The sequence below is a fragment of the Oleiagrimonas citrea genome (genome assembly GCF_012395255.1).
Lineage (GTDB): Bacteria > Pseudomonadota > Gammaproteobacteria > Xanthomonadales > Rhodanobacteraceae > Oleiagrimonas > Oleiagrimonas citrea.
In genome coordinates this window covers 1-57,671 of sequence record NZ_JAAZQD010000006.1, presented here as the reverse complement: position 1 = coordinate 57,671, position 57,671 = coordinate 1, and the positions used below count along the sequence as shown (strand labels likewise).

Below are 57,671 nucleotides of genomic sequence, written 5' to 3'. Positions count from 1 at the left end.
ACGATGCACCGACGCTGGTGGATTGCGGAGATGCATCCACGGGGACGTCGTCCGCCCTCGCTCCCTGAGGGATTACGCTGCGGGATTCCAGCGAAAGCCGTGCGGCAGGATGGCTGGTCCAAACAGGAAATGAAGCACGCGGCGTTGGCCATGGCTTTCGCCGTCGGCCTTCGATGAGGCGTGCAACAGCAGTGGACGCATGACCCAGGCGTCTCCGGTGTCTGCAGTGCAGTATGTTTCACCGATACGGTCGCGAAGCCGGCGGGCTGTCGCGAGATCAAGCCGGCCATGACGATGCGAACCGGAAACGACCCGCAGCGGTCCGTTTTCCCGGGTGCAGACATCCAGGTGTACGCGTACAGCGACCATCTTTTCGAGCACATCGACCGGCGGTTGTGCGAACAGCAAGCCGTCCTTTTCCGACCAGCCGGACCATGCCGGGTGGTCGATGCGATCGGCCACGGGAATGCTCAGATCCTGATGCAGGGGCACCAGCCAGTTGTGCTTGTCCGACTTGGCGAAGCGCGTGCATTGCACGACAACCGGCGTTTCGGCCAGCAGAGAAGACAGTGCGGGGTGCTCCCGGAGTGAAGCGGCGAGCGTTGCACACCACGGCTGATGCAGGAGCGAGCGGTCACCTGCGCCGCTTTTCGATGGGCTCTGTGCGCACAGAGCCCTGCACGTGGACGCGTCGAGGACCGAAGGAACATGAGCGAAGCCCGTTTTCGCGAAGGATTCGATCACTTTGGGAAAGTGCCCGTGATGAAGATGCCGTCAGGGTAGATCAGGTTGCCGTGCAAACCATCATGCTGGCGAAGGCTGGAATCGAGGATCGTGTCTGCGAAGACGGCGAGCACGGTTCCTGCGTGCTCGCCATGGGTTCCTTTTGCCGGAACAGCGATCCGCCGAAAAGGATCAGCTGGGCGCCTCGGCCGCCAGCAACGCGTCGAGGTCGTCCTGATCGAACTTCAGCCGATCACGGCTGCCGCCGCCTTCGAGTACCGCGGCTGCCAGTTCGGCCTTGCGTACCTTCATGGTTTCGATGCGTTCTTCCACCGTGCCGCTGGTGATGAGCTTGTACACGAACACCGGTTTGTCCTGACCGATGCGATGCGCGCGGTCGGCGGCCTGGGCCTCGGCGGCGGGATTCCACCATGGGTCGTAGTGGATCACGGTGTCGGCGGCGGTGAGGTTGAGACCGACGCCGCCGGCCTTGAGGCTGAGCAGGAACAGCGGCACTTCGCCTTCCTGGAAGCGGCGCACGGGTTCAGCGCGGTCGCGGGTCTCGCCGGTCAGGGTGACGTAGCGGATGCGCTTGCGGTCGAGTTCGCGGCCGATCAGCTTCAGCATCTCGGTGAACTGGCTGAAAAGCAGCACTTTTCGGCCTTCGGCGATCAGCGCCGGCAGCATGTCCAGCAGCAGCTCCATCTTGGCCGACTCGCGCACGCCGCGCGCGGCTTCGAGCTTGACCAGGCGCGGGTCGCAGCAGGCTTGGCGCAGTTTCAGCAGCGCGTCGAGCACGATGATGCCGCTGTGCTCGATGCCGCGCTGGGCGATGACTTCGCGCAGCTCGTCAGCCAGTGACAGGCGCAGGCTCTCGTAGAGCTCGCGTTGCTTGCCGTCGAGCACCACGCGACGGGTGATCTCGGTCTTGGCCGGCAGCTCGGAGGCGACTTCGGCCTTGGTGCGGCGCAGGATGAATGGTGCGATGCGCTGGTTGAGGCGCTGCTGGCAGGCGGCGTCGTTCTGCTTCTCGATCGGGCCGCGGTAGTGGCGGCGGAAGGCGCGTTCGTCGCCGAGCAGACCGGGCACGGCCAGATCGACCTGCGACCACAGTTCGCCCAGGTGATTCTCCAGCGGCGTGCCGGTCAGACACAGCAGGCGTCCGGCGTTGAGTTTGAGCAGCGCGCGGCGGGCCTGCGTGCGCGGGTTCTTCACCTGCTGCGCCTCGTCCAGTACCACCACTTCGAAGCGTTGCTGTTTCAGGGTGTCGAGGTCGCGCGGCAGCAGGGCGTAGCTGGTCAGAATGATGTCGTGCTCGCCGATGCGCGCGAAGTGGTCGCTGCGCTGCGGGCCGTGCAGGGTGAGCACCGTGAGCTTGGGCACGAAGCGTGCGGCTTCGGCCTGCCAGTTCGGGATCAGGCTGGTCGGCAGCACGATCAGCGCGGGATGCTTGAGCCGGTCGGCTTCCTTCAGCGTCTGCAGATGCGCCAGCAACTGCAGGGTCTTGCCCAGTCCCATGTCGTCGGCCAGCACGCCGCCGACATCGGCCTCGTCCAGTGCGTTGAGCCAGCGCAGGCCTTCGCGCTGGTAGTCGCGCAACGTGGCCTTGAGGCCCTTCGGCACGGTGTCGGTGGCGCGCTCGGCGGCTTCGCGCAGGCGGCGGGTGAAGCCGCGTAGTGCGCGGGGCGCTTCCAGCTTGCCGTCGCTGGGCAGAGCCTTGGCCAGTTCCTCCAGGCGTCCGGCCTGCACGCGCGGCAGGCGCAAGCGGGTGCGTGGCTTCTCCAGGTATTCGGCCAGCGGCGCCAGCATGGCGCGCAGTTCGCGCAGACGCACGGGCACGCGCTTGCGATCGTCGACCGGGGCGTACCAGACTGCATCCTCGGCCTCATTGGTGGCCGGCGTCAGGCTGATCTGCTGCTCGCCCAGCGCCTGCGCCACCACCGGCAGCAGGTTGACGCGCTGGCCGTCGACCTCGATGCCGATTTCCAGCTCGAAGCGGTCATCGTCGCGTCCGGCGCTGGCCTCGCCGTACCAGTGCACGGGACCTTCCAGCACCTCGAACGGAAAGCTCTTGTCGTAATCGAGGATGAAGCCGTCGTCCTCGAGTTTGCCGCGCAGCGCCATCCAGCGCGCAGGCGTGTTCACTTCCAGCGCGCCGGTGTGGCCGGTGCCGGGGAACAACCAGGCGTCGTCGGGCAGTGTGTCGGTCAGATCCCAGGGCAGTCCCTCGGTATCGACAGCGGGGGTGAGACCAGCGTTTTCCAGGCGCTCCATCGCGGCCAGTTCGTCGGCGCGCTGGCGCGTGATCTCGATCAGCTTGCCGTCGCGCACGCGGCGCACATGCGGCTCGCCGCCGCGGCTGGGTAGACGCTCGCCGCCGTAGTCGAAGCTGAGACAGGCGTGCGCCAGCGGCGGCGTACCCGCGGCCAGTCGGGCATGCCGGGTCAGCGCGCGCAGGGTCAGCACGGGCTGTGGTGCAAGACTGCCGGATTTGGCCTTGCTGAGGACGTGCGGCGCAGGAATCCGATCGGCCAGCGGCGAGGCGGCCAGAGCGGCGGCCAGGGCCGCGGCGTCCTCGGGGGCGACTGGGGGTGCGTCGATCAGGCGTGCTTCGTCGGACTCGAGTTCGAGCAGGCCGAGCGCAGCGTTCTCGGGGTCCAGATACCAGGGGGCGCCGATGCGCAGCAGCCGCTGTCCATGCGGTAGTTTCGGCAGCAGGTGCTGCAGTCCCTTGTCGTCGAGCTGCCAGACCCATTCCGGTCGGTGCGATTTGCCGCGCGTGAGGCGCAGTCCGGCCACGCCGCCGAGGAAGCAGGGCGCGGTGTCGAGGATCTCGGTCAGCAACGCGTCGCCGACGGCGCCGTGCAGGTGAGCGTAGTTGCGGCCCTTGCGCTGGCTGTGCGGCAGACCGAGCAGGCTGGTTGCCAGGCGCTGCTCGGTAGGCGGCAGCTTGGTCTGTGCGAGACGACGCGGGTCCAGCGGCACGGCGTGATACAGGCGACCCTGCTCGCCGACGCTGAGGAGTACCGGCGCAACTTCCAGGCGCGCGCCGGGATGGTCCTCGCCGTTGACCATCTCCAGGAAGAGGCCGAGCGTGGGGCCGCCGCTGGGGGCCGGTTCCGGCACGCTTGCCGGGCGGCCGTCGAGCAGTCGACGCCAAGCCGTGGGTACGGCGCCTTGCGGTTCCGAATCCTTGTCCTTGCGTGGCCGGGGCGGGGCCCGACGTTCGCCGGTCGGTCGCTGCATCCGTCTCGCTCGCGGATCAAAACATCAAGACTAGCAGCCTGCGCGCCCATGCGTGCAAGCACCGGTGCACAACTCGACGAAAAATTGCGACCGAACTAGTTCGGCGGGAACAGTTCGCTGGCGTATTCGGGTTTCTGTTCGCGCGCCATCAGGGTGCGCAGCGCTTCTCCGGGGGTGACGTCGCCATGCAGCACGGCGCGCACGCCGAAGGCGATCGGCAGGTCCAGCCCGTGCTGTTCGGCCAGGCGACCGACTTCGTCGGCCGTGACCACGCTCTCGACCACCTGGCCGATCTCGCGTATCGCCTCGTCGAGCGGCACGCCGCGACCCAGCGCAAGGCCCAGGCGGCGATTGCGCGACAGGTCGCCGGTGCAGGTCAGCACCAAGTCGCCGAGACCGGACAGTCCCATCAGCGTTTCCGGGCGTGCGCCGAGCGCGATGCCCAGTTGCAGCATCTCGTACATGCCGCGGGTGATGAGGCCGGCGCGGGCGTTGAGGCCCAGTTTCATGCCGTCGGCAACGCCGGTGGCGACGGCCAGCACGTTCTTCATCGCACCACCGAGTTCGGCGCCGAGCATGTCGCTGCCGGTGTAGGCGCGGAAGTCGGGTGCGTGCAGCAGGTCGGCCAGCCGCTGAGCGTAATCGGCGTCGGAGGCATGCACGGTGACCGCGGTCGGCAGACCGGTGACCACCTCGCGTGCGAACGAGGGCCCGGTGATGACGGCCATCGGACGTCCGGGCAGGCGCTCGCCCACCAGTTCGTGCAGGAAGCGCCCGGTGCCGGGCTCGAAACCCTTGGTAGCCCAGCTGACCGCGCACGATGCCGGCAGCAGCGGCGCGATCCGGTCCAGCAGCGCCGCGAAGGCGTGGCTGGGCACCGCGATCAGCACAATGTCCGCCTGCTTCACGGCGGCGGCCAGATCCGGCTCGAAGCACAGCGCCGCCGGCAGCTCCAGATCCGGCAGGTAGCGCACATTGCGGTGCGCCGCCTGCATTTCGGTCAGTGCCTCCGGATCACGCCCCCACAAGGTGGTGGGCGTGCCGTTGCGCGCCAGCAACGCGGCCAGCGCCGTGCCCCAGGAGCCGGCGCCGAGCACGCTGACGCGCGGTTTCGCCTGCGTCATGGGCGTCGACTCAGGAGTTCAGCGTCGGCGCCGCTTCGCCTGCGGCCTGGCGGCGCTGCTGTTCGGCGAACAGGGCGTCGAAGTTGATCGGCTGCAGCAGGAACGGCGGGAAGCCACCATCCTGGATCATCGAGGCGATGGTCTGGCGCGCGAACGGGAACAGCACGTTGGGGCAGTAGCTGCCGATGATGTTCTCTTCGTCCTCGGCCGAGAAGCCGGCCATGCCGAAGATGCCGGCCTGGTGCACTTCGGCCAGGTAGGCGGTCTGGTCGCCCAGCATGCAGGTCAGGGTCAGGGTCAGCACGACCTCGCGGCTGGTTTCGTCCAGCTTGGTCGCCTTGTGGCCCAGGTTCAGCTGCACCTGCGGCTGTTCCTCGGTCTCGCCGATCTGCTGAAAGATGGCGGGCGCGTTGGGCGCTTCGAAGGAGGCGTCCTTCAGATAGACCTTCTGCAGGATCAGTTCGACCTGGTCCTGGCCGTTCGCTTGGATTTCTTCTGCCATGATGTTCTCTGCTTGCGATGATCGAATGCGAAAGAGCGGCATTGTCCCATAGATTGCCTTGCCGTGTACGACCGGGCGAAGCCTCTGCGGTGATGGGCGTGCTTGCGGCGAGGTTGCTTCGTTTGCCATAATGGCGAGCTTGCCTTTCTGTGTCCGACTCTTCGGGCGCTCCTCGCGCGACGCGGCTGCGTGCAGGCAGAGGCAGGTTTCCAGCACGCCGCAAACGGCCCGAACGGCCGTCGCTGGGCCGAAATCGCCCTGGCTAATGGGTGGTCCACACCGTATTCGGAGGTCATCATGGCCCGTGTATGCCAAGTCACCGGCAAGCGTGTGCAGACCGGCAACAATGTCTCGCATGCCAACAACAAGACGCGCCGTCGCTGGTTGCCCAACCTGCATGAGCGTCGTTTCTGGGTGCCCAGCGAAAATCGCTGGGTGAAGCTGCGTGTGTCCAGCAAAGCGCTGCGCACCATCGACAAGAACGGCATCGAGGCCGTGATCGCCGACCTGCGTGCCCGCGGCGAAAAGGTTTAAGGAGACAAGATCATGCCCTCCAAGCGCGACAAGATCCGCCTGATTTCGTCGGCCGGCACCGGCCACTTCTACACCACCAACAAGAACAAGAAGAACATGCCCGAGAAGATGGAGATCAAGAAGTTCGATCCCGTCGTCCGCAAGCACGTCATCTACAAGGAAGGCAAGATCAAGTGATGCCGGGCCGCGCGGTTCCGCGCGGCTTTCCATCCACCCGCTATGGCGGGGATCGATGCTTCCCGACAAGGCCCGCCCTCACCGGCGGGCCTTGTTTTTTTGTGCATCGAGAAGGCGGCCGCGGCAGTATCCGCCATCCGCCGTTTTTTCGTATCGTCTACGGTGCACTCTCGAGAACGGTGGCCACTATGCGAGTTCGGAGCGCATACGCAGCAGGGGCTCCTGCCGTGACCTCTTCGACTCGGTAGGGTGGATCCGCAGGTATGAAAAAGGCCCGCCGGAGCGGGCCTTTTCACATTGCGTGATCGCGCTTGCCTCGATCAGGCGTGATGGCTGGCGATCGAGTAGCCCTTCAGGCGCTGGGCGAAGTCCTGCAGGGCGCGGATGCCGCTCTGCTCGGCTTCGCGGATCCACTGCTGCAGACCCTTCAACGCCGCGTCGGCGCCGCGCTGCTCCATCAATGCCATCAGGCGGGCGCGGTAATCGCAGACCACGCGCAGGCGCGGGCGATGCTCGACCACGGCTTCCAGTTGCGCGCGCTTGTCACGGTCCAGCCAGCGACCGCCGTCGGCCAGCGCGCGGCGCAGGCGCTTGGGTACGGCCTTGATGCTCTCGCCGGCGTGCGCGGCTTCTTCGCGCAGCGTGGGCACGATGACCTGGCGGTAGTAGTCGGTCATGGCCTGGAAGCGGTGCGTGAGCACGGCCTTCAGGGTGTCGGCGTCGGGCAGGTTCACGTTCGGACGCACGTCCAGCGACGGCGCCACGCGAAGCACCTTGGCCAGACCCACGGCGCGCAGGCCGCAGATGACCGTCCAGCCAATGTCGAATTCCCACTTGCGCAGCGCGAACTTGGCCGAGCTGGGGAAGGCGTGGTGATTGTTGTGCAGCTCTTCGCCGCCGATCCAGAAGCCCCACGGGATCAGGTTGGTGGCGGTGTCCGAACTCTCGAAGTTGCGGTAGCCCCACCAGTGGCCGATGCCGTTGACGAAGCCGGCGGCCCAGAACGGAATCCAGATCATCTGGATGGCCCAGATGGCCAGACCCACCGCGCCGAACAGCGCGATGTTGATGATCGCCATCAGGGTCGGCCCCCAGTACGGGTGCGCGCTGTACAGATGACGTTCGATCCAGTCGTCCGGCGTGCCGCGACCGTACTTCTCCATGTCGGCGCGGTTCTCACTCGCCTCGCGATACAGACTCACGCCGTCCCAGAACACTTTCTTGATGCCATAGATCTGCGGGCTGTGCGGATCGTCCTTGGTTTCCACCAGGGCGTGATGCTTGCGATGGATCGCGACCCACTCCTTGGTCACCATGCCGGTGGTCAGCCACGACCAGAAGCGCAGGAAATGCGCGATCACGGGGTGGAAGTCCACGCCGCGGTGCGTCTGGCTGCGATGCAGGTACAGGGTGACGGCGAAGATGGTCAGCTGGGTGACGATCAGTCCGTAGACCAGCCAGGTAACCCAACCGGCGCCGGTCAGGCCGCGGGCGGCGAAGTCGAGAAAAGCGTTGAACATCAGTACGTCTCGGAGTATCGGGAGGTCAGTGTACGCGCTGCGCTTCCATACCCGCCAGCATGGCGAGGGAAGCTGGAATGCGTCAGGCGTCAATCGCATTGAACCACATCGGATGTTGCAAAAGTATTGTTGCTACGCACTTTTTTCCGATGCCTGTTGTCCTGAATATGGGTTCCCGGCCAGAATCATCAAGTGAACGACCCTTCCCCGCTGCTTCAACTGGAATGCGTCAGCCGCCGTCTCGGCGGTCGTGATGTCGTGCGCGAGCTCAATCTGACGTTGGCGCGCGGCCAGGTGCTGGGACTGCTTGGCGTGAATGGCGCCGGCAAGTCCACCACGCTGGCGATGATGGCCGGTGCGCAACGACCGGACCGAGGTCGGGTTCGACTTCAAGGCACTGATCTTGCAGAGGAATATCAGTGTGCTCGCGGTGGTGTTGGCTGGCTGCCGGAGCGCGCGCCGCTGTGGCCGGAGCTGACCGTGGTCGAGCATCTGGACGCCACGGCAAGGCTGCGTGGCCTGCGCGGCGCGGCGGTGCGCAAGCGTCGTGACAGCCTGCTCGAACGCCTGCAGCTGACGCGCGAGGCGCGACGACTTGTCGCGGTCCTTTCGCAGGGGCAGCGGCAGCGTGTCGGGTTGGCTTGCGCATTGCTGCATGAGCCGCCGCTGCTGGTGCTGGACGAACCGGGCAACGGGCTCGACCCGCTGCAGGCCGCGCAGCTGCGCGAACTGATCCGCGAACGAGCCGATGCCGGTAGCGGCGTGGTGTTGTCCACGCATCTTTTGCCGGAAGTCACGGCGGTCTGCGATCGCGTTGCGATTCTGCACGAGGGCGTGTTGCGTCACGATGCGCCTCTGCACTCGGGGCAGGAACGCCTCCTGTTGACGCTGGCGCAGCCGGTCGACGCGGCGCGCCTGGCCGCCCTGGCGCCGGTGGTGAAGGTCGAGACGCAGGATGCCTGCCGTCATCGGATCACGCTGCGCGACGGAACCGATGCGCCCACGTTGGCGCGCGCCGTGGTCGAGGCGGGCATGCCGCTGGCCGGCCTGCAGCCCGTCGCGGGCGAGTTGGAGCATGCGTTCATGCATATCGCCACCCGGACGCCGGCCGAAGAGGCGGACGCCGCATGAGTGTGGGAGCCGTGATGCGCTGTGAATGGCGACGCCTGTGGACCCGTCCGCTGGGCTGGGTGCTGGCCGCGCTGACCCTGGCCGGCATGGGTTGGGAATTCCTGCTGATGCTGAACCAGTATCTGGCGCTGCAGGTTCGTCTGGCGGCCGCCGGCAATGCCAGCGGCTTCACCGATCTGGTCACCCTGCCCTGGCTGGCCCTGTTCGTGATTGCCGCGTTCGTGCTGGCGCCGCTGTTGACCATGAGTGCACTGGCGGGCGAGCGTCGAGGCGGCACGTTGTCGTTGTTGTTCGCCTCCGGACTGTCGCCGTCCGCGGTGGTGCTGGGCAAGTATTTTGCGGTGCTGATCTGGCAGTTGCTGATCCTGCTGTTGCTGCTGGCGATGCCGGTGGCGCTGGCGTTCACCACGCACCCGGACTGGGGCAAGCTGGCGGCGGCAGCGCTGGGACTGATGCTGGCGCTGGCTTCGCTGAACGCCATCGGCATGGCGTGTTCGGCCTTTGTCGGCCATCCGGCGTTGGCCGCGGCGGGCGCATTCGTGGTCACGGCGCTGCTGGTCGGTGTCAACAAGCTTTCGCTGGCCGACGGCGTGCTCGGCGGGATCGCCAACTGGTTGGCGCTGTCCACGCATCTGCAGCCGATGGGCCGGGGGCTGGTAAGTACGGCGGATCTGCTGTGGTTCGCGTTGCTGATTGGCGTGGCGCTGCTGCTGGCGATCCGTCGCGTGGGTGACGAAAGGACGCGGGGCTGATGACGAAACGACGCCTGCCGATCTGGCTGTACGCGCTGCTGCTGCTGATCGCGGCCGGTTGCATCGGCTATCTGGGCACGCGGCATGCGCGCGTGTTCGACTGGAGTTCGGGTGATCGCGCCAGCCTGACTGCGCCGACGCGCGCGGTGCTGCAGAAGTTGCACGGTCCGGTGCAGATCACCAGTTATGCCGCGCCGGGCGGTAAGTTGCGGCCGACCATCGCCGCTTTTCTGCAGCGCTATCAGGCGGTGAAGCCGGATATCTCGGTGCGTTTCGTCGACCCGGACAAGAACCCTGCCGCCATGCGCGCCGCCGGCATCGAAGTCGCCGGCGAGATGGTGCTGCGATATGACGGTCGAACCCAGCATGTGCGTGCGCTGAGTGAGGATGCGCTGACCAACGCGATGGAGCGGCTGACGCGCGACGGCGACCGCATCGTCGCGTTCGTGACCGGCGACGGCGAGCGCCGTGCGGACAGTTCGGCCGGCGCCGATCTCGGACTCTTCATCAAGCCACTGGCTGCGCGCGGCGTGCGCGCCGTGCCGTTGAACTTCAGTCAGGTCGGACAGGTGCCGCAGGGCACGCGTCTGGTGGTGCTCGCCAGTCCGCAGTCGGCGTTGCCCAAGCCGGCGGTGCAGGCGCTGGTCGACTACGTGCGCGATGGCGGCAACCTGCTGTGGCTCAGCGACCCCGGTCAGGCCCACCCCGAGCTCGATCCGTTGGCGCATGCGTTGGGCGTGCAGAGGCTTCCCGGCCTGCTGGTCGACGGTCAGGGTGCGGCGCTGGGGTTGAACGACCCACGCATCGTCGCGCTGGGCAGCTATCCGCCAACCGCGATCACCAAGGGATTGGTGCAGACCACCGTGTTCGCGCAGGTGCAGGCGCTGGCCAGCATCTCGGACACCGAATGGTCCGCCAGGCCATTGCTGCGCTCCAGTCCGAAGAGCTGGACCGAGTTGCAGCCCATCGACGACCGGCATCCTTCGACCATCCGTTTCGATCCCGCCAAGGGCGAGCTGCGCGGTCCGCTGGACTTCGGCTTCGCGCTGTCGCGGCTGTCGCCCAGCCCGGACAAGAACGAGCAGCGTGCGGTGGTCATCGGCGACGGTGACTTCCTCTCCAACGCGTTTCTCGGCCAGGCCGGCAATCGCGCGCTGGGCGAGCGGGTGTTCGAGTGGCTGCTGGGCGACGATGCCCTGATCGGGGTCGATCGCGCGGCTGCGCCGGATCGCGTGGTGCATCTGTCACGCGGCGGACTGACGATGATGGCCGCCGTGTTCATGATCGGCCTGCCGCTGCTTCTGCTATTGCTGGGCACGGGCATTGCCTGGCGCCGGCGTCGGCGCTGATCGTATGCGCGGTGGCCTGTCCCGGTGGTTGGGCGGTGCGGCGCTGATCGCACTGGTCGGGCTGGCCTGGCTGCAGTGGCGCAGCGACGTCGCCGCCGCGCCGGGCACCTTGCTGAAGATCGATCCGGCACAGGTGCGGCAGATCGAGGTCATCCGTCCGGGGCGTCCGCCCGTGAACTATCGACGACACGATGGCCACTGGTGGCGGCAGACGCCCGCGGCGCAGCAGCAGGTGGCCGATGCCGAGCGCGTGAACGGAATGGCCGCCCTTGCCGCCGCGCCAGTGCAGCGCTGGCTCGACGAATCGCAGCCCGATCTGCACAACCTGGGCCTGAAACCGCCGCAGCTGATTCTGCGTCTGAACGGGCACGAGCTGGACTACGGCGTGATGACGCCGTTCGGTCCGAATCGCTATGTGCGGGTCGGCGACCGCATTGCCGTGGTGCACGCGCAATACGCGCCACGTGCGGCGGCGGCCAAGCGCATCACGGCCGATTCACAGCCGTAAGTTGCTGCCTGCCGGTTGCGGTGGCTCCGGGAACGACTGTTTACCGGATCAGGCGCGGATGACGTCAATCGTCTTCGGCCAGCCAGTCCTGCGGCTTCAGGTAGGAAGCCAGCCGCGCCTCGGGGCTGCCGGACTCGGGCTCGTAGGCGTATTCGAAGCGCACCTGCGGTGGCAGGCTCATCAGGATCGATTCGGTGCGTCCACCCGACTGCAGGCCGAACAGCGTGCCGCGGTCGTAGACCAGGTTGAACTCGACATAGCGCCCGCGTCGGTACAGCTGAAAATCGCGTTCGCGTTCTTCCCAGGGTTCGTGCATACGGCGCTCGACGATGGGCAGGTAGGCGTCCAGGAAGCCCTGGCCGACATCCTTCAGAAAACCGAAGCAGCGGTCGAAGCCGCCCTCGTTGAGGTCGTCGAAGAACAGCCCGCCGACGCCTCGGGTCTCGTTGCGATGCTTCAGATAGAAGTATTCGTCGCACCAGCGTTTGTACTCGGCGTACACGTTCTCGCCGTACGGTGCGCACAGGTCGCGGGCGACGCGGTGCCAGTGCTTGACGTCGTTGTCGAACGGATAGAACGGCGTCAGATCGAAGCCGCCGCCGAACCACCACACCGGTTCCGCACCGGGCTTGCTGGCTTCGAAATAGCGCACGTTGGCGTGCGTGGTCGGCACGTACGGGCTGTGCGGATGCAGCACCAGCGACACGCCGGTGGCGATGAAACTGCCGCCGGCCAGATCGGGCCGGTGCGCGGTGGCGCTGGGTGGCAGGCGATTGCCGGACACGCGCGAGAAGTTCACGCCAGCCTGCTCGAACACGCCGCCGTTCTTCAGCACACGTGTACGGCCGCCGCCACCTTCGGCGCGCTGCCAGGCATCCTCGACGAAGCGCACGCCATCGCCATCGGAATCGTCGACCGCTTCCAGCGCGGTACACACACGATCCTGCAAGTCGCGCAGGAACGCTTCGACCTGTTGAGCTTGATCTTGCATGCGGTCAGTGTCGGTGGCGGCGGCGAGCTTGGCAAGTCCGCGTTGGCACGCAGGCATGCATGACATGCCTTCAGGGTGCCGCGGCGACGGTGATATCCCACGGCTGCGGCTGCGTGTCGGCGCGCATGTACAGCGGATGCCGTGGCGCGTGATTGCGAGTCAGGCCGAGTACGTGCGGTTCGACGAGCAGATTGCGCACGAAGGCGTCGCGCTGGCGCAGTACGCCGTGATGGCCCCACGCAGCGACGGTGAGTCCGGCCTCTTCCTGCAGAGAGCTCAGCCAGGCGTCGTTGTCGCGTCCGATGGGCGAGCGTGCCCGCTTGAGCTTGTCGGGTGAGGGCGTGCGCCAGGCGAACAGGTTGCCGACCGCGAGCCCGGCGTAGCCCCATGCGCGGGCGAAGCCGATGCAGCGGCGGATGGTGGGGTCGTTCGCCGTGGCGCTGGCGGTCGACGGGTTGAGCATCACGAACAGCGCCGTCGGACCGTCGTCCCAGCGACGCCACAGTGCGTAGCGGTAACGACCGCACAAGGAAAACGCGGCGGCCGCATCCATGTCGCCGATGCGGCCGCGTTGCAGGTCGTGGTGGTCCGGGTAACGACTCATCCGTTCGATGCTAATGCAGTCGGATGCCGACCAGAACCATGGTCTCGCCCAGATTCTTGCCGCCGAAGAAATCGCCGTTGGAAATGTGGCGCAGCATGATCTGCCAGCGATGCCCCTGCCAGCCGAGACTGCTGACGAACTGCTCGCTGCTGCTGAGCGCATCGGTGCGTCCGCCGGCGACGCCGAGCTGGAAGCTGAAGAACGCACCGCGCCACCAATCCACCAGGCGAACGCCCGCTGCGCCGACGACGACGTTGTGATCGAGGCGCTCGACGTGCATGGATCGACCGTCGATCCAGCCGAGCGCGTAGGCTGGCTTCCAGTGCACACCATGGAAATCGTGCGTGCTTGTGGTGATGTCGACGAAGCCGACGTTGGTCCAGCGGTGCCCCGACGTCGCGCTGCGACCGACACTGATGGCCACCGTGGTGCCTTGATCGCTGGCGTGTGCGGCCGGGGTCAGGGCGATGAAGCTGCATGCACTGAGCAGCAGCGTGAGCATGAGGTGCATGCGATGAAGCATGGCGACTCCTTCCTGTGGTCGAACACCCCTCGGTTTTCCCGCAGCGCCATTTTAGCTGTTCAGGCAAACATTGTCATGGAAGGGAAATCCCCGTCGTGCTTGCCGCGGTGCTCAGTGCGCCTTGGCCAACTGCTTGCGGCGCTTGCGTTCGGCCCTGCGGGCGCGACGGGCCGCCTTGCGCACCTGGCGATCGTGATACCCCATGTAGATGGCCGGTGTCGACAGCAGCGTGAGCAACTGCGAGATGGCCAGGCCACCGATCAAGGCGATGCCGAGCGGCTGACGAAGCTCCGAGCCGACGCCGAAGCCGACTGCTAGCGGCACGGCACTGAGCATGGCCACCAGCGTGGTCATCAGAATCGGGCGGAAGCGGGTCAGGGCCGCTTCGCGGATGGCGTCGAGCGGAGTCAGTCCGCGATTGCGCTCGGCGTCGAGAGCGAAATCGACCATCAAGATGGCGTTCTTCTTGACGATGCCGATCAGCAACAGCACGGCGATGGCGGCGATCAGCGACAGCGGCGTGCGCGTGGCCAGCATGGCCGCGACCGCGCCGACCGCGGCGGCCGGCAGCGTGGAAAGAATGGTCAGTGGGTGGCGCATGCTCTCGTAGAGAATGCCCAGCACCAGATACATGGCGAGGATGGCGGCGAGGAACAGTGTGCCGATGTTCGACTGCAGCTGCTGCAGCCGCTGGTTGTCGCCGGTGAAGTCGATGTGCACGCTGGCGGGCAATCCCAGCCCTTGCGCCTGAGCCTTGATCAGGGCGATGCCGATACTTTGCGGCGTCTTGTCCTTGAGGCCGTAGCTGATGGTCGAGGCCAGTTGCTGCGACTCGTGCACGACTTGCGGCGGAATCACGGTCGGCTGGATGTGGGCCAGCGCGGACAGCGGCACCAGGCCGCCACCGCTGCCCAGCACGTACAGGTCCAGCAGCGAGGCCGGCGACAGCACTTGCTGCGCGGCGGCGCTGAGGATCACGCGGTAGCTGTTGGTCTCGGAATAGATGGTCGACACGGGCTGCTGGCCGAAGGCGCCGAACAGCACGGCGTCCACGTTCGCCATGCTCACGCCCAGACGCGAGGCGCGGGCGCGATCGACCTGCACGGTCTGCTGCACGCTGACATCGTCGTAGTCGCTGCCGATGTCGCGAAGCTGCGGCAGCTTGCGCATGGCGTTCTCGAGTCGCAGCGTCCAGGTCTGCAGGACGATGGGATCATCGCCGCGCAGCTGGAAACTGTATTGCCCCTGGCCGCCGCCGCCGCTGCCGCCGCCGAGAAACTGCACGTTGTTGACGTAGCACTGCACGCCCGGAACCGTGTCCAGGCGCTTGCGCAGACGTTCGATGATGGCCTTTGACTTCAGCGGTCGGTCGCCGGGGCCGTGGCCGAATGGTTTGAGGTCGACGAACAGCTTGCCCTGGTTGCTGGTGGCGCCTGTAGGTCCGCCACCGAGCAGAGTGGCGACGTTGGTCACGGCGGCATCGTGCCGCACGATCACGGCGACCTGTTGCAGGCGCTGGGTCATTTCGTCAGGCGATACGTCGGCGTCGGCGACCACGTTGACGCGTAGCAGGCCGGTGTCCTGGGCCGGCATGAAGGTGCCGCCGACCAGTTTCACCGTGGCGAAGATCAGGCCGAAGGTCAGCGCCAGCAGCAACACCGGCTGCCAGCGCATCAGCCGGCGATGATGCAGCGCCCAGTCGAGGCTGCGTCGATAGAGGCCGAGCACGGCGTCGTCGAAGCGTTCCAGCAGGCGCTGCCAGCGGGTACGTTCGTGCGCATGCGGAATGCTGGCGTGACGAAGGTAGCGTGCGCATAGCGCCGGGGTCAGAGTCAGTGACACCACGGCCGAGATGATCACGGCAGCGGCCAGCGTCACCGAGAATTCGCGCATCAGCATGCCCAGCATGCTGTTCTCGAACAGCAGCGGAGCGAACACCGCCAGCAGCGAGACAGTGATCGAGATCACCGTGAAACCGATCTCGCGCACGCCGCGCAGCGTGGCCTGCATCGGCGTCTCGCCGGCCTCCATGTGCCGCACGATGTTCTCGATCACGACGATGGCGTCGTCGACCACGAAGCCGATGCACACCACCAGCGCCATCATCGACAGGTTGTTCAGCGTGTAGCCCAGTGCAGCCATGGTGACGAAGGCGCCGGCCAGCGACAGCGGCACGCTCAGCGCCGCGATCAGGGTCGGGCCGGTGCGGCGCAGGAACACCAGCATCACCATGATGACCAGGGCGATGCTGATGAGCAGCGTGATCTCGATCTCGTGGATCGATGAACGCGTGGTGTTGGTCAGGTTGAAGATCGGCTGGATGTGCACGTCGGCCGGCAGCCACGCGCTGAGCTGAGGCAGGCGCGCCTTGATGGCGTCGACAGTGGCCAGCGCGTTGGCGCCCGGGCGCTTGCTGATCTGCAGCATCACCGAGCGCTGGCCGTTGAGCCAGGCCGCCTGATGCATGTCCTCGGCACCGTCGTAGACGTGTGCCACGTCGCTCAGGCGTACCGGCGTGCCGTTGCGCACGGCGATGACCAGATGCGCGAAGTCCGACGCCGTATGCAACTGGTCGTTGGCCTGCACGATCAACTGGCGCTGGCCCTCGGTGATCGTGCCCAGCGGTGCATTCACGTTGGCGGCGGTCAGCGCGTTGCGCACGTCGTCGGTGGACAGATTCTTCGCGCTCAGCGCATCCAGATTCATGTCCACGCGGATCGCGGGCGGCGCGCTGCCGAACACCTGCACCCGGCCGACGCCGGGCACCTGCGCAATGCGCGGCTGCAGGAGGCTGTTGGCCATGTCGTAGAGCTTGGCCGGCGTCTGCGCACGCGCAGTCAGCGCGACCAGCAGGATCGGGATCTGGTCGGTGTTGAACTTCAGCACCTGCGGTGCCGTGGGCAGGTTCGAGGGCAAGTCCGGCGCGGCCGCATTGATCGCCGCCTGCACTTCGCGCGCGGCGTCGTCGATGTTGCGGTTGAAGTCGAACTGGACCAGCACGAAGGTCGAGCCTGCGTTGCTGGTCGAGCGCATGTCGCTGATACCCGCGATACGGCCGATGTGGCGCTCCAGCGGCGCGGCCACGGTGGTCGCCATGGTGTTGGCGCTGGCGCCCGGTTGCGAGGCCACCACGAAGACCGCCGGGATGTCCAGTTGCGGCAGCGCGGCCACGCCGAGCCGCAGGTAGGCGACAACGCCGCCCAGCACCAGGCCGATGGCCAGCAGTGTGATGCCGATCGGGCGGCGGATCATGGGCGCGAAAAAGTTCATCGTAGCGAGTTTGCCTATCTTCCCTGCGTCCCCGCGTGTGCTGGAAGTCGCGCGTGACCTACGGCACGTGCGGGGTCAAACCCGCTCAGAATACCTGCGTTGACGGCTCATGCCGAGGCTCGCATGCTTAGCCTTTTCGCGCGTCGGATTTCTTCCCCATGCACAAACTCGTCCTGATCCGCCACGGCCAGTCGCAGTGGAACCTGGAAAACCGTTTCACCGGTTGGGCCGACGTCGACCTGACCGAACAGGGCATTGCCGAAGCCCGCGAGGCCGGCCGCTTGCTGACCGAGGCCGGGTTCCGCTTCGACCTGGCGCATACCTCGGTGCTTAAGCGCGCGGTGCGCACGCTGTGGCACGTGCAGGACGCCATGGACCAGATGTGGCTGCCGGTGCACACCGACTGGCGTCTCAACGAACGCCACTACGGTGCGCTGACGGGACTCAACAAGGCAGAGACCGCGGCCAAGTACGGGGACGAGCAGGTGCACATCTGGCGGCGCAGCTACGACACGCCGCCGCCGGCGATGGAGCCGCAGGACAACACCTTTGCTACCGACCCGCGTTATGCCGATCTCGACCCGTCGCAGATTCCGTTGACCGAATGCCTGAAGGACACTGTGGCGCGCGTGTTGCCGTACTGGCACGAAACCCTGGCGCCGACGGTGAAGGCCGGGCACAGCGTGGTGGTCGCCGCCCATGGCAATTCCATGCGCGCGCTGGTCAAGTACCTGGACGGCATCTCCGACGACGACATCGCTGGTGTGAACATTCCCAACGGCGTGCCGCTGGTGTATGAATTCGACGCCGACATGAAGCCAGTCAAGCATTATTACCTGGGCGATGCCGAAGCGCTGAAGGCGAAGATGCAGGCCGTGGCCAATCAGGGCAAGGCCAAGGGCTGAGACCCGTGTCGACGGGCGTCGGCGCTACAGCGCGTCGGCGTCCAGCTCACCAGTGCGGATGCGCACTACCTGCTCCAGCGTCTGCACGAAGATCTTGCCGTCGCCGACCTTGCCGGTGCGTGCCGATTGCTGAATCACTTCCACGGCGCGATCGAGCAGTTCGTCCGCCATTGCCGCTTCGATCTTGATCTTCGGCAGGAAGTCGACCACGTATTCCGCGCCGCGATACAGCTCGGTATGGCCCTTCTGCCGGCCGAAGCCCTTGACCTCGGTGACGGTCAGTCCCTGTACGCCGATCTCGGCCAGCGCCTCGCGCACGTCGTCGAGCTTGAACGGCTTGATGATGGCGGTGATCAACTTCATGCAGGTTCCCGGCGGGCGTCGTGGCGTCTGGGCGCACACTATACCGACTGTGCGGCGGCCTGCGTGCAGCGGGGGTACGGCACAAAGGGGCTGCACACCTTTTTCACGCCGCGTAGGCAAAACCCTACACCTTGTGATGCATTCCGCCGATGGCGTGGCTATCCTGCACGTCTCACACTAACCGCAAGAGTTCGAGGTGCCGCATGATTGATGTCCAGTCCATTGACGCCATCGCGCAGCGGCTCGCGAATGCGGTTCCGCCCGGTCTCGCGCAGGCGCGCGAGGACCTTGCGGAGAACTTCCGCGACGTGCTGGCGCAGGGATTGCGCCGCCTCGATCTGGTGACACGCGAAGAGTTCGACGTGCAGCGCCAGGTCCTCGCCCGCACCCGCGAGCGCGTGGAACAGTGCGAACAACGCATCGCCGAGCTCGAAGCGCGATTGGCCGAAAACGGCCGCTGACCGCACCACACAACCGCCTCCCGGGAGACCGCCTCCGATCCGTCACCTCACCCCGAGTCAACGATCGGGGGCGGCTTTTTTTCGCCCTGAGCGATGTGTCTGGTGCAAGGAGCTGAGCAGCATGCACATCGCATTTCCGGGCGCGCCCGGCTTCCGTTCGACGGAGGCGCGGCGCGCATGAGTCTCTCGGTGGTTCTCAGCCGTGCCCAGGAAGGCGTCAGCGCGCCCCAGGTCATGGTTGAGGTGAATCTTTCCGGCGGTCTGCCCAACACCTTCATCGTCGGTCTGCCCGAGGCGGCCGTGCGCGAGGCACGCGATCGTGTGCGCGTGGCCATCCAGAACACCGCATTCGAATACCCCAGCCGGCGCATCACGGTGAATCTGGCGCCGGCCGAACTGCCCAAGGATGGCGGCCGCTTCGATCTGGCCATCGCGCTGGGCATTCTCGCCGCGGCCAATCAGGTCCCGCGCAAGCGTCTGCACGATTGCGAATTCCTCGGCGAGCTGGCCCTGTCAGGTGAGTTGCGGGCCGTGGCCGGCGTGCTCCCGGCGTTGTTGCATGCCGGCAAGCGCCGACGTCGCGTGGTAGTGCCGCGCGCCAACGCGGCCGAGGCGGCGCTGATTGCCGATGCCGATGTGCTGGTGGCCGATTCGCTGGCCGAGGTCTGCGCATGGCTGCGCGGTGGTGAGGAACTGCAGCGTCCGCAGGCGGCGGTCACCACCTCGGTGCTTCCGGACATGCCGGACCTGGTCGATGTGCGCGGCCAGCTGCAGGCGCGTCGTGCCCTGGAAGTCGCGGCGGCCGGTGGTCATCATCTGCTGCTGGTCGGCCCGCCGGGTACCGGCAAGACCATGCTCGCCGAGCGTTTGCCGGGGATTCTGCCGCCGTTGGGCGAATCCGAAGCCCTGGAGACCTGTGCCGTGCGCTCGGTGGCCGGCGAGGTCATTGATCCGGCGTTGTGGCGGCGGCGTCCCTTTCGTGCGCCCCACCACACGGCCTCTGCGGTAGCGTTGGTGGGCGGCGGTTCGCGACCGCGTCCCGGCGAGATTTCGCTGGCCCATCACGGCGTGCTGTTTCTCGACGAACTGCCCGAATACGAGCGTCGCGTGCTCGAAGTGCTGCGTGAACCGCTGGAATCGGGACAGATCGTGATTTCGCGTGCCGCGCGGCAGAACACGTTTCCGGCTCAGTTCCAGCTGGTCGCCGCGATGAATCCGTGTCCGTGCGGCTACCACGGCGACCCGGGTGGACGCTGCCGATGCACGCCGGACAAAGTCGCACGATATCGTGGGCGATTGTCCGGCCCCTTGCTCGATCGCATCGATCTGCAGGTCGAGGTGCCGCGCGTGCCGTTGCAGGAGCTGACTACGGCACGACGCGATTACGACGAGGACAGCGCCACGGTGCGTGAGCGGGTCATCACGGCGCGGCGCCAGGCGTTGCTGCGCGCGGGGCGTCCGAATGCGGAGATCAGCGTGCGCGAACTCGAGCGCGACTGTGCGCTGGGCGCCAAGGAACGCGTCTGGCTGCAGGACACGCTCGAACGGCTACGATTGTCCGCCCGCGCCTACCATCGCGTGCTGCGCGTGGCGCGCACCTTGGCCGATCTCGATGGTTCGGCCGGTTGCGTCAATCGTGAGCATCTGGCCGAGGCCCTGCAGCTTCGCCGTATCGATGTCTGAGTGGCTGGCTGCGACACTGTGTTCACGTCCGCGAACGGTTCTGCGCTTGACCGACTTTCATGCCGGGCGGATAATTGAACTGTCGGGTATGCAAAATATCTGACCCGCCGCCCCGGTATCGGATTCCCCTCCCCCTCCCCCGCATCCGATACCGGGGATCGGCCTCTCTTCCTCTTGCTCTCGGTCATCTTCCAGCATCGTTGCGATCATCGGTTGCCGCGGTGGGTGCGTGCGGCCGAATGCCTGGACATGTTGCCGGCGATTGCCGGTACCATCGGCGGCACGACCACTGCGGACGCTGCCACTCGTGATCGTCAATCTCGCGCTCATGCTCACCCTTTTGCTGGTGATCGGCTTCGCTGCGCAATGGCTCGCGTGGCGGGTCAAGTTGCCGGCGATTCTCTTCCTGTTGCTGGCGGGCATCCTGCTCGGTCCGGTCAGCGGTCTGGTGGAGCCGGACAAGTTGCTGGGCAAGTGGTTGTTCCCTGCCGTGTCGCTGGCGGTGGCGCTGATCCTGTTCGAGGGCAGCATGACGCTGCGTTTCCACGAACTGCGTGGCATCGGTCGGGCGGTGCGCGGCCTGGTCAGCTACGGTGCCGTGACCGCGCTGCTGATGCTGGCGGCGGCCGCGCACTGGATCGCCGGGCTGGACTGGCCGATCGCGTTCCTGTTCGGCGCACTGGGCTGTGTGACCGGGCCGACGGTGATCGTGCCGATGCTGCGTACCCTGCGACCGGACGCGAAGATCGCCAACACGCTGCGCTGGGAAGGCATCGTCATCGACCCGCTGGGCGCGTTGTTCGCGGTGCTGGTGTTCGAGGCCATCGTCTCGCGCGAGCAGGGACATTCGCTGGGGGTGTTCGCCGCGACCATCGGCAGCGGCGTGGTCATCGGCGTCGTCGGCGCAATCGTGCTGGCCTTCCTGCTGCGTCGCCACCTGATTCCGGAGTACCTGCAGAATTTCGGCACCATGGCCGCGGTGCTGGGCGCGTTCTCGGCTTCCAACGCCATCACGCACGAATCCGGCCTGCTGGCGGTGACCATCATGGGCATCGTCATCGGTAACCGTCGTGACGTGCACATCGATCACATCATGGACTTCAAGGAAGATCTGTCCACGCTGCTGGTATCAATGCTGTTCGTGATTCTCGCGGCGCGGCTGAAGTGGCCGCTCCCGGACGGGATGCTGTTGGGCGGCGCGCTGGTGTTCCTGGCCGCACAATTCGTGGTGCGGCCGGTATCGACGTGGCTGGCGACGCTCGGCAGCACGCTGAACTGGCGTCAGCGCGCGTTGATCGCCTGGGTCGCGCCGCGTGGCATCGTGGCCGCGGCAGTCTCGGCGCTGTTCGCCCTGCGGCTGGAGGAACTCAAGGTGCCGGGCGCCGAGGGACTGGTGCCGCTGGTCTTCAGTCTGATCATCGGCACGGTGATCCTGCAGAGCGCCACCTCGCGCCAATTCGCGCGCTGGCTGCGTGTGGCCGAACCCGAGCCCGACGGCGTGCTGGTCTTCGGCGCCGATCCGGTGGCGCGCGCGGTGGCTGCCGCGCTGGCGGCGGCCGATTTCCGGGTCCTGGTCGTTGACGACGACTGGGACGGCATCCGCGCCGCGCGCATGCAGGGCCTGGAAACCTTCTTCGGCAGCCCGACGTCGCAGCATGCCGATCATCACATGGACCTCACCGGCATCGGTCGCCTGCTGGCGATGTCGACACGGCGCGAGCTCAATTCGCTGGCCGTGGTCCACTACCGACAGGAGTTCGGTCGCGAACGTGTTTATCGCTTGCGCAATCTGGCGCCCGAAGAACGCCATGACCGCCGCAATTTCGCCGGCAACCTGCTGGCGCCGGCGCTATTCGGCGAGGACATGACCCATGCGCGCTTCGCCGAGATGATGAGCGAGGGCTGGCGCATCAAGTCGACCAAACTCACCGAGACCTTCGACTGGCCGCACTTCGTGGAACAGTACGGTTCCGGTTCGGTGTTGCTGTTCGGCATCGGCGAGCGTGGCGTATTGCGGGTGGTCTCGAGCAAGCGCGAACTCGATCCGAAGCCGGGCTGGACCGTGATCGTCCTGGTCCCGCCGCGGCAGGACGAGGAAGAGGCAGGGACGTGATACGTTGACCGATCCGCCTGGAGACTTGCGGACTTACCAGAAAGGAACCACACCATGCGCATTCGCCGCCGCCGCATCTGTTTCATACAGATTGCCGATGAACCCATGCCGGACCTGAAGGCCCTGTTCAGCGGTGACTTGCAGTTCGTTTCCGAACCGGTGGCCGAGTTGTTGTGCCCGTTGAGCGGGGAGCGTCTGCGCGTCAGCGCCAAGGAATTGTCGATACTGGCGCAGTTGCCCGCGGACAAGTGGGTGGAGGCGGAAGATTTCGTGGTCAGGGCCGGAGTGGATCCGCAGACCCTGCAGAATCTTCTGCATCGTCACCTCGTGCTTTCCGATGCCGAGGACGATGCGGCCGCTCGAGAGATTCTTGAGTCCGAGAGTCGACTGGAAAAGATCGGTTGGCTGGATTTGACGGCGGTCTACCATGCCATGACGCGATGGAGCGGCATGCTCAGCGACGTATCCACGCGTGAACACACGCCGGAGGCGCATCGCGAGCGGCTCGATGAACTTTCGCGGGAACACGGACCGGCACCCACGCATTTCCCCCGACGGGACGATGCCATCGACGTCCATGTCATGGAGGTGCCGGCGTTCGATTCGCATCTGGCGCGAATCCTCAAGGCGCGGCACACGACGCGGGCGTTCAAGGAGGATGCGTTCCTGCCGCAGGAAGAGCTTTCCTACATGCTCTACGGCTGTTTCGGTGCGCAGGGCATCCGAGAGCTCGCGCCCGGTGCGATGGCGATCAAGCGAACCAGTGCTTCGGGCGGCGGCCTGACCCCGATGGACCCGTATCCGATCGTGATGCGGGTGGAAGGACTGAAGAGCGGCATCTACCACTACGACATGAGTCGGCATGCACTGGAATTGCTCAAGGAGATGCCGGAAGCGGCGTTGCGCAAGCTGGTGATGGACGTGACGGTCGGTCAGGACTATTTCACCCATGCGCAGGCGGTTGTCATACACGTGGCGCGATTCAGCCGGCATCATTGGAAGTATCGGGACCACGCCAAGGCCTACAAGGCATTGCTGATGGACTCCGCGCACCTCAGTCAGACGTTCTACTTGCTGGCGACTGAAAGGAAGCTGGGGGCGTTCTACACTGCGGCGATCAATGACAAGGATCTGGGTGAAGTGCTTGGTCTCGACCCGCTCGAGGCCGCACCGGTTGGCATCAGTGGCCTGGGCATCAAGGACGTCGAGGACAATGACGCGCTGCACTTCAATCCTGGACCATACACCCCAAAATAAGTCTTGAAAAACATCTACTTATGTTTTATACCTTGACTAAAGAAAACAAAAAGTCTATTATTGCATATAAGACCATGGAAACGAAGTTTTGTCCAGTCTCAAGCACCCGAGGCAGTCGAAGCGGAAAGTTTGGTTGCGGGTAAGGCTGGGCGGTTGGCCCAAGAATGAATGTCGAGTGTGTGGTGTGTATGCGAAGGCGCCCAAAGACTTGGTTAGACAGGGTCGCCGAGAGGCCAAGACTGCGAGTGAGTTTGGTTTGCGTGTAATTCAGATTTGCCCATCTAAACCCTGAGAGGATACGACCATGTTTGATTTCGCCATCAACAATGAAGCTCTGGACACCACTGTTGCCACCGCCGGTACCAAAGTGCTGGCACATGCTTTCATCGAACGTCTCTCCAAGGATGATGAGTTTCGTGCCTATATGTCGGCAAATCCGGTGGCCGCTGCCGCGCAGTATGGTTTTGATGTGACAGGCGTTGAAATCCCGGCTGGTGGGGTTCAATTGCCCAGCAAGGCTGTGCTCAAGGAGCATCTGGACATGATCGCAAAGAAGTTCGCCGAGGCGGCAAGGCCGGTGGTGATTTTCCGGATTTAATTCGGATCTCTATATACAGAAAAAAAGCGGGCCGATTTCGGCCCGCTTTTTTGTTGCGGAAATATCCAATGAATATATATGCCTGTTATTTGGCCTGCATGATAGCGTGTGCTTCACGAATTTCTGCGGAGTTTTTTGGAGCAAGACGCCAGTCATCAAGAAAGATGCTGGCTTGACGTGCAGCCAAGGCGGGGTGCGACTTTTGTAAGAACTTGGCATAAGCGAGTGAAGTCAGGTTCCACTGCACTGCACGAGTGCAGATCCCGAGCTCATTTTCATAGAGCTCACCGAAAGCCAGCGATCTTGCATCAAGTACTCGTCGATATGCGGCATCCGTGTCTGCTGCATGTGTGGCAGCTTTGGCTCTGGCAATGATTTCGAGAAGCTCCCACAGGGGGTGGGAGTCCGCAGCAGTCGCTATCTGTACGGCCTTTTCGGGGTGCCCTTCTTGTAGCGCAATCTCAGAGCGGGCAATGGCAACTAGCTGTGAACGAATCGGGAAGCCTCGAAGTTGATTGTTCGCGCTGGCGAGTTCGATTCCTTCTTGTGCGAGCTTAATGTCTCCGAGTCTCGCGGCCCAGCGGCTATAGGAAGCCACAAGCGTTGGGTAATCATAGAAAGAGTTCTTGCGGTCAAACTTGGTCATATGCAAGAGTTTTTTTAGACCTTGCTGACAAATTTCGAGAGCAGATTGGGTCTTGTTTTGCGCCCACAAAATTCCGATGGCATCGAGCTGCAGGGCCCATCCATGCGCATTGCCTTGGTCCTCGGGAATGGTGTTGATCGCGTGAATGATTTTCCCTTCAGCACTGCTCAAGTCACCCTGGTCAGCAACAACGAGGGCTTGTCTTATAGCCAGGCTGGCTGCTGTGTTGGTGTCGTTGGCTACAGAGGAAAGAAGGGTGGATGCCTTCGAATATTGCCGTGTGGCGACATACGCATCCGCTAATGCCAGAAATGATCCGCGGAAACCATTCTTATAAGATTTGAGCAATGATTGGATGGCGTCATGGTATTTACCGAGTGCTAGTTGGCATGTGCCCAGGGTATACGTAGAGGCCATGCTCAGTGGTTGTGGCAAGTTGGATGCGTGATGAAGGTAGGGTAATGCGGATTTGCAATCATTTAGATAGCCCGCATAGTACAAGCCTACATTGTTAGCCCCGGCCGCATCATCGGGGTAGAGGTCGGCAATAACCTTCCATGCAGCGGTAGCCTTGGTTACCTGTTCATTTGAGGCCGCCAAAAAAGCGCGCATTTTCATTTGTTCAAGTGTGCTGAGGCGATCGCTGTTTGCAAGTGCTTTATGGATGGATTCCTCTGCGAGGTTTATTTGGCCCATGGAAAAATAATTGACAGCTTGCAGGGCGTAAGCCGATGCAAATGTCGGGTCAAGGCGTAGAGCATGACTGATCAGGTCTTGTGAAAGATTGTAATCAGCATGACCTGCCGCCTGTGTGGCGAGAGAGTAAGCTCTCAAGGCATCGAGGTTCGATGTAGTGACTTTTGCAAGAGGAAGGCTTGTCGTTTTAATTTGGGAAAGCGACTCACCAAGATTCTGGCGAAGTCTGAGAACGAGGGTGTCGATAACAGGAACGATGTTCTTGCTGGTTTCGGCCTGGGCTGAAAGCGTATTGATTACTTTACTGGTCGTGGGGTCTATGATTGAGGCGCTTATTTTGATGCCGTCACCCGAGTTAACGATAGATGGGATAATCAGCGCACGAGCGCCATCGCGAATGGCAACTTCGGAGCCTATTTTTTTGTCAATGTCTGTGTCGTCATCTTTTTTCATCAGCTCCAATGTCTGTTGCACTTTTGCATTCGAGATGACGTTAACGTAATTCGATTGTTGCAGCCCTATGCGTATGGCTGTATCAATAGTTTTATTGAAATCCGGTTGTCCTGTTTGATTCTGTATGTTCCCGATTACGACCCAGTCACGAGCCGCGAAGTCGATCTTTGGCGGTTGACGAGCAATGACCCAGATCAGTGTGCCGATGCTGAGCGCCAGCAGCAGGCTGACGCCGCTGATCGTGGATGGGCGCCGCCACCACGGCAGGATGCGGCGAGCTACGGAGCGTTGCGCGGGAATGGTGAAGTCGGCGATACCGGGTTCGCCTACTTCGAAGACTTCGGTGGCCTCGGCGACGCCGCGAATGCGGTACAGGCCGTGCGAGCGCCATTCGGCTTCGGGGCAGTCTTCTGCGATTTCCTCGTGACCTCGCCGGGCGATGCTGGCGGCGACGCCGGAAAGCAGGATCTGCTGCGGTCGCGCCAGCGCGGCCAGGCGTGCGGCCACCGGCTTGGCCAGGCCCTCGACCTCGACCGGCTTGGCGCCGCGGCTGATGTCCTCGGGGCTGTTCTCCCACATCACCACGTCGCCAACGTGGATGCCGACGCGCGCATGCACCTCGACTTCCTCGGCCTCGGACATGAAGCGCAGGCCGCGCTGGTAGGCCAGCGCGAAGCTGACGGCCTGGGTCGGGCGTTCGAACAGCAGCAGGTAGCCGTCGGTCTTGTCGATTTCGCGGCCGTTGTGCTCGTCGATCAGCGCCCGCGTCAGGCGATCGTGCTTGCGCAGAAGCGCGGCGGCGCGGCGGTCGCCAAGGCGCTCGACCAGGGCCGTGGAGTCGGCCAGATCGCACACCACCATGGTGCGCAGAACAGGTTGCCCGGCGGCCGTGGCGTGTCGCCAGTGAAGTCCGGCGTCCAGGGACTCAGACATGATCTCAGGCTTCGGCGTCGGTGAGCCCGGCTACGTGCCACCCGTCGCCGCCGATGGCCTTGACGCTGTAGAGCGCGCGGTCGATATCGCTGTACCACACCGACCAGCCGTCGATGTAGCGGCACAGGCCGCCGCCGATGCTGACGCTGGCGAGCAGTTGCGGTTGGTCGACTTCCGCGAAGCTCAGGCGGCGCACGCCTTCGAGGATCTGGTTGGCGCGTTCGCACAGTTCGCCGGATGTGTTGACGTGACACAGCAGGGCGAACTCGTCGCCGCCGAGGCGACAGGCGAGATCGCAGTTGCGCGTGGCGTCGTTGACTACGTGGGCGACGGCGCACAGCACTTCGTCGCCGACCATGTGGCCGCATTGGTCATTGATCTGCTTGAAGCGATCCAGGTCGATCAGCAGCAAACCCAGCTGCAGTTCGCCGCTGGGGGGCGTCAGGTCGTCCAGGTAGGCGTACAGGCCTCGGCGGTTGCACAGGCCGGTCATGTCGTCGGTGCGCACCTGGTCTTCGGCGCGGGTTAGTTCGCCGCGCGTCTTGCGCAGCGATTCCATGGCGCGGATAAGGTCCTCGTTGCGGCGTTGCAGGCCGAGCACCAGTTGCTGTTCGCTGGCAACCAGATACGAGAACGAGCGACGCATGAACTGGACCATCCGGTCAGGCTGGCTCTGCAGCAGGATGTCGAAGCCGGGCTGGTCCACCGACCACAGTTCGCAGTCGGTCACGGCGACGGCGTCGGCCATGCGCGCATGATGACCGATGAATAGCGCCAGCTCGCCGAAGAACTCGCGTTCGCCCAGCGTCTTGTTCTGCATGTGGCCGGAGAAGTCGAGCCGGATCTGCCCGCTGTCGATGATGAACATGCATTGGCCGATCTCGCCGCGGCGGAACAGGACCTGGCCGGCGGCGACGGTGCAGCGGGTGCCCACGGAGCAGAACGAACCCATTTCGGCGCCGGACAGGCGTCGGATGTAAGCGTCGTCGGACAAGTAGCCCGAGACGCTCCTGCTGGTTTCGGCATGGGGCGTGACCACAGGCCTGTTCCTCACGAAGACAATTTCTGAGGCTTCATCCTAGCAACTTCGAGCGTCTCGCACACGCGTTTTCGGCAAGAGTGCCAGCGCGGAAAGTTCCGCGCTGGCAAGGGTTTGGGTGGGATTCAGGCGGCGTTGGCGCGGGTGGAGGCCTTGAACTGCTCCTCTTCGGTGGAGCCGGACAGGGCCGAAAGCGAACTCAAGCCACCGGAAACGGCCTGATTGACGCTGTCGAAGTACCCCGCACCGACTTCGCGCTGGTGCTTGGCGGCGGTGTAGCCGTCCTTTTCGGCGGCGAATTCGGCTTCCTGCAGTTCCACGTAGGCGGCCATCTGCCGTGCCTTGTAGCCGCGCGCCAGCTCGAACATCGAATAGTTGAGCGCATGGAAGCCAGCCAGGGTGATGAACTGGAACTTGTAGCCCATGGCGGCGATGTCGCGCTGGAACGAGGCGATGGTGGCTTCGTCGAGGTTCTGCTTCCAGTTGAAGCTGGGCGAGCAGTTGTAGGCCAGCAGTTTGCCCGGGAACTTCGCATGGATGGCCTCGGCGAAGCGGCGCGCCTGCTCCAGGTCCGGTGTGGCGGTCTCGCACCAGATCAGGTCGGCGTACGGCGCGTAGGCCAGTCCGCGGGCGATGGCCTGGTCGATGCCCTTGCGGGTCTCGTGGAAGCCCTCGACGGTGCGCGTGCCGGTGCAGAACGGCTGGTCGACAGGATCGACGTCGGCGGTCAGCAGGCCCGCGCCCATGGCGTCGGTGCGCGCCACGATCAGGGTCGGCACGCCGGCGACGTCGGCGGCCAGGCGCGCGGCGACCAGTTTCTGCACGGCTTCCTGTGTCGGCACCAGCACCTTGCCGCCCATGTGGCCGCACTTCTTGGCACTGGCCAGCTGGTCTTCGAAGTGCACGCCGGCGGCGCCGGCCTCGATCATGTGCGTCATCAGTTCGTAGGCGTTGAGCACGCCGCCGAAACCGGCTTCGGCATCGGCCACGATCGGCACCATCCAGTCGATGTCGTCCTTGCCCTCGGCGTGATGGATCTGGTCGGCGCGAAGCAGCGTGTTGTTGATGCGGCGGACCACGCCGGGCACGGAGTCGACCGGGTACAGCGACTGGTCCGGATACATGGTGCCGGCGGAGTTGGCGTCGGCGGCGACCTGCCATCCGGACAGGTAAATGGCCTGCAGGCCGGCCTTGACCTGCTGCATGGCCTGGTTGCCGGTTAGCGCCCCGAGTGCGTTGACGTAGTCCAGCGAATGCAGCGAGTTCCAGAGGCGCTCGGCACCCTGGCGTGCCAGTGAGTGCTCGACGTGGACATTGCCGCGCAGACGCACGACTTCGGCGGCGTCGTAGGGGCGGGTGACGCCCTTCCAGCGCGGATCTTCATTCCACTCGCGGGTCAGCTGTTCGGCGGTCGGACGGGTGATGGTGGCGTTCATGATCGTTCTCCGGTGCAGTGCGGGCGCGGTCAGAGGCGCGCGTAGGCGGGCAGGGTCAGGAAATCGGCCAGGGTGTCGGCGCGGGTCAGTTCGGTGAGCAGCTCGGCGGCTTCGTCGATGCGCGCGGCGCCCGGTACGTCGGCGTCGCGCAGGCGGTGCGCATGGCTGGCCAGGGCGCGGTCGAACAGCGCCATCGTGATCGGTGCGTGGTCGGTGAATTCCAGGCCGCCGTGATGCAGCCACTGCCATAGCTGGGCGCGGGCGATCTCGGCGGTGGCGGCGTCTTCCATCAGGTGATGGATGGGCACGCAGCCGAGGCCGTCCAGCCAGGCGGCGGTGTAGCGCAGCGCCACTTCGACGTTGTTGTCGAAGCCCTCGCGGGTAATGGTGCCGGCGCACGGCGCCAGCAGCTGGTCGCGGCCGATGTCGAGCTCGTCGAGCGGACGGTCGAGCTGGTTGGAACCGTCCATGTGCGCGTCGAAGATCTCCATCGCCACCGGCACCAGCGCGGGATGCGCGACCCAGGTTCCGTCGTGGCCATCGCGTACTTCGCGCAGCTTGTCGGTACGGACCTTCTCCAGCGCGGCCTGGTTGGCGGCCGGGTCGTTCTTGATCGGAATCTGTGCGGCCATGCCGCCCATGGCGAACGCGCCGCGGCGGTGGCAGGTGCGGATCAGCAACTGCGAGTAGGCGCGCAGGAACGGCACGGTCATGCCGACCTGTCCGCGTTCGGGCAGCACGCGCGAGCGGTCGTTCCGGCAGGTCTTGATGTAGGAGAAGATGTAGTCCCAGCGTCCGCAGTTCAGACCCACGATGCGGGTGCGCAGCGCGTGCAGGATTTCGTCCATCTGGAATGCGGCCGGCAGCGTCTCGATCAGCACGGTGGCCTTCATGCAGCCGGCCGGCAGGTTCAGTTCGTTCTCGGCGAAGGCCATCACCTCGTCCCACAGCGCGGCTTCCTCCATCGATTCGAGCTTGGGCAGGTAGAAGTACGGGCCGCGGTCGCGTTCGTGCAGGGCGCGCGCGTTGTGCCAGACGAACAGGCCGAAATCGACCAGTGCCGCGGACAGCGGCAGACCGTCCAGCGTCAGATGCGACTCCGGCAGATGCCAGCCGCGCGGACGCACGATGAGCACCGCCGGGTTGTCGACCAGGCGGTATTCGCGGCCATCGGGGTTGGTGAAGGCGATGCGGCCATCGACCGCGTCACGAAGATTGATCTGGCCGTCGACGACGTTGGCGAAGGTCGGGGCGTTGGAGTCCTCGAAATCCGCCATGAACACGCGCGCGCCGGAGTTGAGCGCATTGATGACCATCTTGCGTGAGACCGGGCCGGTGATTTCCACGCGACGATCGCGCAGCGCTTCGGGGATGGGCGCCACGCGCCAGTCGTCCTCGCGGATGGCGCGGGTGTCCTCGCGGAAGTCCGGCAGCTGCCCGGCGTCGTATTCGCGTTGGCGTTCCTTGCGGCAGGCCAGCAGCTCCAGGCAGCGCGCGTCAAAGCCATGATGCAGGCGCGCCAGGAAATCCAGCGCGTCGTCCGTGAGGATGGCCGCGCGCTCGGGCGTCATCGGGCCGTTGATTTCGATGGTGCCGCGTTCGGGCACGTATTCCTGCAGCACAGACATGGGTCATCTCCGGCAATGCGATTCGGAGGTTCAGGCTGCGCCTGGAATATTTATTTGACAAAGTAAATGTTTCAATTCATAACATTGATATATTCAATGTTAGATACAAGTCATTGATAAGGCATTGCTAAATCACTCGACTGGGGCAGGTGCATGGCACGAAAGAGTCCCGAAAAAGCCGCCAGATGCGAAACCGGCGCGTCGGAGCAGCGGTTCTACTACAAGGGCAACCGGTACAAGCAGCTGCGCGCCTTCGTGTACACGGTGAAGCTGGGCACGTTCACGCGTGCGGCAGAAGCGCTGTACCTGTCGCAGCCATCGGTGAGTCTGCAGATCAAGGCGCTGGAGCGCGAGTTGGACGTCACCCTGCTCGAACGCACGCGCCGACGCATCACCGTGACCGACGCCGGCGAGGCGCTGTACGAACTGGCCCGACCGCTGGTGGAAGGCTGGGAAACGCTGGACCGTGACTTCCATGCCCGCTTGCAAGGCCTGAAGAGCGGTTCGCTGACCATCGCCGCCGGCGCTTCCACCATCCAGTACCTGTTGCCGCCGCTGGTGCAGGCCTACCGCGAACAGATGCCGGCAGTGCATCTGGAGCTGGCCAACGTCACCGGCAAGGACGGCCTGGCTTTGCTGCGCGAGGATGGTGCCGACTTCGCCGTCGGGTCGATGCTGGACGTACCGCACGACCTGGCTTACGCGCCGGTCTACCACTTCGATCCGATGCTCATCATGCCGCCGGATCACCCGCTGGCGGCGAAGGACGACATCGCCATCGAGGACCTGTCGCCCTACGGCCTGATCCTGCCGCCGCAGCGGCTGACCACCTATCGCCTGGTCGACCTGGTGTTCCAGCAGCGCCAGGTGCCCTACACCGTCGCCATCGAGGTCGGCGGCTGGGAGGTGATCAAGCACTACGTGGCGATGGGGCTGGGCATCTCCATCGTCACCGGTATCTGTCTGACCGAGGAGGACCACGCGCATCTGGCCGTGCGCAACATGCGGCGCTACTTCCCGCAGCGCAGCTATGGGGTGGTCATGCGCAAGGGCAAGTATCTGAGTCCCGAGGCGCGCGCCTTCATCGACTTGATCAAGCCGGGGCTGCTGACTCATCGCGAGTACGATGAGTCCGGGCATTCAGCACGCTGAATGATGCAAGCCGATTCGCGCCGTGGGCCAGCGTGGGATGTCCAAGTCATCGCCGGCAGCGGACACTACTCGGAATACGCGGGTACGCCGGCAAGATCGATTACCCATTTCGGCGAAGTCGGTTCGCCGTCGTAGAACTTCCACGACCAGCCCGCGGCAATCGCCCATCGGTGGATCCAGCTCGTGCCGAGCGCACCGGTGAATGTGTCCGCACGCTGGTAGGCCGGGTCACGCATGGCCTCGTCGAGGCTGACAAACCGATAGCCGCGTGCATGCAGTCGGGAGACAAAGTCGGCATAGGTGTCGGCATTGAGCGCGTTGGCGTGCAGCAGCATCACTTGCGGCAACGCATAACCGAGCAGCTTGGTCGAACGATGCTCGAAATAGTGGACCATCCGCAGCAGATAGGGGACGTATTGGGCGCGTAGTTTCGCTTGCATGGCGGTATCGCCGCTGTCGAGCGCCTTGGCGTACGCGGCGGCCCAGATCCAGTCGGAATCGGTGATCGTGACTGGTGCGATGCGATACCCGTGTCGAGTCAGGAACGTCTTGATCGCTGCCTTGTCCTGCAGGGTGCGTCCTGTACGCAGGTAGGGGTGGCGGAACCAGTGCGGCTGCAGGTCGCGTTTTGCCAGCAGCGGACGCAACACGGCGTCGCAGGCGAGGATGTCGTTCTCGAAGGCCTGCTTGCCGACCGCGTGCAGGTCGACATGCGTGGCGGTGTGATTACCCAGTTCCAGACCCGCATCGAGCCAGGCATCGAGCATGCCCACGCGGTCCGGCTGCGGTTGGCCGTGAACGAGCAGGCGCGCGGAATTGACGAATCCGATGGCGGGGGTGCCCGAGTTCTTGATCGCCTGCAGCAGGCGCGTGAATTCGGCGGCGATGCGCGGCGGCACGGTTCCGTGTGCCGGCAAGGGCGTATTCGAGTCGAGCGTGGCCCAGGGCAGGTCGTCGAAGGTGATGGCGATGCGGCGGTCCGGGGGCTTGGCGACCGTGGCGGTGGTCGCGGACTGCGCCATCGCGGCCGTGAATGGAAGCAGACAAGCGCAAGCCATGCAGGCACGTTGCAACAACCGCTTCATGATTTTCCCCTGTGTTCCAGGAGCGCTCCTTTGCGCAACCTGTGTTCGCGGATGGCGCGCACCACGCGAGCGGCACCGCCTTGTCCCGAAGCTCTTCGTTCAATGCACCGCTGGACAGCGATCGGCGCGGAACTCGCAGAAGCGGTAGCGCAGCTGTAAACCGATATTGGTGCCCTCGTAGTACCCCGATTGATTCAGGCGCTGGCTGTAGCCGATGCGGCCGACCAGCTGCCAATGCGTGAAGATGCCCAGAGTCAGTTCGGCGTTAGCGTCGATGGCGCGTTTCCAGGTGCGGAAGGTCTCGTCCTTCTGCCGACCGAGTGCCGCCGACAGGTACAGCCCGACTTCCTGACCGAATGGGATGTAGGTGGATGCCGTGGCCGCGAAACGGCGGTAGCGACTGGGGCTGTAATAGCCATTGTTGGTGTTGCGGGAATTGTGCTGCCCTTCCGCCTGCAGGCCGACATCGATCATTGCCCGCTCGCCGCGGTACACCGCGCGGGCATAGCTGGCCAGCACGGATGTGCGTTGGTTGTGGTCGGCGAAATCGTCGCCGGCGATGCGCGCATCGAAGCGGTCGCGCAGCGTCGGTGTCCAGTGCAGGTCGGCGGCAAGGCCATTGCGCATCAATGGCAGTGCGCGCGGCGAGGCATCGACGCGGTCCCGATCGAGCGTGATTGCATAGCGGAAGGCATCGCTGGCGCGTTGCGAAAGCTGCAGATGGCCGATCACCTTGCTGTTGCCACCGGAGCCGTTGTCGATCCGCGAATTGCCCAGCCACAGTTCCAGTGCGGTGTCGGGCGAAGGCGCGTAGCGCAGGCCGGTGCCGACACGATTTTCATTGACGTGGTTGTCGCCGATCAGCGGAGCGAACGGACCGCCGAATGCGGCCGAGTGCCTGCGGTGCGAGACGCTGGCCAGCAACCGCCAGCGGTCCGACAGCCAGAGCATGCTATCGAGCGTGGTGGTGCGTATTTCGATATCGTCCGAGTCGCTGTACACCGAGGGGGTCAGGCCGACCCAGGAAAACAGCGGCAGGCGCACGGCCTTCGCGAGGTCGATGGTGTCCCGGCTGTCCGGCTTGATCGACTGCACGGTAGCCAGTGCCGGCAGCGCCTGATGCGGCCATTCGCCCTGGCGAAGGATCAGCGCCTGGGTCCAGGCGTTGTCGTAGTCGGACGGGTCGGCGGCATAGAGCGGTGCGTTGAGCCCCAACGCGGCATCGCGGCGTTCGGCCCAGGCCATCACGCGAGCGCGCAATGCGGTGGCTTCCTCGTCATCGGGGCCGAATTGGGCGAGCGCGTCGTTTGCCTTTGCGTAGTCGCCCATCCAGGCGAGAAAGCGCGCACGGTCGAGTTGCGCGGCATGGTCGTTCGGGTGCTTGGCCAGGTAGGCGTCGATCAGGCGCAGCGCTTTGCCGGTGTGCCCGGCCCAGGATGCGTTCAGTGCCGGTTGGTAGGCGACGGCGTTCTGGGCGAAAGCCGGCTTCAGGGCAAGGGAGCAAGCAAGCGCGCAGGCGAACAGGCTGATCCGGCCCAGCGCCGAAGCGCGGGCCCATGCCCGGCGATGGGAGGTCATTTGCGCCATTTGCGGTTCCTCGTGATCCACAGGTGGACGGTGAACACGCCGATGGTGTACAGCTCGGCGACCATCAGGAAGTAGCGGAGCGGCGTGATCAAAAGGCCCTTGCCCATCGACTTGAGGCGACTGCCGCGCGAGACCACGCCGAGGATGAGCAGTGACAGCAGGACCTCCACCGCGACCGTGACCCACAGTGGTTCCCACCACTGCATCAGAAGCATGATGATGAGCGTGGTCGGGAAGCCGAGCTTCTCCACCGCGCCCATGAAGATCACCCAGCCGATCGGGCGGCCGTATTTCTTGGTGACGTCCTCGCCGAACGCCTGGCGGTAAGGTTCCTGGATCTTGCGCATCTCGCGGATGCGTTTCTGCTCGCTGGCCTTCTTCTCGTGCATCCGCTTGGCGAAACGGCGGAATGCCTTGAACGGACTGCGCATGAGACCGTCGAAGTAGAAGCAGCTCTGCAGGAACGAGGACGACCACAGGAACACCTGACGCGGCAAGCGCGTGGCTTCGGGCTCTTCCGAGCGCGCGACCACGTCGTTGAGCTGGATGTTGCGGTAGCCCTCGTTGTTCAGCGCGAAGCCGATGAAGATGTCCTCGGACGTGGTCAGGTCGTCGCCGAGCAGCGGTTCGTAGTGGTCGAACAGATTCTTGATGTACTTGCGACGGTAGGCCACGGCGCAGCCGACCGGGTTGGTGATGCCGCCGAAGAAGACCATCTGACCGTGGTACACGAAGCCTTGCAGGAAGCGGTACAGGCAGTCGCGGTACATGTTGGTCAGACCCCACCACATCAGGTGCATGCGGCCGCGTTTCTCCATCGGGTCGTGCCAGTCGCCGTCGGCGAGCAGGGGCGCGAATTCCGGGGTTTCGGCGAGTTTGCGGCGGTCGCTGAGGCGCATCGGCAGGATGGTGCCGCAGGCGCTGGCGATGCCCACGCCCTGGTACAGCTCCTGCACGCAGCGTTCGATGTAGGTGGTCGATTCCAGGAACGTGTCGCCGTCGAGGATGAACTCGACATCGGCGTCGAATTCGCGTGCCTGACGCTTGATGGTCGGCGTCTTGCCGATCGAGCTGGCCCGACGGATCACCGTGATCTTGAGGCCGAGCTTGACGGCGGACCGTTCGGCCAGGCCGGCGGTGTCGTCGCCGCTGCCGTCGTCGACCACGATGATGTGGCGTGGCTTCACCGTCTGCCGCGCGAGCGAGGCCAGGCAGTGCGGCAGGTTCTCGGTTTCGCGGTAGGCGGGAATGACCACGTCGATCACGGCGGTGCGCCAGTCCTCGGCCGGTGTCGGAATCGTCTTGTCCGGCCCGCGCAGCAGGCCGATGGCGCTCAGCAGCGCGTTAGGACTGATGACAAACCATGGAGCGGTGGCCATGACCGTTCTCCCTCGACTGTTGTTCGCGGCTCGTGCGGATCAGCTCGTCGAGCGTGTCCTCCAGGGTGTGTTCGTGCTCGAAGCCGGTCAGCTTGCGCAGGCGGTCGAGCACCGGGCGGCGACGGCGTATGTCCTCGAAATCCTCGCCGTAGGCGGTGACGTAGGGCACGTGCTGGATGATCGAGTCGCTGCCGGCGCGTTCGCGCACCAGCTCGGCGAGGTCGTTGACGGAGATCTCGCGGTCGTTGCCGACGTTGACCACCAGGCCTTCGGCGGTCGCCTTGGTGGCGAGCATGTCCAATGCGCGCGAGGTGTCGCGCACGTCGCAGAAGGAGCGCGTTTGCAGACCGTCGCCGTACACGGTGATCTCTTCGCCCTTGACGGCCTGTTCGACGAAGCGCGGCACTACCATGCCGTAGCGGCCGGTCTGGCGTGGGCCGGTGGTGTTGAACAGGCGTGCGATGACGGTCGGGATGTCGAATTTCTGCGCGTAGGAAAGCCCCAGCGCCTCGTCGGCGATCTTGCTGACCGAGTAGTTCCAGCGTGTGCCGGCGCGTGTGGACACCGACAGATCCATCTGTTCGTGCAGTTCGCTTTCCAGACGGTGGCCGTAGACCTCGGAACTGGACGCGATGACCACATGCGGCTTCCAACCGCTGGCGGTGACCGCACGCAGCAGACGCTCGCAGGCCGCGATGTTGGTGGCCAGCACGCGCGTCGGCTCGGCGATCACGCGGTACACGCCGACCACGGCGGCCAGGTGGTAGATGCGGTCGGCCCAGGCGGCCGCACGCTCGAGTCCATCCCACACCAGCATGTCGGCATGGTCGAAACGGAAATTGGGATAGCCCTCGAGGAGCTGGATGTTGGCGCGGTTGCCGGTCGACAGATCATCGACCACATGAACCTTGTCGCCTCGCGCCAGGTGACGTTGCGCGACATGCGAGCCGATGAAGCCCGCACCCCCTGTAATCAGCACATGCATATCCGACCCCTGTAGCCAACGCCGGCGATCCATGGCCGCAATGGTGCGGGAGTTCTCGCGCGGCGGGGGTCAATATGTACCATATTTGCGAATTCCTTCACAGAAAAAACGGTTGACGTTCCTGTCCTGCCTAAGTATTAGGCCGTTTTGCATAGCATAGCGTGTGGGCGCGGCGACCGCGTGCACGCATTCCGCAATTTGTGAAGGTTTTCAGGTGCCGCGGTGCTTGCCGCGCGCACCATGGAAGAGCGCGTGAATGCGTGCGAGATCGGCGTCCATGTCGCCGGTGGTGTGCTGCAGCGGACCCAGCGTGAAGGTCTTGCTGGGGAAGTCGATGAGCACCGGGAGAATCGGTACCTGCGCCGCATGCGCGATGCGCAGGAAGCCGGATTTCCATCGTTCCACGTGTTTGCGCGTGCCTTCGGGCGTGATACCCAGCCACATGCGCTCGCGACCGGCGAAGCGCTGCTGCATTTGCTCGACGACGCCGATCGCGGCCTTCCGGTCGATCGGGATCAGGCCGAAGCCGCGCAGGATCGGTCCCAGCGGACCGTCCATGACCTCGCGCTTGATCATGATGTTGATGTCCAGGCCGAGCGCGGATTTCATCAGTAGCCCCCACACGCCGTCCCAGTAGGACGAGTGCGGTGCGCCGATGATGACCAGCTTGGGCACGTTAGGCAGCGTGCCGGCCAGGCGCCAGCCGGCCATGCGCAGCAGCAGACGGCTCAGGCGCGAGCCGAGACCGCGGCGCGTGCGCGGCGCCTGCGGCGGCATTTCGGGCAGGATCGGTGAGCTCATTCGCGGCTCCAGTCGCGCGAACGCGCCTGCTTGATGCGTCCGCGTTGCTGCTTGGCTTGCAGGCGGCGTTCCTTGGAGGCGCGCGTCGGGCGTGTGGCGATGCGTTTCTTCGGCGCCTGCGTGGCGCTGCGCACCAGGCTGGCCAGACGCTCGCGCGCGTCCTCGCGGTTGCGTGCCTGGTCGCGGAAGCGGCGGGCCTGGATCACCACCATGCCGTCAGCGGTGATGCGGCGATCATGGCGGTGCAGCAGACGCGTGCGCACCGCCTCCGGGAGCGTCGGCGAATGCGCTGCATCGAAACGCAGCTCGACGGCGCTTTCCGTGCGGTTCACATGCTGCCCGCCCGGACCCGCCGCGCGCACGAAACGCTCGGTCAGTTCCGATTCGGGAATGGCGATGGAGCGGTTCACGCGAAGCATGCGGGCAGTGTAGCGGGGAAGGCGTTGCAGTTCGCCGACAGCCGCTCAGCGCCCTCGCGGCCAGCTGAGCACGAAGGCCAGTAGCCCGAGGCCGGCGGCGATACCGGGAATCCACGGTCCGTGCTGCGGCGCCAGCGACCAGACCAGCGCCGCGCTGAACACCAGCGTGGCGCCGATCAGGCCGCCCGCCAGCAGTCGGCGCGAGCGGCGCGCCTCGACGTGCAGGCGTTGCAGATCCTCGGAGGCGAAATGCACGCGCGTCTGCCCGGCCACGCTCTGCTCCAGCATTTCACGTGCCAGGTCGGGCATGCGCGGTGCCGCGTGCAGCCACTCCGGCAGACGGCGGCGCAGCGTGTGCAGCGCGCGGCGCGGACTGTAGCGCTCGCGAAGGATGCGCTTGAGCACCGGGTGCGCCACCGACCAGATGTCGATCTCCGGATCGAGCATGCGACCCACGCCCTCGATGTTGAGCAGGGTCTTCTGCAGCAGGATCAGCTGCGGCTGCAGGGTCAGTTCGAAACGGCGCGCGGTGTTGAACAGCTTGGCCACCACTTCGGCCAGCGAGATCTGCGAAAGTGGGCGTGTGAAGTACGGTTCGCACACCGTGCGCACGGCGGCTTCCAGTTCGTCCACGCGCACGTGGCGCGGCATCCAGCCCGCGGCCAGGTGCAGTTCGGCGATGCGCCGGTAGTCGCGTTCGAACAGGGCGATGAAGTTCTCCGCCAGCCAGTATTGGTCGGCTTCGGGCAGCGAGCCCATGATGCCGAAATCCAGCGCGATGAAACGCGGTTCGTGGCTGGAGATGTCGACCCAGATGTTGCCGGGGTGTGCGTCGGCGTGGAAGAAGTTGTCGCGGAACACCTGCTCGTAGAACAGGCGCACGCCCATCGCCGCCAGCGCGCGGCGATCGATGCCGGCGGCTTCGATGGCATCGACGTCGTCGGCCGGCACGCCATGCACGCGCTCCAGGGTTAGCACGCGGGCGCTGGAATGGTCCCAGTACACCACCGGCACCTTCAGTTCCGAGGAGTGCTCGAAGTTGCGGCCGAGCAGGCTGGCGTTGGCGCCCTCGCGTTGCAGGTCGAGTTCGTTCTCCAGCGTCTTCTCGATTTCGGCGACGACGTCCAGCGGCCGGATCTTGTCGGCGTTGGGGTGCCAGCGCTGCGCCAGTTCGCCGAGCGCGTGCAGCAGGTCGACGTCGCGGCGGATGCGCTGGTCGATGCCCGGGCGCAGTACCTTGACCACCACGCTGGTGCCGTCGTGCAGTTCCGCCGCGTGCACCTGGGCGATCGAGGCCGAGGCCAGCGGCTCCTCGTCAAATCGGGCGAAGCGTTCGGTGATCGGATGGCCCAGCGATGCTTCGACGATGGCGCGCGCTTCGGTGCCGGGGAACGGCGGTACCTGATCCTGCAAGGATGCCAGTTCGTCGGCGATGTCCTCGGGGATCAGGTCGCGGCGCGTGGACAGCACCTGTCCGGCCTTGACGAAGATCGGTCCCAGCTCGTTCATGGCCATGCGCAGGCGCGCGCCACGCGGCAGATCGCGCACGTCGGCACGGGCGCGCGGCAGTACCGCGCGGATCAGTTTCAGCGGGCGAAACAGGTGTGCGGCGTCGACCAGCTCGTCGAGGCGATACCGCAGCAGCACGCTGGCCACGCGCAGCAGCCGCGGGGCAAGACGGAGCGGCGTCATGCGTTCGGCTCCAGCGTGCGGGACAGGCGCTTCAGGCGCGCGTCGAGGCGCTCGGCGCGTTCGCGCAGGGCATCGACGTCGTCGAGGAAGTCATCCATTTCCGCGGGCGCGATGGCCAGGCGCGATTCCTCGCGCAGCCAGTCGGCGGAGTCTTCCACGGCGTGCTTCGCGCCACGGCGCAGATGCGTTACACCGCGTTGCAGGGTGCGCGCCAGTGGCACGCCGAGCATATCGCCGAAACGTTGCGCGAAGGCTTCTTCGACGTCCGGCGCATAGCCGCGCGCGAGCTTCTCGAGCTGGCGCGCGAGGCCGGCGTCGCCGGCAATCTCGACCTTGCCCGGCGCGATGCCGTCCTCGCCGCGCTGCGCCGCCATGGCCAGCAGACTGCCCGGACTGGCGGTCACGCGCAGTGCGGGTGCGGCGTCCGGGGTTTCCGGTGCGGGACCGACGCGCAGACGACCGTCCTCGACATGCACGGAGAGTGTCAGTTCCGGGCCGCGCATGTGCACGATCACGCGCCGTCCTTCCAGCGCGCACACGCGTTCGTGCGTCTCCGGATCGAGATCGACGGCGCGGTTCAGCGCGCTTTCCAGGGCGCGACCGGCGAGCTTGCGCATCGGTCGCGGCAGCAGCGGTGAGGCTTCGTTCATGCGCCGATTGTACCCGTTGCCGCGTGCTGTCCGCGTGGCGTCACGCCGCACCGGGAAAGCCGAGTTGCCGCCACGCTTCGAACACGGTCACAGCGACCGCATTCGAAAGGTTCAGGCTGCGGCTGTCGGCCTGCATCGGCAGCCGCAGGCGCTGGGCTTCGGGCAGGCGCTCGAGCACGTTGTCGGGCAGTCCGGCGGTCTCGCGTCCGAACAGCAGCGCATCGCCATCGGCGAACGCGGTGGTGTAGGGCGAGCGCGTGGCGCGCGTGGTCAGGGCGAAGACGCGCGGAGCGCGCAGCGCGTCGAGGCAGGCGTCGAGATCGTCGTGCACGCGCAGCGAGGCGTACTCGTGATAGTCGAGACCGGCGCGTCGCAGGCGCTTGTCGTCCAGTTCGAAACCGAGTGGACGGATCAAGTGCAGCGACGCACCGGTATTGGCGCATAGACGGATGACGTTGCCGGTGTTCGGCGGGATTTCTGGGCTGTGGAGGATGACGTGCAGCATCCATCCATTATCGCCGCCGTGGCAGCCCGCGTCAGTTGGCGCGGACGCACAGCACGCCGTCCGGCAGCAGCGGGCAGGCCAGCGGGGTGATCGCGCTGGCGTCGACCACGCGGGCCTGGTCGGAGGTCTGTCCTGCCACCTGGGATGCGACCGAGGTGCCGAACAGCATCGAGCCGACGGTGGCGGCGCACAACATCATGCACACGATGAACAGACCGCGTAACAGGAAGCTTTCGAATTTCATGAGTGTTCTCCATACAGCGAAGGGGGGAGTCCCTGCATGGATACACTCGCAAGTCGCGTGCCAAGCATGTAGTGATGTTCAAACTGCTGATTTCATGGTATTTGTCAGATTGCATGTCGCTGCATGCAAATGTCCGCGGACGGACAGATGCACGCGGTCGGACACTGCGGACGTCCGCGTCACCATCGTGAAATGCGCCGGACCGGCACGATGCGCGGCTTCGTCCATGCCATGAGTCATGGGGGGATGCGGTCGCTTTGAAAAGCCTCCGGAAAGGCTTTGCAATGGATTATGAAAACGTTTACAGTTGCGCCCGTCTATCAACCGAGGGGTGGGCGTACCGACATGTCGGTCACGATCAAAGACGTTGCGAAAGCGGCCAATGTATCCGTGGCATCCGTGTCGCGGGTCCTCAACGGACGCGACAATGTCAACGAGGAAACGCGCAAGCGCATCCTCGCCGCGGTGCGCCGTCTGCGCTACATGCCCAACGGCGCTGCGCGCAGTCTGATCACCCGTCGTACGCACACGCTCGGCGCGCTGCTGCCTGACCTGCACGGCGAGTTCTTCTCCGAGTTGATCCGCGGCATCGACATTGCGGCCCGCGCCCGCGGACTGCATCTGCTGGTGTCCAGTTCACACGGCGACGCCGACGAGGCTGCGGCCGCGCTGCGCACCATGCGCGGAAAGGTGGACGGCCTGCTGGTGATGTCGCCGTACGCCAATGCCGACTTCCTCGCCGACAACCTTCCGCCGGCCCTGCCCACCGTGCTCATCAACACGCCGCACACGCCGGAAAACTGCATGGCAATGAGCGTGGACAACCACGCCGGCGCGTACGCCATGGTCGAGCACCTGGCCTCGCTGGGCCATCGGCACATTGCATTCATCAGCGGCCCCGAAGACAACTTCGAGGCCCAGAACCGACTGCACGGCTATCGCGATGCGATGGCCGCGCTCCTGCCCGGAGTGCCCGTCCAGATTCTGGAGGGCGAGTTCACGGACAACTCAGGCTACCTGGCAGGACAGCATCTGCTGCAACTGGAGCAACGCCCCGATGCTGTATTCGCAGCCAACGACATGATGGCGATCGGCTGCCTGTCCGCCTTGCACGAAGCAGGATTGCGTGTCCCCGAGGACATCGCGCTGGCGGGCTTCGATGACATTCCGCTGGCGCGTTACATCACGCCGAAGTTGACCACGGTGCGCGTGCACATCGCCGAGCTGGGCGAACAGGCGCTGGCGCGTCTGGTGCAGGCCATCGAGGAACCCAACACGGACGCAGAGCGCGAGAAGACGCTTCAGTCCGAGCTGGTGCTGCGCGCGTCCAGCGGAACCGGCGCACACGAGACGCGGCGAAAGACCGCTCATGCAAGCAAAGTTTGAGGGAGACCCCACCATGCAACGTTCAAGCAAGTTCCAAGGCCGTTCCCAAGCGGCGACCATGCGCCTGAAGCGCCGGATGATCGCGAGCCTGATCGCCGCCTCCGTGGCGGCGTCGGTCGCTGCGCCGACTGCGGTCTGGGCGCAAAGCGTCAATGCCACTGTGCGCGGCGACGGTCCGCCGAACGCGACCGTGACGGCGTTCAACGTCGCCACCGGCACTACGCGTCGTACCCAGGTCAATGCGGACGGGCACTACGCGCTGGTGGGCCTGCCGCCGGGCACGTACCAGATCGACGCCGGTCCCGGCACGGGACGCACGCTGACCTTGTCGGTGGCCTCCACGACCTCGTTGAATTTCCCCAAGAACGGCGCGTCCAAGACGCCGAGCACGGCCAACGCCACCGAGCTGGGCGCGGTGCAGGTCAGTGCGATCAACCTGCCGGAAGTGAAGACGTCCGAAGTCGGCACGACCATCACCCAGCAGCAGATCCAGAGTCTGCCGCAGGCCTCGCGTAACTTCCTCGAATTCGCGGACATCGTGCCGGGCATGCAGTTCTCCGTCGCCGGCACGTCGAAGAATACCTCCCTGCAGGGCGGTGCGCAGAGCCCCAACGGCGTCAACGTCTACATCGACGGCATCAGCCAGAAGAGCTACGTGATGGGCGGCGGCATCGCCGGCCAGAACGCCAGCCAGGGCAACCCGTTCCCGCAGCTGGCCATCGGCGAGTACAAGGTCATCACCTCCAACTACAAGGCGGAGTACGACCAGGTGACCAGCGCCGCCGTGACCTCGGTGACCAAGTCCGGCACCAACGAGTTCCATGGTGAGGTCTTCAGCCGCTACACCAGCGACAAGTTCCGCGCGCGCACGCCGGCCGAGAACGCGAAGAACAAGAAGACGACGTCGCAGGAGAAGGAATACGGCGTGGCTGTCGGCGGTCCGATCATCAAGGACAAGATGCACTTCTTCTTCACTTATGAAGGCAAGCGCTTCAATTCGCCGACCGCCGTCACGCCGCCCGACACGACCGCGACCGCGGTGCAGTACCTGCCGGCTGACGTGCAGGCGCAGTTCGGCCCGGCCAACAACCCGTTCCAGGAGAACCTGTACTTCGGCAAGATCGACTGGGAGCCGACCGACCGCGATCGCTTCGAGCTGACCGCGCGCGTGCGCAAGGAGCACACCAACAGCGGCATCGGCAATGGCACCGCCGCCTCGGCGGGCGTGAACCAGATCAACGACGACAAGCGCTATGCCCTGAAGTGGGCGCACAGTGCGGACGCCTGGTACAACGAGATGACCGTCTCGCACCAGAGCACGTTCTTCCAGCCGACGCCGCTGAATCTGGGCAACGGCGCCATCTACACCTATGGCGACGCCAACAACGCGCAGATCATCGACACCGGCCCGGCTTCGCCGCTGGCGGCACAGAACAAGGGTCAGAAGGGCTGGACGTTCAAGGACGACCTGACGCTGAACGATCTGGAGTGGGCCGGCAACCACGTCGTGAAGATGGGCGTGACCTACCGCGACCTGACGCTGACGGCGGCCGACGCTTCCGACATCAACCCGCAGTACTACTACAACGTGACCTCGAGCGGCACGGACAGCCTGCCCTACAAGGCGTTCTTCACCAAGCCGGTCACCGGCCTGGGCAGCCTGGCTCCGGTCGTCACCACCAAGGACAAGCAGTACGGCGCGTACATCCAGGACGACTGGGACGTCACCGACAAGCTGCAGGTGAACCTCGGCATTCGCTGGGACTACGAGGACAATCCGTCGTACACCGGCTTCGTGACGCCGCCCAACGTGGTGGCCGCTTTGCAGGGCACCAACCCGTATGCCGTGGGCACGCCGTATGAAGGCGAGACCTATGCGCAGGCGCTGGCCCGCGGCGGCATCAACGTCAACGACTACATCAGCAACGGCCATCAGCGTTCCAACAAGAAGAACGAGTGGCAGCCGCGACTGGGCTTCTCGTACGACATGTTCGGTGACGAGGCGCACGTGTTTCATGGCGGCTGGGGTCGTTCCTACGACCGCAACCTGTACAACTATCTGCAGCTGGAGACCACCAAGTCCGCGCTGCCGCAGTTCACCGTGTACTTCCAGAACCCCAACAACGGGCAGTGTCTGAACAACGGTACGCCCTGCTACGCATGGGATCCGAGCTACGCCAGCCTGGCCGGGCTGCAGGCGCTGGTGCAGGCTGGTAACGGCGGCGAGGTTGATCTGCTCAACAACAATCTGAAGGTGCCCTACTCCGATCAGGCCAGCCTGGGCATGTCGAACAAGATCGGCGACTGGCAGACCGACGTCACCTTCACCCGCGTCCAGTACCACAACGGATTCGCGTTCATCCTGGGCAATCGTTATCCGAACGGCGACTTCTTCCAGAACCACAGTCAGCCCTGGGGTGACGGCGTGCCGGGCTTCGGCAGCCTGATCCTGGGCACGAACGGCATCGAGACCCGCAACAACGAGATTCTGGTCTCGGCGCAGAAGCCGTACACCAAGCAGTCCGGCTGGGGCGCGACGTTCGCCTACACGATGACCAACGCGCACCAGAACCGCAGCGTCACCGAGCACTACTCGTTCGACTACGCCACGATCCAGGACTATCCGTTCGTGACCTCCAATGCGGCGCCGAAACATCGCATCGTGGCCACCGGTACGTTCAGCGGTCCGTGGGGCATCGTGCTGGGCGCCAAGCTGACCCTGGCCACGCCCACGCCGCTCAACTCCAACGCCTGTTACTTCCCGAACGCACAGTTCCCGAATGGCGTCACGTTCGACAACGGCAGCTACTGCCACACCGTGGCTATCAAGCCGCAGGGCCAAGGTCGGTTCCTGGTCGGCGGCAAGATCTGGGGCTACCGCGACGTCGACTTCCAGGCGACCAAGAACTTCAATGTCGGTCACGGCGTGACGATGTACGCACGCTTCGACCTGATCAACGTGTTCAACTGGAAGAACCTGGTCGACACCCAGACCAACCTGACGGGCGGTCCGGGCAACGAGGCAGCGGTCTACAACACGTCAGGAAACATCCAGTACTACCCGCGCACCGTGAAGTTCGAGATCGGCGCACGGTTCTGATCGATCCCCCCGGCGGTGGGATGCGGCTCCCCGCCCATCCCACCGGCTTTTCCGGGCGGGCGACAAGCTGTAGGCAAGACGGCGGGTGTCCTCCGGGGCACCCGTGCGGCATGCTTTGAACCCATCGACACGTCGTGGCGACGTCTTTCATGAGCGACCGACACATCGAGAACATCGTGATCGTCGGCGGTGGCACAGCGGGCTGGATGGCCGCGGCGGCCTTCGCCAAGGTGCTGGGATCCCAGGTCTCGGTACGCCTGGTCGAATCCGAGGCCATCGGCACGGTCGGTGTCGGCGAAGCCACGGTGCCGCATCTGAAGCTGTTCAACGATCTGCTTGGCGTCGGTGACGTCGAGTTCGTGCGCAACACCTCGGGCACCTTCAAGCTCGGCATCCAGTTCAACGATTGGGGACGCCTCGGTGATTCCTATATCCATGGTTTCGGCAGTCTCGGTCACAAGGTCGGGCTGCTGCCGTTCCACCAGTACTGGATCAAGGCGCGCCAGAAGGGCATCGCCGCCGATCTCGGTGCGTATGCAATCCACACTGCTGCGGCGCCGCGCGGCAAGTTCATGACCTCGGCCCAGGATGCGCCGGCGCATTCGCCGCTGGCCGACATTCCCTATGCTTACCACTTCGATGCAGGCAGCTATGCCCGCTTCCTGCGCGGATACGCTGAAAAACGCGGCGTGCAGCGCACGGAGGGTCGCGTTGCCGAAGTGCGACAGCATGCGGAAAGCGGCTTCGTCGAATCGGTGGTGCTGGAAAGCGGCGAGACGATCGCCGGCGATCTGTTCATCGACTGCTCCGGCTTCCGCGGCCTGCTCATCGAGCAGACCCTGAAGACCGGCTACATCGACTACACGCATTGGCTGCCCTGCGATCGTGCCGTGGCCGTGGGCTGCGAGAGCGCCGGCGATCCGCCGCCGTTCACGCGCGCCACCGCGCGCAAGGCCGGCTGGCAGTGGCGCATTCCGCTGCAGCACCGTATCGGCAACGGCTACGTGTACGCGAGCCCGCATCTCAGCGATGACGAGGCGGCGGCCACCCTGCTGGCGCATCTCGACGGCAAGCCGCTGGGCGATCCCCGCGTGCTGCGTTTCGTGACCGGCATGCGGCGCAAGTTCTGGAACAAGAACGTGGTCGCGCTGGGTCTTTCCAGCGGTTTCATGGAGCCGCTGGAATCGACCTCCATCTTCCTCATCCAGTCGGGCATCGCGCGGCTGTTGAACCTGTTCCCGAGAGCCGGTTTCAGCCCGGTGCTGATCGACGAGTACAACGCCCAGGCGCAGTTCGAGTTCGAGCGCATCCGCGATTTCCTGATCTTGCACTACAAGCTGACCGAGCGCGACGACAGCGCGTTCTGGAACGACTGCCGGACGATGTCCATCCCCGACACGCTGCGGGAAAAGATCGAGCTGTTCCGCGACAGTGGCCGATTCTTCCGCACCGCCGAAGAGATGTTCGCCGAAGTCAGCTGGGTGCAGGTGATGATCGGTCAGGGCCTGATGCCGCGCAGCTACCACCCGCTGGTCGATCAGCTGCCTGAGGCCGACCTGCGCCAGCTCATGGACGGTGCGGCCAAGGTGATCGACAGCTGCGTCGGCCTGATGCCCCCACACCAGGCCTTCATCGACCGGCATTGCGCCGTGAAGGTCTAGTTTCCCCGCGGCGGCGGGTAGCACACGGACGGTCCGCCGACCTGCCGCATGATCCCCATCGACTTTCAGGACCCCGTTTTTTGATGATCAAGGCCCACCCCCTCCATTCCGTCGCGGCGCAGGCGCTGCTTGCCCTGTTCGTGCTGATCGTCGGCATCCCCTTCCCGGCCACGGCGGCCGCGGGCAAGGCCCCGCAGGCCGTGCCCGTGCACGCGCTGGCCGCGGCGAGTTCCCAGGCCCAGCTCGACGATCTCGAGCGCCGTACGTTCGAGTTCTTCTGGAAGACCACCAATCCCGGCAACGGCCTGGCGCCAGACCACTTCCCGCTGCGCGAGCAGCCGTTCGCCAGCATCGCGGCCGACGGGTTCGCGCTGACCGCCTACGGCATCGGCGTCGAGCGCGGCTACATCACGCGCGAGCAGGCCATCCAGCGCGTGCTGACCACGCTGAAGTTCTTCGCCAACGCGCCGCAGGGCGCGTCCGAGGATGACGACACCGGCTATCACGGTTTCTTCTATCACTTCCTCGACATGCGTACCGGTAAGCGCTACGGGCGCTGGGTGGAGCTGTCGACCGTCGACACCACGCTGCTGCTCGGCGGCGTGCTGTTCTGCCAGTCCTATTTCGATCGCGACACCGCGCAGGAGCGCGAGATCCGCAAGCTGGCCGACACCATCTACCGGCGCGTGGACTGGACCTGGGCGCAGGCGCGCCCGCCGCTGATCAGCATGGGCTGGACGCCGGGCGGCAAGTTCATTCCGCACGACTGGACCGGCTACGACGAAGGCATGCTGATCTACATCCTGGCGCTGGGTTCGCCGACGCATCCGGTGAAGCCGGACGCATGGAAAGCCTGGACCGACACCTACAGCCGCAGCTGGGGCACCTACCAGGGGCAGACCTATCTGGCCTTCGCGCCGTTGTTCGGTCATCAGTACAGCCATGCCTGGGTCGACTTCCGCGGCATCCAGGACGACTACATGCGCGGCAAGGGCATCGACTACTTCATCAACAGCCGCCGCGCCGCGCTGGCGCATCAGGCCTACGCCATCGCCAATCCGCACGGCTTCAAGGGCTACGGCAAGAACGTCTGGGGCCTGACCGCCAGCGACGGCCCGGGTCACTTCACCTGGGTGCACAACGGCGAGACCGTGCACTTCCGCGGCTACTCGGCGCGTGGCGCGGGCTTGTCCGGCAGCACCTTCGACGACGGCACCCTGGCGCCGACCGCGGCGCTGGGCTCGATCGCCTTCACGCCGAAGCGTTCGCTGGCCGTGCTGGACACGCTGCTGAAGCGCTACGGCAAGGCGATCTACCGTCAGTACGGTTTCGTCGACGCGTTCAATCCCAGCTTCGCGATCAAGGGCGCCAAGCCCAAGCATGGCGATTTGATCCCGGGCGCGGGATGGGTCGATGATGCCTACCTGGGTATCGATCAGGGACCGATTCTTCTGATGATCGAGAACTACCGGAGCGGATTCGTCTGGCGCGTCATGCGCAAGAACCCGTACATTCGGCGCGGTCTGCTCCGCGCCGGCTTCCGCGGCGGCTGGCTGGACAAGGCCGGGACCGCTCCCTAGGCCATGAAAGCCCGGCGCGCGCGCGGTTGGCATCGCACGGCCCTGCTGGCCGTCGCCCTGCTGCTGTGCGCGTGCCGTCACGACGCGCCGCCGTCGACGCAGACCGTGACTTTCTGGGCCATGGGACGCGAGGGCGAGAGCGTGCGCAAGCTGATGCCCGCGTTCGAGCGCGCGCATCCGGACATCCACGTGCGTGTCGAGATTCTGCCGTGGAAGGCCGCGCATCAGAAGCTGCTGACCGCGTTCGCCGGCGACGTCACGCCGGACCTGTGCCAGCTCGGCAACACCTGGGTGCCCGAGCTGGCCGCGCTGGGTGCGCTGCAGCCGCTGGGCGCGCGCGTGCGCGGTTCGAAGCGCATCGATCCGGGCGACTACTTCCCGGGCATCTGGGACACCAATCGCATCGACGGCACGCTGTACGGCGTGCCCTGGTATGTCGATACCCGGTTGCTGTTCTACCGCAAGGACCTGCTGGCCCGGGCCGGCTTCGACCATCCGCCGCGCAGCTGGAGCGAATGGGCGCGGCAGATGGCGGCGGTCAAGGCCATGGTTGGCCCCAAGCGCTACGCGGTGTTGCTGCCGCTGAACGAATTCGAGCAGCTCGAATCGCTGGGTCTGCAGCAGCCGCAGTCGATGTTGCGCGACGGCGGTCGCTACGGCAATTTCCAGTCGCCGGGCTTCAAGCGCGCCCTGCGGTTCTATGACGAGATTTTCCGCAAGGACTGGGCGCCGAAGGTGACCAACGCCGAGGTGTCCAATCCGTGGGCCGAGTTCGGTCGCGGCTATTTCACGTTCTACGTCTCGGGTCCGTGGAACATCGAGGAATTCAAGAACCGGTTGCCGGCCAGCCAGCAGGACGATTGGGCCACCGCGCCTCTGCCCGGCCCCGACGGTCCGGGTGCGTCGCTGGCCGGCGGCGCGTCGCTGGTGATCTTCCGGGCGTCCAAGCACAAGCAGGCGGCGTGGACGCTGATCGAGTACCTGTCGCGCCCGGACGTGCAGCGGAAGTTCTACCAGCTGGTCGGCGACATGCCGCCGCGGCGTTCGGCCTGGGACTATTCGGCGCTGGCCGACGACCCGCATGCACGCGCCTTCCGTGTGCAGTTGGAACGCGCGCGCCCGGTGCCGAAGGTGCCCGAGTGGGAGCGCATCGCGGCGCAATTGGCGCTGGTCGAGGAGCGCATGGCGCACGGCCGCCTCAGCGTGGATCAGGCGGCACGGACGCTGGACGAACGCGCCGACGCGATCCTGGCCAAGCGCCGCTGGGTGCTGGCGCATGGGCGTTCGCCGCAGCGGGAGCCTTCGCCGTGAAGCCGCGGCGCATGGCCGCCTGGGTATTCCTGGCGCCGGCGCTGCTGGTGCTGGGCGCATTCTTCGTGCTGCCCGTGCTGGGTGGTTTCGCCCTGAGCCTGACCGACTTCGATCCCTATGCGCTGGCCCATCTGCACAACCTGCGCTTCATCGGGCTGGGCAACTATCTGGCGTTGCTGCAGCGGCCGGAGTTCTGGTCGGCGCTGGGCAACACGCTGTACTTCGTGCTGGTCGGTGTGCCGCTGTCGATGGCGGCGTCGCTGGGCGCCGCGTTGCTGCTCAATCATCGCCTGACGCGCTGGAGCGGATTCTTTCGCACCGCGCTGTTCGCTCCGGTGGTGACCACGCTGGTGGCCGCGGCGGTGGTGTGGCGCTATGTGTTCAACACCCGCTTTGGGCTGGTCAACGGCCTGCTTTCCGGACTGGGGCTGGACCCGGTCGACTGGCTGGGCGATCCGCGCTGGGCGATGCCGACGCTGATTCTGTTCGCGGTGTGGAAGAACCTCGGCTACAACATGATCCTGTTCCTGGCCGGTCTGCAGGCGATTCCGCCCCAGCTGTACGAGGCGGCGCGCATCGATGGCGCATCGGCGCCGCGCACGTTCTGGCACGTCACTCTGCCGATGCTCGGACCGACCACGCTGATGGTCGGCATTCTCACGCTGTCCGGCTATTTCCAGATGTTCACCGAGCCGTATGTCATCACCGAAGGCGGACCGCTGCAGAGCACCGTCAGCGTGCTGTACCTGATGTACGAGGACGGCTTCAAATGGTGGAACCTGGGCATGGCCTCGGCCGTGGCCTTCATGCTGTTCGTGTTGATGTTCGCGATCACCAGCGGCCTGCTGCTGTTCGCGCGGCGACGGGGGCACGCATGAGCCGCCGTCTTGCCAGCGCCTGTGTCAACGGCGCGCTGATTGGCATGACGCTGGTGGCGCTGTTTCCGCTGCTGTGGATGCTGTCGGTGTCGTTCATGCAGCCGGGCGCGGCCAGCACGCTGCCGCCGCCGCTGCTGCCTTCGCATCCGACCCTGGCGAACTACCGCGCCCTGTTCGCGCAGGCCGGCATGGGCCAGTACTTCCTCAACAGCCTGCTGATCGCGGGGTCGGTGACGCTGGTCTCGCTGGTGTTCAATCTGATGGCCGGCTACGCCTTCGCCAAGCTGCGCTTCGCCGGTCGCGAGCGGCTGTTCCAGGCGCTGATCGGCGGGCTGGTGATTCCGGCGCAGGTGGCGATGATGCCGCTGTTCCTGCTGCTGAAGTCGATGGGGCTGGTCGACACCTACCTGGGCGTGATGGCGCCGATGCTGGTGACCATCTTCGGCATCTTCCTGGTGCGCCAGTACGCACGCTCAATCCCGGATGAGCTGCTGGAAGCCGCGCGCATCGACGGCGCCGGTGAGGGCCGCATCTTCGTGCAGGTGGTGCTGCCGCTGCTCAAACCCATCGTGGTGACGCTGGCGGTGTTCACCTTCCTCGCCAGCTGGAATGACTTCATGTGGCCGTTGATCGTGCTCGCCAGCCAGCAGCACTACACCCTGCCCGTCGCCCTGGCCGCACTGTCACGCGAGCACGCGCAGGACAGCGAACAGATGATGGCCGGCGCGGTGGTGACCATGTTGCCGGTGCTGGCGCTGTTCCTGATGATGCAGCGGCATTATCTGCAGGGACTGTTGTTGGGCAGCGTGAAGGGCTGAACATCATCCGGCAATGCGGGTTTCGCCCATGAGCTACATCCGGATGACTGTGGACAAGCCGTGCGTGTGCAGTCATGGCAGCGCCGGCGTTTCAAAGACCGGAACCTCGTTCCTTGTAAGGGAAGGACTACGTCAGTCGGGGTATCTCTCCGGCTGACGTATGAGCGGCGTTCTCATAAGGTGGCCTGATAATCATTGCGCAATGCGCTGCGGTAGGTTTCAGGGGGATATCAGGATGACAAAGGACCGGAAATGGGCACGCGCGTGCCTGTTGAGTTTTTTCTTGTTCGTCGTTGTGGCGCCTTCGTGGGGGGCTACGGGTACAGCCGCTCCGGAAGACGAATACAAACAGTTGATCCGCGTCGACCAGGATATTCATCCTCTCGGCGCGCACCCTTTCGGCGAGAACATCGGTCTCTATGACGGCTCGCTGTCATTCCGGCAGGTCGACGTCAGTCTCAGCGGTACCGGTCCGCTGCTGCAACTGGCGCGTGAGTTCCACATCCGGGGCCGCTACGGGTTGAACACGAGCGGGCAGGACGGATCCTTCGGCGATTGGGATCTGTCGCTTCCGCGATTGCAGACGCTTTCGATCAAGCGGGGGTTTGCAAACGACTCTCAGGGCAATGTGGTGACTGTCCGAGGCTGGGACGTGAGCACCCCGAATGGCAGTGATTTCACCAAGCGCTGTTCTCACTTCAACAGTCCGCCCATCGTGGTCATGCAGAGTGGCGACCCGGCGTTGATGCCTTGGGAGCCAGGCTCGTGGTGGAAGGGGTATCACCTCATCATTCCCGGTCATGGGTCGCAGGATCTGCTTTCCAATAACGGAACCTATAGCAGCAAGACCACCTATCCGGTCGTCACCAAGGACCACTGGCGCTTCCAGTGCCTGAGCAGCGTTGCCAATCCCAGTACGAACCCGGATACGAACGGCGACGGACAGGTCAACACCGACGACCTGCCTTACCCCACGGGCGAGGGTTTTCTGGGTATCGCTCCCGACGGCACGAAATACTGGTTCAACGAGCTTGTCTACAAAGATGCCGATGGCATGTCGCGGCCGCTGTATTCCGATCCGGTGGTATCTGCGGATCCCGAAAAGAGGCTGTGGAAACGGGCGAGCAAGACGCTGGAATCGATACTGTCGCTCGCGTCGGGTTCGTCCCGGGCCGAAGCCACCACTACATCGGATGGCATCTATCGATCTGAAGCCGTGCTCCTGGTCACGAAGATCGAGGATCGATTCGGCAATACGCTGACGTACAACTATGACAGTGCCGGCCATCTGACCGACATCACGGCGAGCGATGGTCGCAAGTTGACCTTGCAGTACGACTCCTCGAATCCGGACCGGATCGTGAGCGTCACGGCGCAGCCTTCGTCTGGGAGTCCGAGGGTCTGGACGTACACGTACGGCACAGGGTTGACTCGCGTCACTCTGCCTGATGGCAGTCATTGGCAATACGATCTCTCCGCGCTGGATTCGGCGTACATGGCGAAAGGAGACTCCTCGAGTTGCGAAGCCTTGGGCTACGACTCAACACAGGCTTCCAGCACGGGAAGCATTACGCATCCGTCGGGCTTGACCGGCACGTTCACGGTCAAGCCCATGCGCCACGGGCAGTGGAACGGCGCGGCAAGTTGCCTGGACATGCAGAACGGGCTTTCCGATACCCCGGGCAGTCACGTCACCATTCCTTACGGTTGGTACGGTTTCACGATCACCAGCCGGACGGTGTCGGGTGCTGGTGTGCCCTCGGCCACGTGGCACTACACCTATCAAGCTGCAAATCAGACCTGGAGCAATCACAGCTGCACGGGCAGCTGCAGCCCGACGACCTGGACGGACGTCGAGCGGCCTGATGGCAGCACGGTTCGCCGTACGTTCGACAACAGTTTCGCCAGCGCCACGGAAAGCAAGCTTCTGCGCACCGATCATTATGCGGGCGGCGTGAGCGGGACGCCGGTCCGTTCAGAGGTCAGCGCGTATGCATCTCCGGACACCTCTCCGTTCCCGAGCAGCGTGGGCGGGGTGCTGCAGGGTGATGTCAATTACGATCAGATCACCAGCTATACGCCTCTGCAGCGTCGCGACATTATCCAGAATGGCGACACGTATACCTGGACGGCCGAGGCATACAACGCCTATGCGCAGGTCACGAAGGAGAAACGCTCTAACTCGATCGCCGGCCAATCCTCGGATGAACGACAGACTTCGTACTACAACGACACGAATCTGTGGGTACTTGGTTTGCCCTTGCAGATCGACGATCTGAGTACGGGAGAAACGATCAGCAGAAATGTCTACGACACCAGCAACGACACGCTGAAGTCGCGCTATCGCTTCGGCCAGAAGGTGATGGACTACACCTTCAACAGCGCCGGTCAGCTCGCCTCGTTCACCGATGGCGACGGCAACACCACGAGCCTCAGCGACTACAAGCGCGGCATCCCGCAGCAGATCGATTATGCCGATGGCACCACACAGAGTTTATCGGTGGACGACTTTGGTCAGATCGGCTCGATCACGGATCAGGCGGGTCACACCACCAGCTATGCCTACGATGACGTGGGCCGTGTGACCCGGATCGATTATCCGTCGGGCGGCAGTGTGGCCTGGGCGCCCAAGACATTCACCTACAGCTACATCACCAGCGCCGAACGAGGCATCGGTGCCGACCATTGGCGGCGCACGGTGCAGACCGGAAGCGCCCAGCAGGTCACCTGGTTCGACGCCGAATTGCGTCCGGTGCTGAGCGAGAGCTACGACAGTGCGTCCAGCGCGCCACATACAAGCAGTGCCATCGCCTACGATTGGCGTGGACTGAAGACGTTCGTTTCGTATCCCGCCGCGGGGAGCCCCAGTGTTTCGGCTTTCGTCAGCGGCACGCATAACACCTACGATGCGTTAGGCCGTGTCACCCAGGTGGTTCAGGATGCGGAGTCCACCTACGGCACGCTGACTTCGACGACCGCATACCTGAGCGGCGCACGCAAGCAGGTGACCGATCCGGAAGGGCACGTCACCACGACCAGCTATCAGGTGTTCGACCAGCCGACCTACGATGCGGTGACCAAGGTCCAGGCTCCGGAGAGCATTACCCAGACCATCGCCCGGAATCTGTACGGGGATCCCACCGAGATCACCCAGTCCGGCGGCGGCAATTCGGTCAGCAAGTACCTCTATTACGACGCATACCATCGTCTGTGCCGCACCACCGAGCCCGAATCGGGCAGCACCGTGGTCGATTACGACGCGGCCGGAAACATCGCCTGGAGTGCGGCGGGACAGGCCATTACCGGCACCGATTGTGGCCGCACGCAGGTCGCGGCCGGCGACAAGACCGTGCGCAGCTACGACGCCATGAACCGGGTGCTGAGCATCGACTATCCGGCGGGCACCGAGGACACGGTCTACACCTATGATGACCTGGGCAACGTGCACACGGCGGTCAGCGGCATCGCCACGTGGACCTATGCGTACAACAACCGGAATGTGCTCAAGAGCGAGACACTGGGTGTGGACGGTTACAGCTGGCCGCTGTCCTACAGTCACGATGCCAATGGCAGTCTCAAGCGCATCACCTACCCCGACGGGAAGGTCCTCGACTATGCCCCGGACGCGCTCGGACGTCCGAGCAAGGCAGGAGCCCAGGCGACGAGCGTGAGCTACCTGCCGGATGGCAGCGTCGAGAGCTTCACGCTGGGGAACGGGGCGCAGTACCTGGCGCAGAAGAACGGCCGTCATCTGCTGAGCAATCTGACCTATGCAAAGAGTGGCGGTGCGCTGGTGTACAGCCAGGACATGGCGTACGACAAGAACGCGAACCTGACCGCGACTACGGATCTGGTATCTGGAGGCACGCGTACAAAGTCGTTCGGTTATGACGCGCTCAATCGATTGACCAGCGCCGAGGCAGGTGATGCCAGCATGTGGGGTATCGAGACGTATACCTACGACGCGCTCAACAACATCCGGAGCATGAGCAATGACCGTAGTGGCGTGACGAATACCTACCACTACGACGCCAACAACCTGTTGACCGACATCACCACGGCTTCGGGCACGCTGCACAGCTACGCCTACGATGCACAGGGCAACACCACCACGCGTGATGGTGACACGCTGGTATTCGACAAGGCGAACCGTCTCATGCAAGTCGTGGGCAAGGACACCTATGCCTACGACGCGTCCGGACGGCGGGTGAAGAAGACGCCGGATGGTGGCACTGCCACATACTACGCTTACAGCAGCGCCGGGCAGTTGATGTGGGAGTACGACCAGGCGACTCAGCAGAACACGGATTACGTCTACCTGGGCAAGAAGATGCTGGCCAAGGTGCAGCGCAGTCCGGGCGACCCACTGCTCAACCCGCCCTCGATCAGCTTCGATGCCAATCCGAACGACGGCAATTACACCGTGAACTGGACCGGTGAAACCGGCGTGAGCTACGACTTGCAGGAAAAAGTCGGCAGCGGAAGCTGGAGCACGGTCTATAGCGGCTCGAATCAGAGCAAGTCTTTCAGCGGCAGGACTGGAGGCAGCTACTATTACCGGGCGCGCGAGTGCGGAGATGAGTGTGGAGATTGGAGCGATCCGTCGCTGCTCGGCGTGAGTCCTCAGCAACCCACCGTCACGGTCCCGGGTACATTGCAGTCCGGCGCGTTCACGGTGAGTTGGTCGAAGCCGGCCGGGACGAGCACGTTCGACGTCGAGGAACAGATCAACGGGGGAAGTTGGACGCGGATTGTCGACCACGTCGATCAGACGTCGATCAGTCGTCCGGCGACGGCCAACGGCAGCTATGTGTACCGCGTGGAGGCCAACAGCACTTACGGAACGCGTGGCTGGAAGACCTCGGATACGGTCACGGTGCTGCATCCGCCGAGCACGGCGCCGACGGTGACGGTGCCGGCGATCAGCGGCACGGGCGACTACACCGCCAGTTGGAACAGTGTCAGCACGGCGGACAGCTACAACCTGCAGCAGCAGGTCGACGGTGGAAGCTGGAGCACGGTCTACAGCGGCAGTGCAATGAGCACGCCATTGACCGGAGGGGTCAACCGTTCCACCTATGGCTATCGGGCTCAGGCCTGTAATGCCAGCGGGTGCGGTCCCTGGGGTTCCGTGTCCTCGGTGGAGGTGGTTTATCCGCCCAATGCGCCGCCGAATGTGCAAGTCGTCGTGCAGGGCTCCTCGAAGATCACGTACGAAAAAGCGGAATGGGATGCGGTCAACTATGCGGACCGTTACGAGGTCAAGATCGATA

The 57,671-nt window shown here is 64.7% G+C and carries 46 protein-coding genes (1 of these 46 running past the window's edge); 22 read left to right on the top strand and 24 right to left on the bottom strand.

What is annotated here, in order from left to right:
• Nucleotides 1-68: the 3' end of a murein L,D-transpeptidase catalytic domain family protein gene (locus tag HF690_RS13795; RefSeq protein ID WP_168609856.1), read on the top strand. Its footprint begins 661 nt before the window's first position; the window shows 68 of its 729 coding nt (coding positions 662-729); its start codon lies beyond the left edge, outside the window; the stop codon is at nt 66-68.
• Between the two features lie 4 nt (nt 69-72).
• Here the strand turns inward: HF690_RS13795 and HF690_RS13790 are convergent, their stop codons facing one another.
• From HF690_RS13790 to secB, 4 genes are all read right to left on the bottom strand, one after another.
• The gene (locus HF690_RS13790) at nt 73-744 is read right to left on the bottom strand and encodes a phytanoyl-CoA dioxygenase family protein (protein WP_168609855.1); all 672 of its coding nucleotides are present in this window, start codon (nt 742-744) and stop codon (nt 73-75) included.
• Between the two features lie 171 nt (nt 745-915).
• Complete coding sequence (locus HF690_RS13785) at nt 916-3,969, bottom strand: DEAD/DEAH box helicase (RefSeq protein WP_168609854.1); 3,054 nt, start codon at nt 3,967-3,969, stop codon at nt 916-918.
• Between the two features lie 95 nt (nt 3,970-4,064).
• Nucleotides 4,065-5,093 (bottom strand): NAD(P)H-dependent glycerol-3-phosphate dehydrogenase, encoded by a 1,029-nt coding sequence (locus tag HF690_RS13780; RefSeq protein ID WP_168609853.1) that lies wholly within the window; start codon nt 5,091-5,093, stop codon nt 4,065-4,067.
• 10 nt (nt 5,094-5,103) lie between these two features.
• The gene (secB, locus tag HF690_RS13775; protein WP_113065522.1) at nt 5,104-5,595 is read right to left on the bottom strand and encodes a protein-export chaperone SecB; all 492 of its coding nucleotides are present in this window, start codon (nt 5,593-5,595) and stop codon (nt 5,104-5,106) included.
• A 297-nt stretch (nt 5,596-5,892) separates the two neighbouring features.
• Between secB and rpmB the strand changes: the two genes are divergently transcribed.
• Both rpmB and rpmG read left to right on the top strand, forming a co-directional pair.
• Nucleotides 5,893-6,129, top strand: coding sequence for a 50S ribosomal protein L28 (rpmB, locus tag HF690_RS13770; RefSeq protein WP_113065523.1), 237 nt, complete (start codon nt 5,893-5,895; stop codon nt 6,127-6,129).
• A gap of 9 nt (nt 6,130-6,138) precedes the next feature.
• Nucleotides 6,139-6,306, top strand: a complete 168-nt coding sequence (gene rpmG, locus HF690_RS13765) for a 50S ribosomal protein L33 (RefSeq protein WP_425495915.1) — start codon at nt 6,139-6,141, stop codon at nt 6,304-6,306.
• Between the two features lie 320 nt (nt 6,307-6,626).
• Here rpmG and HF690_RS13760 read toward each other — a convergent pair whose 3' ends face one another.
• Nucleotides 6,627-7,826: a DesA family fatty acid desaturase gene (locus HF690_RS13760; protein WP_168609852.1), complete on the bottom strand. Its 1,200-nt coding sequence runs from the start codon at nt 7,824-7,826 to the stop codon at nt 6,627-6,629.
• A 192-nt stretch (nt 7,827-8,018) separates the two neighbouring features.
• On the opposite strand from HF690_RS13760, the gene HF690_RS13755 reads away from it, so the two are divergent.
• Genes HF690_RS13755 through HF690_RS13740 form a run of 4 tightly spaced genes read left to right on the top strand, consistent with a single transcriptional unit; the run spans nt 8,019 to nt 11,566 of the window.
• Nucleotides 8,019-8,957 carry an ABC transporter ATP-binding protein gene (locus tag HF690_RS13755; RefSeq protein ID WP_338042926.1) on the top strand — a complete coding sequence of 313 codons (939 nt, stop codon included), beginning with the start codon at nt 8,019-8,021 and terminating at the stop codon, nt 8,955-8,957.
• Nucleotides 8,954-9,709 (top strand): ABC transporter permease, encoded by a 756-nt coding sequence (locus HF690_RS13750; RefSeq protein ID WP_168609851.1) that lies wholly within the window; start codon nt 8,954-8,956, stop codon nt 9,707-9,709. The genes HF690_RS13755 and HF690_RS13750 overlap by 4 nt, the downstream gene beginning before the upstream one ends.
• Nucleotides 9,709-11,058, top strand: a complete 1,350-nt coding sequence (locus tag HF690_RS13745; RefSeq protein WP_168609850.1) for a GldG family protein — start codon at nt 9,709-9,711, stop codon at nt 11,056-11,058. The genes HF690_RS13750 and HF690_RS13745 overlap by 1 nt, the downstream gene beginning before the upstream one ends.
• Nucleotides 11,059-11,062: 4 nt before the next feature.
• A complete protein-coding gene (locus HF690_RS13740; RefSeq protein WP_168609849.1) occupies nt 11,063-11,566 on the top strand; it encodes a hypothetical protein in 504 nt (167 codons plus the stop codon).
• Between the two features lie 64 nt (nt 11,567-11,630).
• On the opposite strand, the gene hemF is transcribed toward HF690_RS13740, so the two are convergent.
• From hemF to HF690_RS13720, 4 genes are all read right to left on the bottom strand, one after another.
• The gene (hemF, locus tag HF690_RS13735) at nt 11,631-12,557 is read right to left on the bottom strand and encodes an oxygen-dependent coproporphyrinogen oxidase (RefSeq protein WP_113065628.1); all 927 of its coding nucleotides are present in this window, start codon (nt 12,555-12,557) and stop codon (nt 11,631-11,633) included.
• 70 nt (nt 12,558-12,627) lie between these two features.
• Complete coding sequence (locus tag HF690_RS13730) at nt 12,628-13,161, bottom strand: DUF1643 domain-containing protein (protein ID WP_205300842.1); 534 nt, start codon at nt 13,159-13,161, stop codon at nt 12,628-12,630.
• Nucleotides 13,162-13,171: 10 nt separating this feature from the next.
• Nucleotides 13,172-13,684 (bottom strand): lipid A 3-O-deacylase, encoded by a 513-nt coding sequence (locus HF690_RS13725; protein WP_168609848.1) that lies wholly within the window; start codon nt 13,682-13,684, stop codon nt 13,172-13,174.
• Nucleotides 13,685-13,795: 111 nt separating this feature from the next.
• Complete coding sequence (locus tag HF690_RS13720) at nt 13,796-16,954, bottom strand: efflux RND transporter permease subunit (RefSeq protein ID WP_113065530.1); 3,159 nt, start codon at nt 16,952-16,954, stop codon at nt 13,796-13,798.
• Nucleotides 16,955-17,112: 158 nt separating this feature from the next.
• On the opposite strand from HF690_RS13720, the gene gpmA reads away from it, so the two are divergent.
• On the top strand, nt 17,113-17,859 hold the full coding sequence (gene gpmA, locus HF690_RS13715) for a 2,3-diphosphoglycerate-dependent phosphoglycerate mutase (protein WP_168609847.1): 747 nt from the start codon (nt 17,113-17,115) through the stop codon (nt 17,857-17,859).
• A gap of 24 nt (nt 17,860-17,883) precedes the next feature.
• Here the strand turns inward: gpmA and glnK are convergent, their stop codons facing one another.
• Nucleotides 17,884-18,222, bottom strand: coding sequence for a P-II family nitrogen regulator (gene glnK / locus HF690_RS13710; RefSeq protein ID WP_043099000.1), 339 nt, complete (start codon nt 18,220-18,222; stop codon nt 17,884-17,886).
• A gap of 203 nt (nt 18,223-18,425) precedes the next feature.
• Here glnK and ubiK point away from each other — a divergent pair, with 203 nt between their 5' ends.
• The 5 genes from ubiK (at nt 18,426) to HF690_RS13685 (ending at nt 24,334) form a co-directional block, all read left to right on the top strand.
• Nucleotides 18,426-18,683 (top strand): ubiquinone biosynthesis accessory factor UbiK, encoded by a 258-nt coding sequence (gene ubiK / locus HF690_RS13705; RefSeq protein WP_113065532.1) that lies wholly within the window; start codon nt 18,426-18,428, stop codon nt 18,681-18,683.
• 177 nt (nt 18,684-18,860) lie between these two features.
• Nucleotides 18,861-20,366, top strand: coding sequence for a YifB family Mg chelatase-like AAA ATPase (locus tag HF690_RS13700; protein WP_113065533.1), 1,506 nt, complete (start codon nt 18,861-18,863; stop codon nt 20,364-20,366).
• A 328-nt stretch (nt 20,367-20,694) separates the two neighbouring features.
• Complete coding sequence (locus tag HF690_RS13695; RefSeq protein ID WP_193568520.1) at nt 20,695-22,479, top strand: cation:proton antiporter; 1,785 nt, start codon at nt 20,695-20,697, stop codon at nt 22,477-22,479.
• A gap of 54 nt (nt 22,480-22,533) precedes the next feature.
• Nucleotides 22,534-23,736, top strand: a complete 1,203-nt coding sequence (locus tag HF690_RS13690; protein ID WP_168609845.1) for a putative peptide maturation dehydrogenase — start codon at nt 22,534-22,536, stop codon at nt 23,734-23,736.
• Between the two features lie 304 nt (nt 23,737-24,040).
• Nucleotides 24,041-24,334 carry an NHLP-related RiPP peptide gene (locus HF690_RS13685; RefSeq protein WP_168609844.1) on the top strand — a complete coding sequence of 98 codons (294 nt, stop codon included), beginning with the start codon at nt 24,041-24,043 and terminating at the stop codon, nt 24,332-24,334.
• An 85-nt stretch (nt 24,335-24,419) separates the two neighbouring features.
• On the opposite strand, the gene HF690_RS13680 is transcribed toward HF690_RS13685, so the two are convergent.
• The 4 genes from HF690_RS13680 to aceB form a co-directional block, all read right to left on the bottom strand.
• Nucleotides 24,420-27,062, bottom strand: coding sequence for a putative peptide modification system cyclase (locus HF690_RS13680; protein WP_168609843.1), 2,643 nt, complete (start codon nt 27,060-27,062; stop codon nt 24,420-24,422).
• Between the two features lie 4 nt (nt 27,063-27,066).
• A complete protein-coding gene (locus tag HF690_RS13675) occupies nt 27,067-28,056 on the bottom strand; it encodes a GGDEF domain-containing protein (RefSeq protein ID WP_275690279.1) in 990 nt (329 codons plus the stop codon).
• A 170-nt stretch (nt 28,057-28,226) separates the two neighbouring features.
• Complete coding sequence (gene aceA / locus HF690_RS13670; RefSeq protein WP_168609842.1) at nt 28,227-29,537, bottom strand: isocitrate lyase; 1,311 nt, start codon at nt 29,535-29,537, stop codon at nt 28,227-28,229.
• A gap of 29 nt (nt 29,538-29,566) precedes the next feature.
• Nucleotides 29,567-31,165 carry a malate synthase A gene (gene aceB / locus HF690_RS13665; protein ID WP_168609841.1) on the bottom strand — a complete coding sequence of 533 codons (1,599 nt, stop codon included), beginning with the start codon at nt 31,163-31,165 and terminating at the stop codon, nt 29,567-29,569.
• A 153-nt stretch (nt 31,166-31,318) separates the two neighbouring features.
• Here aceB and HF690_RS13660 point away from each other — a divergent pair, with 153 nt between their 5' ends.
• Nucleotides 31,319-32,317 carry a LysR family transcriptional regulator gene (locus tag HF690_RS13660; protein ID WP_168609840.1) on the top strand — a complete coding sequence of 333 codons (999 nt, stop codon included), beginning with the start codon at nt 31,319-31,321 and terminating at the stop codon, nt 32,315-32,317.
• Nucleotides 32,318-32,382: 65 nt separating this feature from the next.
• Here HF690_RS13660 and HF690_RS13655 read toward each other — a convergent pair whose 3' ends face one another.
• The 10 genes from HF690_RS13655 to HF690_RS13610 all read right to left on the bottom strand — a co-directional run bounded on the left by HF690_RS13655 (nt 32,383) and on the right by HF690_RS13610 (nt 41,664).
• The gene (locus tag HF690_RS13655) at nt 32,383-33,402 is read right to left on the bottom strand and encodes a polysaccharide deacetylase family protein (protein ID WP_168609839.1); all 1,020 of its coding nucleotides are present in this window, start codon (nt 33,400-33,402) and stop codon (nt 32,383-32,385) included.
• Between the two features lie 99 nt (nt 33,403-33,501).
• The gene (locus HF690_RS13650) at nt 33,502-34,989 is read right to left on the bottom strand and encodes a hypothetical protein (RefSeq protein ID WP_168609838.1); all 1,488 of its coding nucleotides are present in this window, start codon (nt 34,987-34,989) and stop codon (nt 33,502-33,504) included.
• Complete coding sequence (locus HF690_RS13645) at nt 34,977-36,368, bottom strand: glycosyltransferase (protein ID WP_168609837.1); 1,392 nt, start codon at nt 36,366-36,368, stop codon at nt 34,977-34,979. Before HF690_RS13645 ends, HF690_RS13650 begins: the two co-directional genes overlap by 13 nt.
• Nucleotides 36,334-37,353 (bottom strand): NAD-dependent epimerase/dehydratase family protein, encoded by a 1,020-nt coding sequence (locus HF690_RS13640; protein ID WP_168609836.1) that lies wholly within the window; start codon nt 37,351-37,353, stop codon nt 36,334-36,336. The genes HF690_RS13645 and HF690_RS13640 overlap by 35 nt, the downstream gene beginning before the upstream one ends.
• Nucleotides 37,354-37,563: 210 nt before the next feature.
• Complete coding sequence (locus tag HF690_RS13635; protein ID WP_193568515.1) at nt 37,564-38,154, bottom strand: 1-acyl-sn-glycerol-3-phosphate acyltransferase; 591 nt, start codon at nt 38,152-38,154, stop codon at nt 37,564-37,566.
• Nucleotides 38,151-38,573, bottom strand: coding sequence for an alternative ribosome rescue aminoacyl-tRNA hydrolase ArfB (gene arfB / locus HF690_RS13630; RefSeq protein ID WP_168609835.1), 423 nt, complete (start codon nt 38,571-38,573; stop codon nt 38,151-38,153). The genes HF690_RS13635 and arfB overlap by 4 nt, the downstream gene beginning before the upstream one ends.
• A gap of 45 nt (nt 38,574-38,618) precedes the next feature.
• Complete coding sequence (gene ubiB / locus HF690_RS13625) at nt 38,619-40,265, bottom strand: ubiquinone biosynthesis regulatory protein kinase UbiB (protein ID WP_168609834.1); 1,647 nt, start codon at nt 40,263-40,265, stop codon at nt 38,619-38,621.
• Nucleotides 40,262-40,915: a ubiquinone biosynthesis accessory factor UbiJ gene (locus tag HF690_RS13620; RefSeq protein ID WP_168609833.1), complete on the bottom strand. Its 654-nt coding sequence runs from the start codon at nt 40,913-40,915 to the stop codon at nt 40,262-40,264. Before HF690_RS13620 ends, ubiB begins: the two co-directional genes overlap by 4 nt.
• A 40-nt stretch (nt 40,916-40,955) precedes the next feature.
• The gene (gene trmL, locus HF690_RS13615; protein WP_168609832.1) at nt 40,956-41,420 is read right to left on the bottom strand and encodes a tRNA (uridine(34)/cytosine(34)/5-carboxymethylaminomethyluridine(34)-2'-O)-methyltransferase TrmL; all 465 of its coding nucleotides are present in this window, start codon (nt 41,418-41,420) and stop codon (nt 40,956-40,958) included.
• 31 nt (nt 41,421-41,451) lie between these two features.
• On the bottom strand, nt 41,452-41,664 hold the full coding sequence (locus HF690_RS13610; RefSeq protein WP_168609831.1) for a hypothetical protein: 213 nt from the start codon (nt 41,662-41,664) through the stop codon (nt 41,452-41,454).
• Nucleotides 41,665-42,009: 345 nt separating this feature from the next.
• On the opposite strand from HF690_RS13610, the gene HF690_RS13605 reads away from it, so the two are divergent.
• The 8 genes from HF690_RS13605 to HF690_RS13570 form a co-directional block, all read left to right on the top strand.
• Nucleotides 42,010-43,050, top strand: coding sequence for a LacI family DNA-binding transcriptional regulator (locus tag HF690_RS13605; protein ID WP_168609830.1), 1,041 nt, complete (start codon nt 42,010-42,012; stop codon nt 43,048-43,050).
• A gap of 58 nt (nt 43,051-43,108) precedes the next feature.
• Complete coding sequence (locus tag HF690_RS13600) at nt 43,109-46,150, top strand: TonB-dependent receptor (protein WP_168609946.1); 3,042 nt, start codon at nt 43,109-43,111, stop codon at nt 46,148-46,150.
• Between the two features lie 149 nt (nt 46,151-46,299).
• Complete coding sequence (locus HF690_RS13595) at nt 46,300-47,811, top strand: tryptophan halogenase family protein (RefSeq protein WP_168609829.1); 1,512 nt, start codon at nt 46,300-46,302, stop codon at nt 47,809-47,811.
• 83 nt (nt 47,812-47,894) lie between these two features.
• Nucleotides 47,895-49,391, top strand: coding sequence for a glucoamylase family protein (locus HF690_RS13590; RefSeq protein WP_168609828.1), 1,497 nt, complete (start codon nt 47,895-47,897; stop codon nt 49,389-49,391).
• A gap of 3 nt (nt 49,392-49,394) precedes the next feature.
• A complete protein-coding gene (locus HF690_RS13585) occupies nt 49,395-50,702 on the top strand; it encodes a sugar ABC transporter substrate-binding protein (RefSeq protein ID WP_168609827.1) in 1,308 nt (435 codons plus the stop codon).
• Nucleotides 50,699-51,580 (top strand): carbohydrate ABC transporter permease, encoded by an 882-nt coding sequence (locus HF690_RS13580; RefSeq protein ID WP_338042925.1) that lies wholly within the window; start codon nt 50,699-50,701, stop codon nt 51,578-51,580. The genes HF690_RS13585 and HF690_RS13580 overlap by 4 nt, the downstream gene beginning before the upstream one ends.
• On the top strand, nt 51,577-52,398 hold the full coding sequence (locus HF690_RS13575) for a carbohydrate ABC transporter permease (protein WP_113065557.1): 822 nt from the start codon (nt 51,577-51,579) through the stop codon (nt 52,396-52,398). Before HF690_RS13580 ends, HF690_RS13575 begins: the two co-directional genes overlap by 4 nt.
• Nucleotides 52,399-52,750: 352 nt before the next feature.
• Nucleotides 52,751-57,671, top strand: a 4,921-nt coding sequence (locus tag HF690_RS13570; RefSeq protein ID WP_168609825.1) for an RHS repeat protein, incomplete at its 3' end; no start/stop codon positions are given.

Coding starts and splice junctions, on each gene's coding strand:
- hemF (WP_113065628.1), bottom strand. CDS start 12,557: ATGCAAGATCAAGCTCAACAGGTCGAAGCGTTCCTGCGCGACTTGCAG.
- HF690_RS13660 (WP_168609840.1), top strand. CDS start 31,319: ATGGCACGAAAGAGTCCCGAAAAAGCCGCCAGATGCGAAACCGGCGCG.
- HF690_RS13690 (WP_168609845.1), top strand. CDS start 22,534: ATGCGCATTCGCCGCCGCCGCATCTGTTTCATACAGATTGCCGATGAA.
- HF690_RS13695 (WP_193568520.1), top strand. CDS start 20,695: ATGCTCACCCTTTTGCTGGTGATCGGCTTCGCTGCGCAATGGCTCGCG.
- HF690_RS13640 (WP_168609836.1), bottom strand. CDS start 37,353: ATGCATGTGCTGATTACAGGGGGTGCGGGCTTCATCGGCTCGCATGTC.
- secB (WP_113065522.1), bottom strand. CDS start 5,595: ATGGCAGAAGAAATCCAAGCGAACGGCCAGGACCAGGTCGAACTGATC.
- HF690_RS13590 (WP_168609828.1), top strand. CDS start 47,895: ATGATCAAGGCCCACCCCCTCCATTCCGTCGCGGCGCAGGCGCTGCTT.
- HF690_RS13785 (WP_168609854.1), bottom strand. CDS start 3,969: ATGCAGCGACCGACCGGCGAACGTCGGGCCCCGCCCCGGCCACGCAAG.
- HF690_RS13600 (WP_168609946.1), top strand. CDS start 43,109: ATGCGCCTGAAGCGCCGGATGATCGCGAGCCTGATCGCCGCCTCCGTG.
- HF690_RS13635 (WP_193568515.1), bottom strand. CDS start 38,154: ATGAGCTCACCGATCCTGCCCGAAATGCCGCCGCAGGCGCCGCGCACG.
- HF690_RS13680 (WP_168609843.1), bottom strand. CDS start 27,062: ATGTCTGAGTCCCTGGACGCCGGACTTCACTGGCGACACGCCACGGCC.
- arfB (WP_168609835.1), bottom strand. CDS start 38,573: ATGCTTCGCGTGAACCGCTCCATCGCCATTCCCGAATCGGAACTGACC.
- HF690_RS13595 (WP_168609829.1), top strand. CDS start 46,300: ATGAGCGACCGACACATCGAGAACATCGTGATCGTCGGCGGTGGCACA.
- HF690_RS13605 (WP_168609830.1), top strand. CDS start 42,010: ATGTCGGTCACGATCAAAGACGTTGCGAAAGCGGCCAATGTATCCGTG.
- HF690_RS13620 (WP_168609833.1), bottom strand. CDS start 40,915: ATGAACGAAGCCTCACCGCTGCTGCCGCGACCGATGCGCAAGCTCGCC.
- HF690_RS13645 (WP_168609837.1), bottom strand. CDS start 36,368: ATGGCCACCGCTCCATGGTTTGTCATCAGTCCTAACGCGCTGCTGAGC.
- HF690_RS13655 (WP_168609839.1), bottom strand. CDS start 33,402: ATGAAGCGGTTGTTGCAACGTGCCTGCATGGCTTGCGCTTGTCTGCTT.
- glnK (WP_043099000.1), bottom strand. CDS start 18,222: ATGAAGTTGATCACCGCCATCATCAAGCCGTTCAAGCTCGACGACGTG.
- gpmA (WP_168609847.1), top strand. CDS start 17,113: ATGCACAAACTCGTCCTGATCCGCCACGGCCAGTCGCAGTGGAACCTG.
- ubiK (WP_113065532.1), top strand. CDS start 18,426: ATGATTGATGTCCAGTCCATTGACGCCATCGCGCAGCGGCTCGCGAAT.
- trmL (WP_168609832.1), bottom strand. CDS start 41,420: ATGCTGCACGTCATCCTCCACAGCCCAGAAATCCCGCCGAACACCGGC.
- aceA (WP_168609842.1), bottom strand. CDS start 29,537: ATGAACGCCACCATCACCCGTCCGACCGCCGAACAGCTGACCCGCGAG.
- HF690_RS13780 (WP_168609853.1), bottom strand. CDS start 5,093: ATGACGCAGGCGAAACCGCGCGTCAGCGTGCTCGGCGCCGGCTCCTGG.
- HF690_RS13730 (WP_205300842.1), bottom strand. CDS start 13,161: ATGAGTCGTTACCCGGACCACCACGACCTGCAACGCGGCCGCATCGGC.
- HF690_RS13575 (WP_113065557.1), top strand. CDS start 51,577: ATGAGCCGCCGTCTTGCCAGCGCCTGTGTCAACGGCGCGCTGATTGGC.
- HF690_RS13685 (WP_168609844.1), top strand. CDS start 24,041: ATGTTTGATTTCGCCATCAACAATGAAGCTCTGGACACCACTGTTGCC.
- HF690_RS13745 (WP_168609850.1), top strand. CDS start 9,709: ATGACGAAACGACGCCTGCCGATCTGGCTGTACGCGCTGCTGCTGCTG.
- HF690_RS13720 (WP_113065530.1), bottom strand. CDS start 16,954: ATGAACTTTTTCGCGCCCATGATCCGCCGCCCGATCGGCATCACACTG.
- aceB (WP_168609841.1), bottom strand. CDS start 31,165: ATGTCTGTGCTGCAGGAATACGTGCCCGAACGCGGCACCATCGAAATC.
- HF690_RS13740 (WP_168609849.1), top strand. CDS start 11,063: ATGCGCGGTGGCCTGTCCCGGTGGTTGGGCGGTGCGGCGCTGATCGCA.
- HF690_RS13700 (WP_113065533.1), top strand. CDS start 18,861: ATGAGTCTCTCGGTGGTTCTCAGCCGTGCCCAGGAAGGCGTCAGCGCG.
- HF690_RS13585 (WP_168609827.1), top strand. CDS start 49,395: ATGAAAGCCCGGCGCGCGCGCGGTTGGCATCGCACGGCCCTGCTGGCC.
- HF690_RS13650 (WP_168609838.1), bottom strand. CDS start 34,989: ATGGCGCAAATGACCTCCCATCGCCGGGCATGGGCCCGCGCTTCGGCG.
- HF690_RS13725 (WP_168609848.1), bottom strand. CDS start 13,684: ATGCTTCATCGCATGCACCTCATGCTCACGCTGCTGCTCAGTGCATGC.
- HF690_RS13760 (WP_168609852.1), bottom strand. CDS start 7,826: ATGTTCAACGCTTTTCTCGACTTCGCCGCCCGCGGCCTGACCGGCGCC.
- HF690_RS13610 (WP_168609831.1), bottom strand. CDS start 41,664: ATGAAATTCGAAAGCTTCCTGTTACGCGGTCTGTTCATCGTGTGCATG.
- ubiB (WP_168609834.1), bottom strand. CDS start 40,265: ATGACGCCGCTCCGTCTTGCCCCGCGGCTGCTGCGCGTGGCCAGCGTG.
- HF690_RS13750 (WP_168609851.1), top strand. CDS start 8,954: ATGAGTGTGGGAGCCGTGATGCGCTGTGAATGGCGACGCCTGTGGACC.
- rpmB (WP_113065523.1), top strand. CDS start 5,893: ATGGCCCGTGTATGCCAAGTCACCGGCAAGCGTGTGCAGACCGGCAAC.